Genomic DNA, 49,636 nt, shown 5'->3' with positions numbered 1-49,636 from the left:
GCACACATCAGCAGCGCGCTCCACCGCATCCAGGCAGTTCAGCGGGTCCCGAACGGCCGGTCCAGCCGAGTCCCGCCGGGTCTGTGCAGGAGCGGCCCGGTTGGGGAAGCGTGGTAAAAGCACCTGCTGAGTCGGTGTAAACTGCTGGTCGCAGCTCGTTCGCGGGCTGACTTCGCGCGTCTGCATCGCGTCTCTGGTTCCACGAGGAGTTCGCAATCGCATGCCGGGCGGTCCCGACCGGGTTTTCCCGGCTGGGTCCGGCATCGCAGCAGCCGCCAGGGCCCGGCCTCACCCGATGCCAGGCGACAACCGACACAAGTAAGGCACAACCATGGCCGTCGTAACCATGAAGCAGCTGCTCGACAGCGGCACCCACTTCGGGCACCAGACCCGTCGCTGGAATCCCAAGATGAAGCGGTTCATCTTCACCGACCGCAACGGCATCTACATCATCGACCTGCAGCAGACGCTGACCTTCATCGACCAGGCGTACGAGTTCGTCAAAGAGACCGTCGCGCATGGTGGCAGCATCCTGTTCGTCGGCACCAAGAAGCAGGCGCAGGAGTCCGTCGCCGCCGAGGCGACCCGCGTCGGCATGCCCTACGTCAACCAGCGCTGGCTGGGCGGCATGCTGACCAACTTCTCCACCGTGCACAAGCGGCTGCAGCGCCTCAAGGAGCTCGAGGCGATGGAGCAGACCGGTGGCTTCGAGGGCCGCACCAAGAAGGAAATCTTGATGCTGACCCGCGAGAAGAACAAGCTCGAGCGCAGCCTCGGCGGTATCCGCGACATGGCCAAGGTGCCGTCGGCCATCTGGGTCGTCGACACCAATAAGGAGCACCTCGCGGTTGCGGAGGCTCGCAAGCTGAACATCCCGATCATCGCGATCCTGGACACCAACTGCGACCCCGACGAGGTCGACTACCCGATCCCGGGCAACGACGACGCGATCCGTTCGGCCGCGTTGCTGACCAAGGTGATCGCCTCCGCCGTCGCCGAGGGCCTGCAGGCCCGCGCCGGGGTCGGCCGTGGTGACGGCAAGCCCGAGGCGGAAGCCGCAGAGCCGCTCGCCGAATGGGAGCAGGAGCTGCTGGCGTCCGCTACCACCACCGCCCCCACCGACGCCGCTGCGGGCACCCCGGAATCAACAACTGACCCCTCTTAGGAAGGCTGAACATTGGCGAACTTCACCGCTGCCGACGTCAAGCGGCTTCGGGAACTCACCGGTGCCGGCATGCTCGACTGCAAGAACGCGCTGGCCGAAAGCGACGGCGACTTCGACAAGGCCGTCGAGGCGCTGCGGATCAAGGGCGCCAAGGACGTCGGCAAGCGTGCCGAGCGTGCGACGGCCGAAGGTCTGGTCGCGGCCCAGGGCGGCGCGCTGATCGAGCTGAACAGCGAGACCGACTTCGTCGCCAAGAACGCGGAGTTCCAGGCGCTGGCCGACCAGATCGTGGCGGCGGCCGTGTCGTCGAAGGCCAAGGACATCGACGCGCTCAAGGCTTCTTCTATTGACCAAGCCTCGGGCACTAAGACCGTCGAGCAGGCCATCGCGGAGCTGTCGGCCAAGATCGGCGAGAAGCTGGAGCTGCGCCGCGTCGCGAACTTCGACGGTACCGTCGAGACCTACCTGCACCGGCGGGCCGCCGACCTGCCACCCGCGGTCGGCGTGCTGGTCGAATACCAGGGCTCGGACACCGAGGCTGCGCACGCCGTCGCGCTGCAGATCGCCGCGCTCAAGGCCCGCTACCTCTCGCGCGAGGACGTGCCCGAGGACGTGGTGGCCAGCGAGCGCCGCATCGCCGAGGAAACCGCCAAGGCGGAGGGCAAGCCGGAGCAGGCCCTGCCCAAGATCGTCGAGGGCCGGCTGAACGGCTTCTTCAAGGACGCGGTGCTGCTAGAGCAGCCGTCGGTGTCCGATAGCAAGAAGACCGTCAAGGCGCTGCTCGAGGACGCCGGTGTCACCGTCACGCGCTTCGTTCGCTTCGAGGTGGGTCAGGCCTGATCGAGGCCTGACCGCCCCGGCCGCGGACAAGCCGGGAAACCTCCCGGTCGGCAGGGTGCGCGGGTTAGCGTCAGTGCTATGCGACACGTGCACGCGTTCGGCGACGATGCCCTTGGCGATCTGGACGCGGTCGGCCTGGCCGACGCCCTTCGGTCCGGCCGGGTGGGCCGGGCCGAGGTCATCGAGGCCGCAATCGCCCGCACCGAGGCCGTCGACCCGCTCCTGAATGGCTTGGCGTACGCGGCTTTTGACCAAGCGCGGGCCGGTGCGGCCGCCCCGGTGGCGGGCTACTTCGGCGGCGTCCCGACGTTCATCAAGGACAACATCGACGTCGCCGGGCAGCCTTCGATGCACGGCACCGATGCGTGGGCGCGCCGCAATGCCGTCGCCGACAGCGTGTTCACTCAGCTCTATCTCGCCACCGGGCTGACCTCGGTGGGCAAGACGCAGCTGTCGGAATTCGGCTTCAGCGCGTCGGCTGAACACCCTCGCCTGGGCCCGGTCCGCAACCCGTGGGACACCGACTACACCGCCGGAGCGTCGTCGTCGGGATCGGGTGCCTTCGTCGCCGCCGGCGTGGTGCCCATGGCGCACGCCAACGACGGCGGCGGCTCGATCCGAATTCCGGCCGCCTGCAACGGGTTGGTCGGGCTCAAACCGTCGCGCGGGCGGTTGCCCCTGGACGCGACGCTGCGCCGGATGCCGGTGGGCGTCGTCGTCAACGGGGTGGTGTCCCGTTCGGTGCGCGACACCGCGGCCTTCTACCGCGAGGCCGAACGCATCTGGCGCAACCCCAAGCTGGCACCGATCGGCGACGTCACCGGGCCCGGCCGGCAGCGGTTGCGGATCGCGGTGCTCACCCGTTCGATACAGCGCGAGTGCAGCCCGCAGGTGCGCGAGCTGACGCTGAAGTCCGCGGGCCTGCTCGAGGAGCTGGGCCACCGGGTCGAACACGTCGACCAGCCCCCGGTCGCGGCCAGTTTCGTCGACGACTTCGTGTTGTATTGGGGTTTCCTGGCGCTGGCCCAGGTGAGCGGCGGGCGACACATGTTCGGTGAGACGTTCGACCGCAGCAAGCTCGACAGCCTGACGCTGGGTCTGCTCCGGCACACCAGCCGCAACCTGCACCGCCTACCGGCGGCGATCGTGCGGCTGCGCCGGGCGCGCCGGCGCACCGCGCGATTCGCCCGCACTTACGACGCGGTGCTCACGCCGACCGTCGCCGACGAGACGCCGCGCATCGGGTTCCTGGCGCCGACCGATTACCGGCAGGTGATCAGCCGGCTGATCGACTGGGTGTCGTTCACCCCGCTGCACAACGTCACCGGGGAACCCGCGATCTCGCTGCCGCTGGCCCAGTCCGCCGACGGCATGCCGGTGGGCATGATGCTGTCGGCCGATATGGGTCAGGAAGCGCTGCTGCTCGAATTGGCCTACGAGCTCGAAGAGGCGCGGCCATGGGCGCGCATCCAGGCCGCCGGGTGATCGAAACCTGATGGCGCATGCGATCGCCGGGCCTGATGGCGGCGACCCGCTTCACCGCTAGTCGGAGCCGAGTTTCTCGAGCATCCTTTTGAATTCGCGCTGCTGGGTTTCGGTGAGCTTGCTCAGGATGCGGGCGTCGGCACCGCGGACCGCTCCTTCGGCGCGCTTGAGCAGGGCGCGGCCCTGCCCGGTCAGGTTGGCCGGCAGCGCCCGCCCGGAGGACACCGACGACGGGCGCGCCACCGCCCCGACTTCCTCCAGCTTGCGCAGCACGGTGTTCATCGCCTGCGGGGTGACGTTGGTGTGGCGAGACAATTCGGCGCTCGACATTCCCGGCAACATCGAAAGAATGCGCAGGCAAACGAATTCGGGCAGGGTGAGGCCCAGCGGGCCCAACGCGGCGGCAACCTCGGGTCGCAGCACCGCGCCCACCCGGTACAGCAGGTACCCCAGCGGAGCATCGTCGGCCTGAATCATGTCAACGATATTGACATATTTCTGCCGGACCGACGCGCACATCGGGCAGACCGTGATTGTCCGCGCCGCAACGGGGTAACCGGTTGCCTACCAGAAAGCGCTTGTGGTACCCGAGGAGGTTCGATGCCGAAGACGACAAAGGGCGGCGCGGCAAAAAAGAGCGAATTGCCCAGCACATTGCAACGGTCCAGCGCCAAGGCCCAGCGCACGTTCGCGAAAACCCATGATGCGGCCGCCGAGGAGTACGGCAGTGAGGAGCGCGCCCACCGGGTGGCCTACTCCGCCGTCAAGCACAGTTTCGAGAAGGTGGGCGATCACTGGGAGCCCAAGGACAAAAAGGGTCCGTCCGACGAGCGGGCCAAGAGCGGTGGCCGGCGTCCGACCGGTCAATCGGCCGAGGGTGTCGACGCCAACGCCAGCAAAAAGCACCTGCTCGACCTGGCCCGTCGCCTCGACATCGCCGGCCGGTCCAGCATGAACAAGTCGGAGTTGGTGGACGCGATCAAGAAGCACAACCGCAAGGTCCGGGGTCGCTGAGCGGCAGCGCGGACCGTGCTAGTGCGGGATGCGCCGCGGTGTAACGCTTTTCGCTAGAGGATCGGCCGGCCGCCGGTCACGGCCACCCGGGCCCCGGAGATGTAGCTCGCGTCGTCGGAGGCCAACAACACGTAGATCGCGGCGAGTTCGGCCGGCTGACCCGCGCGCCCGAGGGGGACGTTGTCCCCGAAGGATTCCACGCTGTCCGGCGGCATCGTCGACGGGATCAGGGGCGTCCAGATCGGCCCGGGCGCCACGCTGTTGACGCGAATCCCCTTGTCGCCCAGGAGCTGAGCCAGACTGGCCGAGAAATTCGCGATCGCCGCCTTCGTCGCCGCGTACGGCGCCAGGGTGGGATTGGGACTATCGGAATTCACCGACGAGCTGCCGATGATCGACGAGCCCGGGCGCATGTGCGGCACGGCGGCCTTGGCGAGGTAGAAGTACGCACCGATGTTGAGCCGGAACGTATACTCCCACTCCTCGTCGCTGATCTCGTCGAGACTCTTGTGCATCATCTGGAAGGCGGCGTTGTTGACCAGGATGTCCACGCCGCCCAATTCCTGCACCGCCCGGTCCACCACGGTGCGGCAGTGCGCGGCATCGGACAGGTCGCCGGGCACCAACACGCAGTTGCGACCGGCATTGGTGACGTAACGGGCGACGTCACGCGCGTCGTCGTCCTCGTTGAGGTAGGCGATCAACACGTCAGCGCCCTCGCGCGCAAAGGCGATCGCGACGGCGCGCCCGATGCCGCTATCGCCGCCGGTGATGATCGCCTTTTTGCCCAGCAGTTTTCCCGAGCCCTGGTAACTGTTTTCACCACAGTCGGGAATCGGGTCCATCTGCGCCTGTACGCCAGGAACGGATTGTTGCTGCGCCACGAAGCCCATGCCATTTCCTTTACCGATTCGAAGTTTGTTGTGTGATTGACGTTCCGGGCAGGCCGAGCATCTTGCCGGTTTTAACGGTGCACCGCTTTATCAGTCGCGCTGCGCCTGGCCCGCCGTGGGAACGTCGGGGTCGTCGTCGGCGGGCGGCTCCGGATCGCGCCATTCCTCGCTGCGACTGGATCGATTGCCGCGAATCGTGCCCTCCAGTTCCTCCTTGAGCGCGTCGTCCTCGCGTGAACCGTGCTTGGAGTTTCCGCGTTGCACCTAACTGCCCCCTTTGCGGCTGTCTCGGCTTGCGCCCCCGACATTTGCCAGACGCGGGCCTCAGCGCACCGGTTACCCCTCAGCACCCGGACTAATCACCGTGCCGAATGTGAATGATGGTGCAGCTGTTATCAACTGAGGCTGAAGGTGCTCCCCGCGAAAGCAACAATTTTGCGTCTCTAACCGGGCAATTTGGCTAATGGGGCGAACGTCGGTGTTTAAAGCGGAAGTCGGTTGGCTATTTGCTGCTTATATCGTCATGCCCTTCCGGGGGGCAATTGTTCGACACGAAAGGAATGGACAATGAAGGTCACCAAGACTGCCGTCGCGACAGCTGCCGCTGCCGGGGGGATAGCGGTGGCGAGCGTCTTCGCAGCGACGCCCGCGGCCGCCGCGCCCAACATTCAGGGGTTCGGCACCAGCGAACAACTGGTGGACGGGCCGCTGATCACCAACTACACGGTCAGCAACCTGCAGCCCAGCAATGTCACGATTCCCGGGTACACGCCGAAAGGCACGCTGTACCAGGCCGACATCAGCGCCAGGTCGGACGGTGGGCTGGTCACCCCGATGGTCAACGACTTCATCGCCCGCGGGCCCAACGGCCAGAACTACCGCGTGATCGACAAGGTGGGGGCGCCCAACGGGCTCAACCCGGCGCCGATCGCGCCGGGCAACGAGTCGACCGGCACGCTGTACTTCGACGTGACCGGCGCGCCGCCGAACGGCGTCGTCTACAACGACGGCAACCAGGACGTCCTGATCTGGACGTCCAACGTCGAGGGTGGCGCGGCGCCGGGTGCGCCGAACAGCCCGGCACCGGGTGCGCCGCCGGCGCCTGCACCCGCACCCGCGGCACACGCCTGATCTGAGTAAATCTCCCCGCGCCACACCGCCGTGGCGCGGGGAGATTTGCATTGAGGGGAATCGTGCGCGCTCGAATCGGGTATGCGACTACTCATGAGTAACCCGGATCACAGGCCGGCGCCGGTGCGTGCCCAGGCGAAGCGGAACGCCGAGCAAGCCCGCGAGGCCATGGAAGAACGACGCAGCAAGCAAACCGGCGGGGTGAGCGGTTGGGTGGCCGAACGCGCGGGGAGATGGGATCTGTCCGGTCAGGACGAGACCGCCCTGCAGCGCCAGAAGTATCTGTGGAATGTGCTGGTGGACTACTGGTTTCGCATGGAGATCGACGGTTGGGAGAACATCCCCGAGTCGCCACCGGCGCTGTTGGTGGGGATTCATTCCGGGGCGCCGTTCGTGTGGGACGCGTGGACCGTCGGTCTGCAATGGTGGCGGCGGTTCGGACAGGAGCGCACCCTGCACGGGACCGCCCACGATGCGTTGATGGCGATTCCGTTGTTCGGGCGCTACTTCCGGTCCATGGGCGTTTTGCCGGCCGCCCCCGACGCGATCGCGACCGCCCTGGCAGAGGGGCGTGACGTGGCGTTGTGGCCCGGCGGGGAAGTGGATTCGCTGCGCCCGTGGACCGAGCGCGATCAGGCCAACCTGGCGGGGCGGACCGGCTTCGTCAAGATGGCGATCCGGGCCGGGGTGCCGATCGTGCCCATCGCCACCGTGGGCGGCGCCGACGCGATGCCGGTGCTGATCCGCGGGGACCGGCTGTCGAAAGCTCTGCGCCTGGATAAGATCCTGCGGCTCAAGGTGTTCCCGTTGGCCGTCTCGTTGCCGTGGGGTATCGCGCCGGCGGCGCTGCCGCAGCTGCCCCTGCCGGCCAAGATCCGCACCCGCTTCATGCCCGCGGTCGAACTCGACAACGATCCCGCGAAGGCTGACGACGACCAATACGTCGAACGCAAATACCATGAGGTGCAACACGCCATCCAGGACGGGATGAATGCGCTGGCGCGCAAGCGCGCGTTCCCCTTATTCGGCTGACCAGGCACGGAAGCGCTGCAGCGCAGCTAATTACGGCCGTTAGGGTCAGCCTGCCCGCGTTCCGTTGAGGTGGAGACCGGCGTCGGCGACGATCCATTCGGGTTGCGGCGGCGTCGCCGCCCGGTAGCCGACACCTCGCACGGTGTCGACCAGGAATTGGTGCCGGGCGCCGAGCTTGGTGCGCAACCGCCGGATGTGCACGTCGACGGTGCGCACCTTGCCGGTGCTGTCATAACCCCACACTTCCTGCATCAGTCGGGTCCGGGTGAACGCCTGACCGGCATGCTGCACAAGGAAATTCAGCAGTTTGAACTCGGTGAGGGTCAGACACAGATCCTGGCCGTCCAGCGACGCGGTGAAACTGGCCGGATGCAGGACCAGGTCGCCGAACTTCAGCGTGCCGTCGATCACGCTGCGCCGCCGCCCGATCGCCAGCCGGAGCCGCGCCTGCAACTCCTCGGCACAGGTGCCGGGCAGCATCACGTCGTCGAAATTGCAATCGACGTCGACCGCCGCACAGTCCGCCGGCGCCACCAGGGCGACCACCGCGGTGGCGGGGCTGTCGGTCGTGAGGCGATGGCTGACCGCCTGGGCCAGCGCCACGTTGCTACGCGCGTCGATAATCGCGACGTCCGCGGTGGCGAGATGCCCGTCGGTCTCGGCCGTCAGGGCGATGCGGCGAATCGGTTGGGCGAACGCGGCCAAGTCCGGCAGGGCCGATTCGAAATCGTCCTCGTCGGTGAGCACCACCACGTCCAACAGCATCTCCAAACCTCGTCACGTCCCGGCTTCCCCCCCGGTCCGTAGGCACCTCTGTGGAGATGTCTTACAGCGCTACGCCTGGATACCCGTCCCGCCGAAAACTATGCAAAGCTATGCAACCTCAGGCTTTTCACCGGCCGAACCTGCCGGAAAGAAAGACGATGGGCCCGACCCGTTTTCACGGATCGGGCCCATCGTTCACAGCCCTGTTACTGGTTGTCCTTCTGGCGCTCCTCGGCCGCCTTGGCGCCACCGCGCGCGGCTTCCGCCTCGGCTTCCTTCTTCGCTGCGTCGCGCTGCGCGTCGGCCTTGTCCTGCTGCGCCTGGCCCTCGCGGGTCAGGTCATCACGACCCGCCACCGCGCCGACGGCCTCCTTGGCCTTTCCTTTGGCGTCCTCGACGACGCCCTTGACAGCTTCGGCAGGTCCCGACTTGTTTTCTTCAGCCATGGAAAGTGTTCCTCCTCGTTGGCGTACTCTGAGCGATCCACGCTCAACGGCGATCGCGAGCGATCAACCCGGTCATACGGCGAGGCTGGTCCTCGTTGCTTGAGACCGCGTAATTCTGCCGCGTTGTTGCGGGTTCCCATGCCATGCATCGCTCAAACGCGGGGCAACGGCGGCATCGGCGTGGACGAATTCCGGTACCTGGAGACTCGAAAATTGGTCCGGCACGCCAACTATGCGCATAATGCACCCCGCCGACGTCGCATTGTGCTGCGATGAGGCAGGATGTGAAATGCCGTTCCGGATGGAGATCGCCCGGGATGGCACTCTCATGCGAGGAGTCTGATGACGGAGTCCAGGGACCCCCAAGTCGCCGGCGCGGCGGCTGGAAGGCCGGAGCCGACAACCGCCAGCAACGGCATACCGAAATCCGCACCGGACAACGGCCTGGTTGGCGGCCAGTCCCCGAGCCGGGCCAGGTACTCGCGAGTGCTGCTCAAGCTCGGCGGTGAGATGTTCGGCGGCGGGCAGGTCGGCCTGGACCCGGACGTGGTGGCGCGGGTGGCCCGGCAGATCGCCGAGGTGGTCCGCGGCGGTGTGCAGGTGGCCGTCGTCATCGGCGGTGGCAACTTCTTTCGGGGCGCGCAGCTTCAGCAGCGCGGCATGGAACGCACCCGGTCGGACTACATGGGCATGTTGGGCACCGTCATGAACAGCCTTGCGCTGCAAGACTTTCTGGAGAAGGAAGGCATCGTCACCCGCGTCCAGACCGCGATCACCATGGGCCAGGTGGCCGAGCCCTACCTGCCGCTGCGCGCCGTGCGTCACCTGGAAAAGGGGCGGGTGGTGATCTTCGGGGCCGGCATGGGACTGCCGTACTTCTCCACCGACACGACGGCCGCGCAGCGCGCCCTGGAGATCGGCGCCGAGGTGGTCCTGATGGCCAAGGCCGTCGACGGCGTGTTCTCCGCGGATCCGCGGCAGCATCCCGACGCCGAATTGATCGCCGCGATCAGCCACCGCGAGGTCATCGACCGGGGGTTACGAGTGGCCGATGCCACCGCGTTCAGCCTGTGCATGGACAATGGCATGCCGATCCTGGTGTTCAACCTGCTGACCAATGGCAATATCGCCCGGGCGGTCGCTGGTGAGAAGATCGGGACTCTGGTCACCACCTGAACCGAAGACGCGATGATCTGCGCTTGCGAGGATCCGCAACGCAGCTGAGGAGGAGCGGCGCACATGATTGACGAGGCTCTCTTCGACGCGGAAGAGAAAATGGAGAAAGCCGTAGCGGTCGCCCGCGACGACCTGTCGACCATCCGAACCGGGCGGGCCAACCCCGGCATGTTCTCGCGGATCGTGATCGACTACTACGGCTCGGCCACGCCCATCACCCAACTGGCCAGCATCAACGTGCCCGAGGCGCGCCTGGTCGTCATCAAGCCCTACGAGGCCAGCCAGGTCGGCGCGATCGAGACGGCGATCCGCAACTCCGACCTGGGCGTCAACCCCACCAACGACGGCACCCTGATCCGGGTGGCGGTCCCGCAGCTCACCGAGGAACGCCGCCGCGAGCTGGTCAAACAGGCCAAGGGCAAGGGCGAGGACGCCAAGGTCTCGGTGCGCAACATCCGCCGCAAGGCGATGGAGGAGCTGCACCGCATTCGCAAGGACGGCGAGGCCGGCGAGGACGAGGTCGGCCGGGCCGAAAAGGACCTGGACAAGACCACCCACCAGTACATCACCCAGATCGAAGAGCTGGTCAAGCACAAAGAAGGCGAACTGCTGGAGGTCTGACGACCGCTCAGCAGCTAAGTTCATCCAGGCCAGTGGCAACCCCAGAACCCGGCGCAGGCAACCCGCCCGACAATCGGGCGCGCGCCGCCAAGAAGACGAGCGCGCAGCCGGCCAAGAAGACGTCCCGGGCCGGACGCGACCTGCGCGCCGCCATCGCGGTGGGAGCCGGGATCGGCGGTGTGCTGATCGTCACGCTGGTGTTCGCCCCGCGGTTCTGGGTTCCCATTGTCGCGCTCGCCATCATGGTGGCCACCCACGAAGTGGTGCGGCGATTGCGCGAAGCCGGCTACGTCATCCCGGTTATCCCGCTGCTGGCCGGCGGCCAGCTCACCGTCTGGCTGACCTGGCCGTTCCACGCCGCGGGCGCCCTGGCCGGCTTCGGCGTCACCGTGGTGGTCTGCAACTTTTGGCGCCTGTTCATGCAGGACAACACCAAACGGCCCGAGCCGTTCGACGGGTCGCCGTCGGCCAACTACCTCAGGGACGCCTCGGCGACGGTGTTCCTGGCCGCCTGGGTGCCGCTGTTCGCCTCCTTCGGCGTGCTGCTGGTCTACCCGCACGACGGCGCAGGACGGGTGTTCTGCCTGATGATCACCGTCGTCGCCTCCGACACCGGCGGGTATGCCGTGGGGGCGCTACTCGGCAAGCACCCGATGGTTCCGGCGATCAGCCCCAAGAAGTCATGGGAGGGGTTCGCCGGATCGTTGGTGTTCGGGATCACCGCGGCGACGCTGACCGCGACTTTGCTGGCCCACAAACCATGGTGGATCGGCGCGTTGCTGGGCGTCATCCTGGTGCTGACCTGCACGTTGGGGGATCTGGTGGAGTCTCAGGTCAAGCGCGACCTCGGCATCAAGGACATGGGACGGCTGCTGCCCGGCCACGGCGGACTGATGGATCGGCTCGACGGCGTCCTGCCCTCGGCGGTCGCCGCCTGGACGGTGCTGACCCTCGTTCCCTAGGCCGGTCCGGTCGAGAGGCGATACTGGACAGGTCATGGTTGCACAACTGGTTTTCTCCGAGCCGCGTCCCGGCAGGCCGCCGCGGCACCTGGCCGACCTCGACGAGGACGGTCGCACGGCCGCCGTCACCGAGCTGGGCCTGCCGGCGTTTCGCGCCAAGCAGCTGGCGCATCAGTACTACGCGCGGCTGATCGCCGACCCGCGGCAGATGACCGACCTTCCGGCGGGCCTGCGCGACGCCCTCGCCGAGACGATGTTCCCGATCCTGCTCACCGCGGCCGCCGAGGTGACCTGCGACGCAGGCCAGACGCGAAAGACGTTGTGGCGGGCCCTCGATGGGGTCACCGTCGAGTCGGTGCTGATGCGTTACCCGCAACGCAACACGGTGTGCATTTCGTCGCAGGCCGGTTGCGGCATGGCGTGTCCGTTCTGCGCGACCGGTCAGGGCGGGCTGACTCGCAACCTGTCGACGGCGGAGATCCTCGAGCAGGTCCGCGCCGGCGCCGCGGCCCTGCGCGACGACTTCGGGGACCGGCTGTCCAACGTGGTGTTCATGGGCATGGGGGAGCCGCTGGCCAATTACGCCCGCGTGGTGGCCGCGGTGCGGCGCATCACCGCCGCGCCGCCCCACGGTTTCGGCATCTCGGCCCGTTCGGTGACCGTGTCGACGGTGGGGCTGGCGCCCGCCATCCGCAAGCTCGCCGACGAACGGCTCGGGGTGACGTTGGCGCTGTCGTTGCACGCGCCCGACGACGAACTGCGCGACACCCTGGTGCCGGTGAACAACCGGTGGAAGATCACCGAAGCCCTCGACGCCGCGCGGCATTACGCCGACGTCACGGGCAGGCGGGTGTCGGTGGAGTACGCGTTGATCCGCGACGTCAACGATCAGCCTTGGCGCGCAGACCTTTTGGGGCAGCGGCTGCATCGCGCGCTCGGCCCGCTGGTGCACGTGAACCTGATTCCGCTAAATCCGACCCCGGGAAGTGAGTGGGACGCCAGCCCCAAGGCGGTCGAGCGGGAGTTCGTCCGGCGCGTGCGCGGCAAAGGGGTTTCCTGCACGGTGCGCGACACGCGCGGCCGCGAGATCAGCGCCGCGTGCGGACAGCTGGCCGCCGAAGGCGGGTAGCTGGAGCGCAGGCGATCAGGCACCAGCGTGCGGACAGCTGGCCGCCGAAGGCGGGTAGCGCGCGGCCGTCGGGTGAACCCGCAGGGCGACGCGCACGTCTTAAAGGCATAACTTCAACAACCCGGGGGTGTGCCGTGATCCGCTTGTTCTCTCCGCTCAAGTTGTTTGTCGCGGCCCTCATCGCCGCGGCACTGATAGTGGTGCTCGGTGGCGCGCCGCGCGCGGCCGCCGCCGATGACCGGCTGCAATTCAGCGGCACGACCCTGGCTGGTGCGCCGTTCAACGGCGCCAGCTTGCAGGGCAGACCCGCGGTGTTGTGGTTCTGGGCGCCGTTTTGCCCGTTCTGCAACGCCGAGGCCCCAGGCGTCAGCCAGGTGGCGGCCGCCAATCCCGGCGTCACCTTCGTCGGCGTTGCCGGTCACTCGGATGTCGGCGCGGAACAGAACTTCGTCTCCAAGTACGGCCTGAGATTCACCAACCTCAACGACGCCGACGGCTCGATCTGGGCCCGCTACAACGTCCCCTGGCAGCCCGCCTACGTGTTCTACCGCGCCGACGGCAGCTCGACGTTCGTCAACAACCCGACGTCGGCGATGTCCCAGCAGGAGCTTTCCGACCGGGTCTCGGCCCTGAGGTCCTGACTCGGTGGACCAGGGTCTGGTCGGCCTGGCCTTCGCCGCCGGATCGGTGGCCGCGCTGAACCCGTGCGGTTTTGCCATGCTGCCCGGCTACCTGCTGCTGGTGGTGCGCGGCCAGGGTTCGGGGGCGGTCTCGGGTGCGGCGGCGGCCGGGCGTGCGCTGGCGGCCACCGCGGGGATGGCGCTGGGCTTCCTGACGGTGTTCGGCGCGTTCGGCGCCCTGACCGTCTCGGCGGCGAGCACCGTGCAGCGGTTCCTGCCGTACGCCACCGTGGGCGTGGGTGTGGTGCTGATCGGGCTCGGGGCGTGGCTGCTGGCGGGCCGGGGACTGTCGGCCCTGACCCCGCGACCGCTGGGCCCGCGGTGGGCGCCCACCGCGCGGCTGGGCTCCATGTACGGCTACGGCATCAGCTACGCGATCGCCTCGCTGTCGTGCACCGTCGGGCCGTTCCTGGCCGTCACGGCGGCCGGCCTACGCGGGGGATCGCTCGTCACCGGGGTGGCGATCTATCTCGCCTACAGCGCAGGGCTGACCCTGGTGGTCGGGGTGCTGGCGGTCGCCGCGGCCACGGCGAGCGCGGCGCTGGTGGACCGGTTGCGCCGGCTCCTGCCGTTCGTCAACCGGATCGGTGGCGCGTTGCTGGTGCTGGTCGGGCTGTACGTGGCCTATTACGGCGGTTACGAGGTGCGACTGTTCGGCGCCGGCGGCGACCCGCGGGACGCGGTGATCACCGCGGCCGGGCGGCTACAGGGCGCGATGGCCGGCTGGGTGCATCAGCACGGGATGTGGCCGTGGCTGGTGGCCGTGTTCGCATTGACGGCCGTGGTGATCGGGGGCGCCTGGCATCGTCGGGTGCGCCGCTAGGGCAAACGCGCTGCCGGCTACCTGATCCAGCCGCGGCGGCGGCCCCACAGGTCGCGAATCAGCGCCACGAGGATCAGTGCGGCAAACCCGATCAGGAACCAGTTCTCGATGTGGCCGACATGGTTGCCGCGCAGCATCGCCAGCAGGAATCCGAAGCCGATCAGGCCGGCGATGTGCCAGGTCCGGTGATTGATCCTGCTCCAACCCCACGCTGCCGACGGCACCTCGACGTCGTCGACGCCGGTGAAGCGCTCCACCTCGGTACTGGCCACGGCGAATCCCCTTCGGATCGGATTGGCTTGTCGAACCCAAATTCTGGCATACCCCCGCCTGGCTCGACGGCCGCGGTCCGGCGGATGGCCCCGGTCGGTGCCGGGCGGCACAATGAATGAGTGACCAACCCGACGACCGACGGGCAAACGCGCGACCGGCTGCGCGTCCTGGTGCTCGGCAGCACCGGCTCCATCGGCACCCAGGCGCTGGACGTCATCGCCGCCAACCCGGACCGCTTCGAGGTGGTCGGCCTGGCCGCGGGCGGTGCCAACCTGGACACCCTGTTGCGGCAGCGCGCCGAGACCGGTGTGACCAACGTCGCGGTCGCCGACGAGCGCGCGGCGCAGCGAGTCGGTGACATCCCGTTCTGCGGGCCCGACGCGGCCACCCGGCTGGTGCAGGAGACCGAGGCCGACGTCGTGCTCAACGCGCTGGTGGGCGCGCTGGGCCTGCGGCCCACCCTGGCCGCGCTGCAGTCGGGCGCCCGGCTGGCGCTGGCCAACAAGGAATCGCTGATCGCCGGCGGTCCGCTGGTGCTCCGGGCCGCCAAGCCGGGGCAGATCGTGCCCGTCGATTCCGAACACTCCGCGCTGGCCCAGTGCCTGCGCGGCGGGGCCCCCGACGAGGTCGCCAAGCTGGTGCTGACCGCCTCCGGCGGCCCGTTCCGCGGCTGGACCGCCGCCCAGCTGGAGGACGTCACCCCGGAGCAGGCGGGCGCCCACCCGACGTGGTCGATGGGCCCGATGAACACACTGAACTCGGCCTCGCTGGTCAACAAGGGGCTCGAACTCATCGAGACCCACCTGCTGTTCGGCATTCCTTATGACCGCATCGAGGTCGTGGTGCACCCCCAGTCGATTGTTCATTCGATGGTCACCTTCATCGACGGCTCTACCCTGGCCCAGGCCAGCCCGCCGGACATGAAGCTGCCGATCTCGCTCGCCCTCGGCTGGCCGCAGCGGGTTGCGGGCGCGGCCGCCAGCTGCGACTTCAGCACGGCCTCTAGCTGGGACTTCGAGCCGCTGGACGACGACGTTTTCCCCGCCGTCGAGTTGGCCAGGCACGCCGGGCAGATCGGCGGCTGCATGACCGCCGTCTACAACGCGGCCAACGAGGAGGCGGCGGCGGCCTTCCTCGCGGGACGGGTCGGGTTCCCCGCGATCGTCAAAACCATCGCCGACGTGCTGCACGCCGCCGACCAATGGGCCGTGTCACCCGCTACCGTGGATGAGGTACTCGACGCGCAGCGCTGGGCACGCGAGCGGGCGCGGCGTTCCGTCGCACACGCCCGGCCCGCCGAGGTGTCGGCAAAAGCCTCCGGAATGGTGTGAGAAAGGTCCTGGGAGACCAGATGATGTTCGTAATCGGCATTGTGCTGTTCGCACTGGCCATCCTGATCTCGGTGGCCCTGCACGAGTGCGGGCACATGTGGGTCGCGCGCGCGACCGGCATGAAGGTGCGCCGCTACTTCGTCGGTTTCGGGCCCACGCTGTGGTCGACCCGGCGCGGCGAAACCGAATACGGCCTCAAAGCCGTGCCGCTGGGCGGCTTCTGCGACATCGCCGGCATGACGTCGGTGGAGGAGTTGGCGCCCGACGAGACCGACCGCGCCATGTTCAAGCAGAAGGTTTGGAAGCGGGTCGCGGTGCTGTTCGCCGGTCCCGCCGCGAACTTCATCATCTGCCTGGTGCTGCTTTACGGCATCGCGCTCATCTGGGGGCTGCCGAACCTGCACCCGCCCACCCAGGCCGTGGTCGGCGAAACCGCTTGTGTGGCACCGGAAGTGGCGCCGGGAAAGATCGCGGACTGCACCGGCCCCGGGCCGGCGGCGCTGGCCGGAATCCGGCCGGGCGACGTCATCGTCAAGGTGGGTGACACCCCGGTGTCGACCTTCGAGGACATGGCCGCCGCCATCCGCAAGGTGCACGGCAATGTCCCGATCGTCGCCGAGCGCAACGGCACCAAGATCACCACCTACGTCGACGTCACCACCACCCAGCGCTACCTGGGCAACGGGCAGGGCGCTCAGCAACAACCCTCGACGGTCGGCGCCATCGGCGTCGGCGCCGTCAAGGTGGCGCCCACCCGCTACGGGGTGTTCACCGCGATCCCGGCCACCGTTGCCTTCGCCGGTGACCTCACCGGCGAGGTCGGCAAGGCGCTGGTCGCGATCCCGACGAAGGTCGGTGCGCTGGTGCACGCCATCGGCGGCGGGCAGCGCGATCCGCAGACCCCGATGAGCGTCGTCGGCGCCAGCATCATCGGCGGTGACACCGTCGACCACGGGTTGTGGGTGGCGTTCTGGTTCTTCCTGGCCCAGCTGAACCTCATCCTGGGTGCGATCAACCTGGTGCCGCTGTTGCCCTTCGACGGCGGCCACATCGCCATCGCGGTGTTCGAGAAGATCCGTAACCTGGTGCGGTCGGCGCGGGGCATGGTCGCGGCCGCGCCGGTGAACTACCTCAAGCTGATGCCCGCGACATACGTCGTGCTGGTGTTCGTGGTCGGCTACATGCTGCTGACCGTCACCGCCGATCTGGTGAATCCGATCCGGCTGTTCCAGTAGAGAGAAGGCAGCGCAGATGAGCATTGGCTTGGGCATGCCGCAGACCCCGGCGCCCACGCTTGCGCCCCGGCGCCCCACGCGCCAACTGATGGTCCGCGACGTAGGGGTCGGCAGCGATTATCCGATCTCGGTGCAGTCGATGTGCACCACCAAGACGCATGACGTCAACACGACGCTGCAGCAGATCGCCGAGTTGACCGCCGCCGGCTGCGACATCGTCCGGGTGGCCTGCCCGCGCCAGGAGGACGCCGACGCGCTGGCCGAAATCGCCCGGCACAGCCAGATCCCGGTGATCGCCGACATCCACTTCCAGCCCAAGTACATCTTCGCCGCCATCGACGCCGGGTGCGCCGCCGTGCGGGTGAACCCCGGCAACATCAAGGAATTCGACGGCCGCGTGGGCGAAGTCGCCAAGGCCGCCGGTGCGGCCGGCATCCCGATCCGCATCGGCGTCAACGCGGGCTCGCTGGACAAGCGATTCATGCAGAAGTACGGCAAGGCCACCCCGGAGGCGCTGGTCGAGTCCGCGCTGTGGGAGGCCTCGCTGTTCGAGGAGCACGGCTTCGGCGACATCAAGATCAGCGTCAAGCACAACGATCCCGTCGTGATGGTCGCCGCCTACGAGCAGCTGGCCGAGCAATGCGACTACCCGCTGCATCTAGGCGTCACCGAGGCCGGCCCCGCCTTCCAGGGCACCATCAAGTCGGCGGTCGCCTTCGGCGCGCTGCTGTCGCGGGGGATCGGTGACACCATCCGGGTGTCGCTGTCGGCGCCGCCCGTCGAGGAGGTCAAGGTCGGCATCCAGATCCTCGAGTCGCTGAACCTGCGCCCACGCGGGCTCGAGATCGTGTCGTGCCCGTCCTGCGGCCGCGCCCAGGTCGACGTCTACACCCTGGCCAACGAGGTCAGCGCCGGCCTGGACGGCCTCGACGTGCCGCTGCGCGTGGCCGTGATGGGCTGCGTCGTCAACGGCCCGGGGGAGGCCCGCGAGGCCGACCTCGGCGTCGCATCGGGAAATGGCAAGGGCCAGATCTTCGTTCGCGGCGAGGTGATCAAGACCGTGCCCGAAGCCCAGATCGTCGAGACGCTGATCGAAGAGGCGATGCGCATCGCCGCTGAAATGGGCCACGAGATGAACAGCGGCGACGGGCCCGAAGCAACATCCAGCGGTTCACCTGTTGTCACCGTAAGCTGATGAAGGCCAGCGACGTTCTGGTCTGAGAATTCGCACCACAGAGAGTTCGCCCTATGTCGGCTCCGCCCCTGTTCCGCCTTGTCGGTGAGCGACGGGTGTCGGTGGTGCGCGACGCGGCCGCCGTCTGGCGGGTGCTCGACGACGATCCCGTCGCCTCCTGCATGGTCGCGGCGCGGGTGGCCGACCACGGCATCGACCCCAACTCGATCGGCGGCGAACTGTGGACGCTGCGCGGCGCCGACGAATCGCTGTGCTTTGCCGGCGCCAATCTGATTCCGCTGCGCGGCGCGCCGGCCGACCTGAGCGCGTTCGCGGACGAGGCCATGCGGGGGACGCGGCGCTGCTCGTCGCTGGTCGGCAGGGCCGACCTGGTGATGCCGATGTGGGAGCGGCTCGAGGCGGCCTGGGGTCCGGCTCGCGACGTGCGCGGCCGCCAGCCGCTGCTGGCGTTGTCCAACCACCCCAGGTGCGACCTCGACCCCGGGGTGCGGCAGGTCCGGCCCGAAGAGCTGGACGCCTACCTGGTGGCCGCCGTCGATATGTTCATCGGCGAAGTGGGCGTCGACCCGCGCATCGGCGACGGCGGTCGCGGCTACCGGCGCCGGGTGGCCAGCCTGATCACGGCCGGGCGGGCCTGGGCGCGGTTCGAGCACGGCCAGGTCGTCTTCAAGGCCGAGGTGGGCTCGCAGTCCCCGGGCGTCGGCCAGATCCAGGGGGTGTGGGTGCACCCGGAGTGGCGCGGGCTGGGCTTGGGCACCGCCGGCACCGCGACGGTGGCCGCGGTGATCGTCGGCACCGGGCGCACCGCCAGCCTTTACGTCAACGACTTCAACACGGTGGCCCGCGCCGCCTACGCACGGGTGGGCTTCACCGAGATCGGCACCTTCGCGACGGTGCTGCTCGACTAGCCGGTCACGTTCGCCGCGAGCGCCCGGCCGGCCGGGCGCCGGGTGACCAACGCCCGCGTGGCCGGGCCCTCGGCGCACAGATGGTCCGCAAATCCACGCATCACGGTTCGGTCTCGGTGTGTCGGCGCCCCTGTTCAGGCCACAGTTCTTAACATCAGCACCGATGGTAACGAGAACAACAATTGCCACATCTGCCTCAGGCGTGCTGCTGGTCGCGGCCGTCGCCCTGTCCGGCTGCACGCCGCGGCCCGACGGCCCGGGCCCGGCCGCGGAGAAGTTCTTCCGCGCCCTGGCCGTCGGCGACACCGCGACCGCCGCGCAACTCAGCGACAGCCCGAACGAGGCCCGCGAAGCCCTCAACGCCGCCTGGTCCGGCCTGCAGGCAACCCACCTCGACGCCCAGCTGCTCAACGCCAAGTACGCCGAGGACAGCGGCACGGTCGGCTACCGCTTCACCTGGCACCTGCCCAAGAACCGCACGTGGACCTATGACGGCCAGCTGAGGATGGCCCGCGACGAGGGGCACTGGGCCGTGCGGTGGACCACCACCGCGCTGCACGCCAAGTTGGGCGAGCACCAGACGTTCGCGCTGCGCGCCGACCGGCCGCATCGCGCTTCGGTGAACGAGCTCGGCGGCAGCGATGTGCTGGTGCCGGGCTACCTGTACCACTACACGCTGGACGCCACCCAGGCCGGACCCGCGCTGTCCGGCACGGCGCACGCCATCGTCGACGTGCTGCATCCCTTCAACGGCGCCCTCAACGATCCGCAGCTGCTGGCCGAGCAGGCCAGCTCGACGCCGCATCCGGTGGATCTGGGGGTGACGCTGCACCCCGACGACAACGACAAGGTGTCCCCGCTGGTCGGGCACCTGCCCGGTGTCGTGGTCACCCCCCAGCCCGAAATGCTGCCCACCGACCCGCATTTCGCGCCCGCGGTCATCTCCGCGGTGAAGAAGGCGGTGGTCGACCAGCTCGACGGTGAGGCGGGCTGGCGGGTGGTCAGCGTCAACCAGAACGGCGTGGAGGTCGAGGTGCTGCACGAGGTCCAGGGGTCTCCGGCGCCGTCGGTGTCGATCACCCTGGACCGCACGGTGCAAAACGCCGCCCAGCGCGCGGTCGACAACAAGGGCGGCAAGGCGATGATCGTGGTCATCAAGCCGTCGACCGGAGAGATCCTCGCGATCGCGCAGAACGGCGGGGCCGACGCGGACGGTTTGCCGGCCACCAACGGGCTGTTCCCGCCGGGGTCGACGTTCAAGATGATCACCGCCGGCGCCGCCGTCGACCGCGGCATGGCCACGCCCAACTCGATGCTGGGCTGCCCGGGCCACCTCGACATCGGCCACCGCACGGTGCCCAACTACGGCGGCTTCGATCTGGGCGTGGTGTCGCTGTCGCGCGCGTTCGCCAGCTCGTGCAACACCACGTTCGCGGAGCTGAGCAGCCGGCTGCCGCCGCGCGGCCTGACCCAGACGGCCGCCCAATACGGCATCGGCCTCGACTACACGGTGGACGGCGTCACCACCGTGACGGGGTCGGTGCCGCCGACGGTCGACCTGGCCGAACGCACCGAGGACGGCTTCGGCCAGGGCAAGGTGCTGGCCAGCCCGTTCGGCATGGCCCTGGTGGCGGCGACGGTCGCCGCCGGCAAGACGCCGGTGCCGCAACTGATCGTGGGCCGCCAGACGGCGGTCCAGGGGGACACCACGCCGATCAGCCCGAAGATGATCGACGCGCTGCGGCCGATGATGCGGCTGGTGGTGACCAACGGGACCGCCAAGGAGATCGCCGGCTGCGGCGAGATCTACGGCAAGACCGGTGAGGCCGAGTTCCCGGGCGGATCGCATTCCTGGTTCGCCGGCTACCGCGGCGACCTGGCCTTCGCCTCGTTGATCGTCGGGGGCGGCAGCTCGGAGTGGGCGGTTCGGATGACCAAGTTCATGTTCGAGGCGCTGCCGCCGAACTTCCTGGCCTGATCTGACGGGGGCGACCCGCCGCGCCCGCTTCGCCGCGCTTGCGATCGCCCCTGATCTGATGGGGGCGACCCGCCGCGCCCGCTTCGCCGCGCTTGCGATCGCCCCTGATCTGACAGGGGCGACCCCGGCCCGCTTCAGCGGTAAATTGCGAACATGACCGATACCGGCGGCGACATGGTGGCCCTGCGGGTCTCCGACGCCGACCGCAACGGCACGATGCGCCGGCTGCACAACGCCGTCGCGCTCGGGCTGATCGACATCGACGAGTTCGAGCAGCGCTCGTCGCAGGTGTCCTACGCGCGCACGCGCGGCGAGCTGGACCATCTGGTCGGCGACCTGCCGGGGCCGGGCGCCATCGTCACCTCCGCGGCCGACCGGGTCGAGCTGCGGGGCTGGGCGGGTTCGCTGAAGCGCCACGGCGAATGGCAGGTGCCCACCCGCCTGGCGCTGGTCCGCCGGCTGGGCTCGGTGGAACTCGACCTCACCAAGGCCCGCTTCGCGGGGCCGGTGGTGGTCATCGAACTCGACATGAGATTCGGCTCCGTGGAGATTCGATTGCCCGACGGCGCCAGCGCGTCCATCGACGACGTCGAGGTCTACGTGGGCAGCGCCAGCGACCGTCGCAAAGACCCGCCTGGTGAGGGCAGGCCGCACGTGGTGTTGACCGGGCGGGTGGTGTGCGGCTCGGTGATCATCCGTGGGCCGCGGCGCTCGCTGCTGCGCCGTCAGCGGCTCTGAGCGTCCATCCGCCCTGCCATTAAGCTGGTCGCATGCCTGCTCGCACCGCGCTTTCCCCTGGAGAGTTGTCCCCGACTCTGCCGGTGCCCGGCAGTATCGCGCGCCCGGAATACGTCGGCAAGCCCACCGCCCAGGAGGGCAGCGAACCGTGGGTGCAGACCCCCGAAGTGATCGAGAAGATGCGCGTCGCCGGCCGGATCGCGGCCGGCGCGCTGGTGGAGGCGGGCAAGGCCGTCGCACCGGGCGTGACCACCGACGAACTGGACCGCATCGCCCACGAGTACATGGTCGACCACGGTGCCTACCCCTCCACGCTGGGTTACAAGGGCTACCCGAAGTCGTGCTGCACGTCGCTCAACGAGGTCATCTGCCACGGCATCCCGGACTCGACGGTGATCGAGGACGGCGACATCGTCAACATCGACGTCACCGCCTACATCGACGGGGTACACGGCGACACCAACGCGACCTTCCTGGCCGGCGATGTGTCCGAGGAGCACCGGCTGCTGGTGGAGCGAACCCGGGAGGCGACGATGCGCGCGATCAACGCCGTAAAGCCGGGGCGGGCGCTGTCGGTCGTCGGCCGCGTCATCGAGTCGTACGCAAACCGGTTCGGCTACAACGTCGTTCGCGACTTCACCGGTCACGGCATCGGTACCACGTTCCACAACGGCCTGGTGGTCCTGCACTACGAGCAGCCGTCGGTGTCGACCATCATGCAACCGGGGATGACGTTCACCATCGAACCGATGATCAACCTCGGCGGCCTGGACTACGAGATCTGGGACGACGGCTGGACGGTGGTCACCCGCGATCGCAAGTGGACCGCGCAGTTCGAGCACACCCTGCTGGTCACCGACACCGGCGTCGAAATCCTCACCTTGCCATGACTTTCGCCGGATGACCGGAGCCCTGCTGGTCGCGGGCACCAGCTCCGACGCCGGGAAATCGGTGGTGGTGGCGGGCCTGTGCCGGTTGCTGGCCCGCCGCGGGGTCCGCGTCGCCCCCTTCAAGGCGCAGAACATGTCCAACAACTCCGTGGTGACCGTCGAAGGCGGTGAGATCGGCCGCGCCCAGGCGATCCAGGCGCGCGCGGCGGGACTGGAACCGAGCGTGCGCTTCAATCCGATCCTGCTCAAGCCGGGCAGTGACCGCACCTCGCAACTGGTGATCAAGGGTCGGGTCGCCGACACGGTCAGCGCGAAAAGCTATGTGCGGCACCGTGAACGGCTGTCAGTCATCGTCGGCGACGAATTGGCAAGCCTGCGTGCCGAATTCGACGCGGTGATATGCGAGGGGGCCGGTTCGCCGGCCGAGATCAACCTGCGCGCCACCGATCTGGCCAACATGGGACTGGCCCGGGCCGCGGGCTTGCCGGTGCTTCTGGTCGGGGACATCGATCGCGGGGGGCTGTTGGCGCACCTGTTCGGGACGGTCGCGGTCCTCGAGCCCGACGACCAGGCGCTGATCGCGGGGTTCGTCGTCAACAAGTTCCGCGGTGATCCCGCGCTGCTCGAACCCGGGTTGCGCCAGCTGCACGACATGACCGGCCGGCCCACCTACGGCGTCCTCCCGTACGCCGACGAGCTGTGGCTGGACGCCGAGGACTCGCTGTCGGTGGTCGCGCACCGCGTCATCGGCACGCCCGCCCCGCCGTGCGGCGACGAGTGGCTGCGGGTGGCCGCGGTCCGGTTGCCCCGGATCTCCAACTCCACCGACGTCGAGGCGCTGGCCTGTGAACCGGGCGTGCTGGTGCGCTGGGTCACCGACCCCGCCGACGTCACCGACGCCGACCTGATCGTCATCCCGGGCAGCAAGGCCACCGTCGCGGACCTGGCGTGGTTGCGCGGTCAGGGCCTGGCCGACGCGATCGCCGCGCACGCCCGCACGGGCAAGCCGGTGCTGGGAATCTGCGGCGGATTTCAGATGCTGTGCAGTCGCCTAGACGATCCGGTGGAATCCGGCACGACGGGCGTGCCCGGGCTCGGGCTGTTGGACGCCGACATCGCCTTCGATGTCGACAAGACCCTGCGCCGCTGGCAGCGGCCGCTGTCCGGATACGAGATCCACCACGGCCGGGTCACCCGCTGCGCCGAGGCGAGCTGGTTCGAGTGCGGCGCCGATCCCCAGCCCCAGGGTGTGGTGCGCGGGGCGGTCTTCGGGACCCACTGGCACGGGCTGCTCGACAACGACGACTTCCGGCGCGGCTGGCTGCGCCGGGTCGCAGACGCGGCAGGCCGCGGCGGATTCGTGGTCGGTGACGTTGACGTCGCCGCCCGCCGCGACGCGCAACTCGATGTCGCCGCCGACTTGCTGGCATCCCATCTCGACATCGACGGTATTCTCAGCTTGCTTGATGGTCCCCCGCCGCGGCGACCGCATCTGGCAAGCGCCTTGCGCCCCTAGGGCATTCGCGCCCAGCGCGGTATGAACGCCGCCGTTGACGACGCGGCCGAAAAACGAATTTGCGTACCAGATGCCGAAGAATCGTCGCGCACGGATGCCGTTTGGTTGTAGCGTGCTGGGGTGTCCTCGATGATGACCACCCTGGACGGATTCCCCGTGCCGGTGGTGGTGGCCGGCCCGGAGAACGGCGTCGTCGTCGTCATACTGGGCGACGAAGACCGCGTCCCGGCGGCGTACGACGCGGTCTGCGAGCGCCTGCACACCGCATCGCTTCGGACGGTCGTGGTCGGCTTCGATTCTCGGCTGACCCCCAAGTCGCTCATCGGCATCCTCGACGCGCTGGGCATCGGCTGGGCCGTGGTGATGGGCGATCGCGCCGGCGCCGAGCTCGCCTGGGAGCTGACCGCCACGCGGCTGGGCCGCTTCGTCGGACTGGTGGTGATCGACCGCGGCCACCCGCGGGCCTCCAACTACGAGGGCGCCGTCACCGACGGGCACTGCCCGCCGGTCGAGATCGGCACCACCGTGTTGGTCAGCTCGCCGGCCGCCCGGGCCGTGGCGCAGGCCAGCCAGCGCTACGTCTACGCCGATTACCGGGTGGTGCACCTGGGGCGCCGCAGCGTGCAGGAGTCGACGGCGCAACTGGCCGCCGAGATCATTCTGCGCACCAGCACCTGGTAGCGCCTGGTTGACTGACGGTCATGGCCAGTGAAGAACCTGCCGTGACCGATCCCGGCGCCGCGATGCTGTCGTTGACGGACCTGCAGCGATTGGTGGGCGCCGCTGAGGTGGACACGGTCATCGTGGCGTTCGCCGACATGCAGGGCCGGCTGGTCGGCAAGCGGATCGACGCCCGGTTGTTCGTCGACGAGGTGGCCACGCACGGCGCCGAGTGCTGCGGGTACCTGCTCGCCGTCGACGTCGACATGAACACCGTGAGCGGCTACGCCGTGTCGAGCTGGGACACCGGATACGGCGACACGGTGCTGCGGCCCGACCTGTCCACCCTGCGGCGCATTCCCTGGCTGCCCGGCACGGCGTTGGTGATCGCCGACGTGGGTTGGTCCGACGGCAGCCCGGTCGCCGTGTCGCCGCGGGCGATCCTGCGCCGCCAACTGGACCGGTTGGCCGAGCGCGGCCTGGCCGCCGACGTCGCGACCGAGCTGGAATTCATCGTGTTCGACGAGCCCTATCGCCAGGCGTGGGCCAACGGCTACCGCGGGCTGACCCCGGCCAGTGACTACAACATCGACTACGCGATCGCGGCGTCCTCGCGGATGGAGCCGCTGCTGCGCGACATCCGGCAGGGGATGATCGGCGCCGGCCTGCGCTTCGAGGCCGTCAAGGGCGAATGCAACAGGGGACAGCAGGAAATCGGTTTCCGCTACGCCGACGCGCTGATCACCTGCGACAACCACGTCATCTACAAGAACGGCGCCAAAGAGATCGCCGACCGGCATGGCAAGAGCCTGACGTTCATGGCGAAATACGATGAGCGAGAAGGCAACAGCTGTCACGTGCACCTCTCGCTGCGCGATTCGCAGGGTGGTGCCGTGTTCGCCGATCCCAGCCGCCCGCACGGCATGTCCTCGACGTTCTGCAGTTTCCTGGCCGGCCTGCTCGCCAGCCTGAGCGAGCTCACGCTGTTCTATGCGCCGAACGTGAACTCCTACAAGCGATTCGCCGACGGCAGTTTCGCGCCCACCGCGCTGGCGTGGGGTTTGGACAATCGCACCTGCGCGCTGCGGGTGGTCGGTCATGGATCCAACACCCGCGTCGAGTGCCGGGTGCCCGGCGGCGACGTCAACCCGTATCTGGCGGTGGCGGCCATCGTCGCCGGAGGGCTGTACGGTATCGAACGGGGCCTGGAGCTACCGGAGCCCTGCGCGGGAAACGCCTACCAGACTCCCGGCGTCGAGCGGTTGCCCGTCACCCTGGCCGAGGCGGCCTCGGCGTTCGAACGCTCGGCGCTCGCGCGGGACGCGTTCGGCGACGACGTGGTCGCCCATTACCTGAACAATGCGCGGGTGGAGTTGGCGGCCTTCAACGCGGCGGTCACCGACTGGGAGAGGATGCGTGGGTTTGAACGGCTCTGAGTTCGACGGTGGCGACCCGCTGCGCCCGGCTGCGCCGCGCTTGCGATCGCCACTGTCCGACGGTGGCCGCCCGCCCCGCCCGGTTGTCGGCCTCACGACGTACCTGGAGCGGGTGCAGACCGGCATCTGGGACATCCCCGCCGGGTACCTGCCCGCCGACTACTTCGAAGGTGTCATCCTGGCCGGCGGGATCGCGGTGCTGCTGCCACCGCAGCCGGTGGACGCCGAGATCGTCGATTCGGTTCTCGACAGCCTGCACGCCCTGGTGATCACGGGCGGCTACGACGTGGACCCCGCCAGCTACGGCCAGCAACCCCACCCGAGCACCGACGCGCCCCGCACCGACCGCGACGCGTGGGAGTTCGCGCTGTTGCGTGGCGCGCTGCGGCGGGGCCTGCCGGTGCTCGGAATCTGCCGCGGCGCACAGATACTCAACGTCGCCCTGGGCGGCACGTTGCACCAGCACCTGCCCGATGTGCTCGGGCACAGCGGACACCGGGCGGGCAACGGCGTCTTCACCCGGCTGCCGGTGCGCACCGTGGCGGGCACCCGGCTGGCCGCGCTGGTCGGGGAGGCCGCCGATGCGCCGAGCTATCACCACCAGGCCATCGACAAGGTGGGGGACGGCCTGGTGGTCAGCGCGCGGGACGGCGACGGCGTCGTCGAGGCGCTGGAGCTGCCGGGGGACCGGTTTGTGCTTGCCGTGCAATGGCATCCGGAGCAGTCGCTGGACGATCTGCGGCTGTTCACCGCGATCGTGGACGCCGCGCGGTCCTACGCGGGACGCGTGAGCTGAGGTGAGCACCGCGCAACTGATCAACCCGGCGACCGAGGAGGTGCTGCGGTCGGTCGAGCACGCCGACGTCGCGGCGGTCGACGACGCGGTGGTCCGGGCGCTGGCGGCCCAGCGCAGGTGGGCGCGGTTGGCTCCGGCCGAACGGGCCGCCGGCCTGCGGGCCTTCGCCGCCGCCGTCGACGCCCATCTCGACGAGCTGGCCGCCCTCGAGGTCGCCAACTCGGGGCATCCCATCGCGTCGGCCGAGTGGGAGGCCGGTCACGTCCGCGACGTGTTGAACTTCTACGCGGCCAGCCCGGAACGCTTGTCCGGCAAGCAGATTCCCGTGACCGGCGGCCTGGATGTCACGTTCAACGAGCCGATGGGCGTGGTCGGCGTGATCACCCCGTGGAACTTCCCGATGCCCATCGCGTCGTGGGGTTTCGCGCCGGCGCTGGCCGCGGGCAACGCCGTGCTGGTCAAACCCGCCGAGGTGACGCCGCTGACCACGATCCGGCTCGGTGAGCTGGCGGTGCAGGCCGGCCTCGACGCGGACCTGCTGCAGGTGCTGCCGGGGCGGGGCGCGGTGGTCGGGGAGCGGTTCGTCACCCACCCCGGCATCCGCAAGATCGTGTTCACCGGGTCCACCGAGGTCGGCAAGCAGGTGATGTCCCGTGCGGCCGCACAGGTCAAGCGGGTGACCCTCGAACTGGGCGGCAAGAGCGCCAACATCGTCTTCGCCGACTGTGACCTGGAGCGTGCCGCCGCGACCGCGCCGGCCGGGGTGTTCGACAACGCGGGTCAGGACTGCTGCGCCCGCAGCCGAATCCTGGTGCAGCGCAGCGTCTATGACCGCTTCATGGAGTTACTCGAGCCCGCCGTCACGCGCGTCGTCGTCGGCGACCCGGCGTCTCGGGACACCGAGATGGGGCCGCTGGTGTCCGCGGCGCACCGCGACAAGGTGGCGTCGTACGTTCCCGACGACGCCCCGGTCGCGTTTCGCGGCACCGCACCGGACGGCCGCGGATTCTGGTTCCCGCCAACGGTTCTGACGCCACCCCGGACCGACCGCTGTGTCACCGACGAGATCTTCGGCCCGGTCGTCACGGTGCTGGCCTTCGACGACGAGCACGACGCCGTCACGCTGGCCAACGACACCAGCTACGGCCTGTCCGGATCGATCTGGACCGACGACCTGTCCCGCGCGCTGCGCGTCTCGCGGGCGGTGGAAGCCGGGAACCTGTCGGTGAATTCGCACTCGTCGGTGCGCTACAGCACCCCGTTCGGCGGGTTCAAGCAGTCTGGGCTGGGCCGTGAGCTGGGCCCGGACGCGCCGCTGCACTTCACCGAGACCAAGAACGTGTTCATCGCGATCAAGGAGGACTAGGCGGTGGCGGTCGATCTCACCCAACGACTGGCGGGCCGGGTGGCCGTCGTCACCGGCGCCGGCGGCGGCATCGGGCTGGCCGCGGCGCGGCGGATGCGCGCCGAGGGCGCCACCATCGTGGTGGGCGACATCGACGCCGACGCCGGTGGCGCGGCGGCCGAGGAACTGTCCGGCTTGTTCGTGCCCACCGACGTGTCCGACGAGGGCGCGGTCGACGCGCTGTTCGATACCGCGGCGCGCGCGCACGGGCGCATCGACATCGCGTTCAACAACGCCGGCATCTCCCCGCCCGACGACGACCTGATCGAGAACACCGAGCTGCCGGCGTGGCAACGCGTTCAGGACGTCAACCTGAAGTCGGTGTACCTGTGCTGCCGGGCGGCGCTGCGCCACATGGTGCCCGCCCGCCAGGGATCGATCATCAACACCGCGTCGTTCGTCGCGGTCCTGGGGTCGGCGACGTCGCAGATCTCCTACACCGCATCCAAGGGCGGGGTGCTGGCCATGTCGCGCGAGCTGGGCGTGCAGTTCGCCCGGCAAGGCATCCGCGTCAACGCCTTGTGCCCGGGGCCGGTCAACACCCCTCTGCTGCAAGAGCTTTTCGCCAAGGACCCGGAACGCGCCGCGCGCCGGCTGGTGCACGTCCCGGTCGGCCGGTTCGCCGATCCCAACGAAATCGCCTCGGCGGTAGCGTTTTTGGCCAGCGACGACGCGTCTTTCATCACCGCCTCGACGTTCATGGTCGACGGCGGCATCAGCGCGGCCTACGTCACCCCGCTCTAACCCAGCTCATTGGCCGCATGCGGTCCGGGCGGCTCGCTGATCGCGACCAGGCGGATGGGTTCGCCGGTCCGGTCGTCGATCGAGCGCTGCAGCAGGGGCGCCGCGGCCGCCCAGGCGCGCGGCACCGACAGCGCACCGATCGGCGCCGCGCGGCGCCAGGCCGCCTCGACGCCATTGGTGGCGGCCGGCTTCGGGAAGAGCGATTGCAGGGCCGCCGTCTTGTTCACCGAATTCAGGTGGGCGATCGCGAAATCCGACGGTGCGGTCACCGAGTTCAGCTTCGACAGCGGCGCGGTGACCGGGGACAGGGACGCATCGATCGTCTGCAGTGGTGACGATGACAGCCGTGCTAAAGCGTCGGGTATCACCGACATCACCTTGCCGCCGGCCGATATGACGTCCGGGGCCGATTGTAGGACCCAACTACGTTCGGCCACAGCAGGATTGCCGGGTGGTTCGGGAAAGGGAGCCATCGCCGTGGCAGCAGCCGCGGCCCGCGCGTAGGCGTACATCGCGCCGGTGGTCTGCGCCCACATCGCGTCGTACTCGGCGTCGGCGTCCGCGATCACGGTGCTGTGGTGGCCCAGACAATTCGTCGAGGCCAGCGCGAGTCGTCGGGCGCGGTTGCCGGCGATCGCCTGCGGCGAGACAGTCGCCGTGAAGGCCGTCTGATGCGCGCCCGCCGCCGCCGCGAGCTGGGTGGCCGCTTGCTCACCGCGGGCCGCGACCGTCTCGAGCCAGTCGACGTAGCGTGCGGCTGCGGTGAGCGCCGCCGGGGCCAAGCCCGCGTCGGCCGCAGCCAGCTTCGCGGTCACCGCCCGATAGTCGGCCGCCGCGGTAAAGAGCCGCGCCGCCAGCGCATCCCATGCCGCCGCGGCCCGCATCATCGAGCCCGCGCCGGGTCCCGAGTACATCAGCCCGGAGTTGATCTCCGGAGGTAGCGTCGCGAAATCCATTACAGCCTCCGCCCGAGAGTGGCGGTGTGAGTTGTGCCCGAAAACATGAGGGTGTTCCTTCACGAGATAGACGCCGGGGTTACAAGCCGGTGGGCGAGGCGCGCTCGGCCCGGGCGCCACAATCAGCTACGGGCGACGCAGATCTGGGTCAAGATATCTCGGTCGGACAAAGTGACCGCCGGCGCGCGGGATCGGGCGCCGGCGGGCGCAAACCCTATCGGGGTGAACGACAACGGCACCGGCGCCAGCACCGATTGTGCCGACACGCGGTTCCAGGTCAGGGGCCGCTCCTTCGTCGTCCACGCGCTGTGGAACGGCTTGCGGTTGGTCTTGTTCGCCGGCGCGCCGACGCGCGACGCCGCCACGGCGGGCTGGCCGAGGGCGGGCAGACGACCGTGCGTCAGTCCCGCGGCCGCGCCGAGTCCTGCGGACCACGCGGCGGGCTCCGGCGGTGCCGCCGCGGAGAAGGCGGGTCGCAGCGCCGAACCCGCGATCAGGGCGGTGAAGGCCGCCAGCGCTGCGGCAACCGCGATGGCCGCCTGCCATCGCCGAGTCTCGCCAACGCCCCGGGAAACCACAGTGCACCGAATGTAGCGCGCAAAAATCGGCGAACGGTCTAAACGAGCTGTGAACTCGATCCGAGTCCGGTGTGTGTTTGCGCAGTTACGGCCCGAAAACGATGAGCGGGATGGCCATCTCCGCCGCGGTGGCTCCGCCGTGAAAGCCGACCAGGCGAGACGTTTCCGGGGGCTCGTGCGCGCTGGCCAGTACCGCAGCGTCACCGGAGCAGACGACGACCACGTCGCCGAGACGTTCCAGGTGGTGCGGGGCGACCGTCCCGAACATGCCGGTGGCCACCGCCTGCTCGCGGCCGTACACGGTGGCGCTGCCGTCCAGCAGCTCGCCCCACGCCGCCCGCACGTCGCCGGCCGCCCCCGGCACGGTGTGCAGATACCGCACCCGCGGTTCGCCGGCCACCACCTCGATTCCCTCGCTCAGCCTGGGGTCGGAGTCGAGGTCGATCCGCGCCCGCTGTGGGACGTTGATGCCGCCGTGGTCGGCGGTGACCAGCATCGCCGCGGTCGGCGGCAGCGCCTCGAGCAGGCGGGTCAGCAGCGCATCGACGTTGGTGGCCGCGTCATGCCACTGCTGCGAACCGATCCCGAAGACGTGGGCGGCGGTGTCGAGCTCGGCGGTGTAGCCGTAGACCAGCCCGGGCCCCGCGTGCAGCACGTCGGCCACCAGCCGCGCGTAGTCGTCGGCCGGATCCGCCGGGTGCAGCTCGGCGCCGCGGTAGGCGGCGTCGGTCAGCCCGCTGCCGACGAACACCGCGGGCAACACCGCTCGGGCGCTCACGCCCGCCGCCTGGAGCCGCTCGAACCACGTCGGCACCGGCTGCCACGTGGCGGGCGGCGGGTCGTCACGCCAGCGGACGTGGTTGAGCACCCGATCGGTGCCCGGCACCCGGAGCGTGAAGCCCAGGATCCCGTGCTCGCCCGGCTGCGCGCCGGTGCCAAGCGACACCAGGCTGGTCGGCGTGGTCGACGGGAACGTGCAGTCCAGCCGGGTCAGTCGGCCGGTGCCACCGGCCAGCACGGAGGCCAGCAGTGGGGCGCTGCCGGCCAGCTGGGGGAGCAGGTCCCAGCCCAGTCCATCCACCAGCACGACGAGCACCCGGTCGATCCGGTCCGCGTCCACCGACTCCGCCACCGCCAGTTCGTCCGGTGGGTGCGAGCCGCCCGGGACCCCGAGCAGGGTGGCCGCGGCGGGCAGCACGTCGCGCAGAGAACCGGGCACGGGGCCAGTCTGGTGGCGAAGTCAGACGTGCGCCAGTCGATGGCCGGTCACCAGCAGCTGCCGGTTCGTGCTGTCGGTCAGCGCGCACAGCTGCACCGGCGACAGGCGGCCACACAACCGGCCCCAGTGCATCGCCACCACATCGCCGGCGGCCACGTCGGGGACCGCGCTGTAGCCGTCAACCCACACGTCGAGCGCGCGCGCCGACGGTGTCGACAGCGCCAGCGCCTGACCGTCCCAGGTCAGGCTGCGGCACAACACCTCAACGCGGTCCGCGTCGCGGGAAAGCACTGTGCCGGATGTGATTCGGCAGTTGTCCAGCACGCTCAGCGGTTGTGCGTCGGTACCGCGGCCCAGGAAGCGCGTCCACGGATATACCCCGAACACGTGGAAGCAGTGGTTGCCGGCCGCCTCGCCCGCCAGATCCGCGGTGAGGTGCGACCAGTAGTGGCCCGCCTGCGGGCCGATGATCTCGAGCAGCGCGTCGAAGAATCGCTGCGGGTCGAGGTCGGCGGCGACGCCACCGCCGAGCCAATAGGATTCGACCAGGCGGTAATCCAACGGGTCGGCGATGCCGGTCAGCTCCGACAGCACTCGCAGATACGGCCAGGCCCCGGAGAACTGCGTCGCCGCCCTGCGCACGTCGGCGACCGACCCGCCCCGCAGGGTGGCTCCCAACGGCGGACCGCAGTAGCCCAGCGCGTTGGGCGCGTAGGCGTAGCGCGCGAACATCTCGGCACCGCGGGAATCGGTCAAGTGCGCCCCACCAGCTTGACCGCGTCGCGGTGCATGCGGCCGAAGTTGTAATAGGCCGCGCACGCCCCTTCGGGCGAGACCATGCACGTTCCGATCGGGGTCTCGGGTGTGCAGGCGGTGCCGAAAACCTTGCATTCCCAAGGCTTGAGCACACCCTTGAGCACCTCACCGCATTGGCAGGCCTTCGGGTCGGCGACCCGCACGCCGGGCATCGCGAACCGCAGCTCGGCGTCGAACTCGGCGAAGTCGTCGTGCAGCCGCAGCGCGCTTTGCGAGATGAAGCCCAGCCCGCGCCATTCGAAGTGGGGCCGCAGCGCGAACACCCTGCCCAGCAACGCCAGGGCCGCGGGGTTGCCACGCTCGGGCACCACGCGCTTGTACTGGTTCTCCACCTCGCAGCGGCCCTCGCGGATCTGGCGCAGCAGCATCGCGACCGAGGCGAGGATGTCCAGGGGTTCGAAACCGGCCACCACCAACGGCTTCCGGTACACCTCGGGCACGAACCGGTAGGGCCGGTTGCCGACCACGGTGGACACGTGCCCGGGTCCGATGAAGCCGGACAGCCGCAGGTCCGGCGACTCGAGGATGGCCCTGATCGGCGGCACGATCGTGACGTGGTTGCAGAACACGCTGAAGTTGGGCAGGCCCAGCTCGCGGGCCCGCACCAGCGTCACCGCGGTCGAGGGCGCGGTGGTCTCGAAACCGATGGCGAAGAACACCACTTGTTTGTCGGGGTTGTCGACCGCGATCTTGCACGCGTCCAGCGGGGAGTAGACGAACCGGACGTCGGCCCCGCGGGCCTTGGCGTCCAGCAGGCTGCCGTGCGAGCCGGGCACCCGCATCATGTCGCCGAAGCAGGTGAAGATCACATCGGGCTGGCCGGCCAGCCACATCGCGTCGTCGATGCGTCCCATCGGGATCACGCAGACGGGGCAGCCCGGGCCGTGCACCAGTTCGACGTTGTCGGGCAGCAGGTGTTCGATGCCGTGCCGGTAGATGGTGTGCGTATGACCGCCGCACACCTCCATGAACTTGAACTCCTCACCGTCTGTCCCGGCCAGGTGCTCGATGGCCACCAGCAGCTTGCGCGCCGCGGCCGGGTCGCGGAATTCGTCAACGAATTTCATTGCCGCTCCTCGTCAAACGATGGCCGACGAATCGAAGGCCTGCATTTCGGTCGTGTAGGCGTCGCCGAGTTTCTTGATGGCGGCCAAGGTCAGCAACGCCTCGGTTTCGTCGATCTTGGCCATCGCGAATCCGACGTGCACCAGCACCCAGTCGTCCGGTGCGGGCAGGTCGTCTTCGAGCAGCCGGACGCTGATGGTCCGCTGCACACCACTGACGTCCACCTTCGCCAAGCAATTGGCTGGATCGGTGATCTCGACGATCCGGCCCGGAATTCCAAGACACATCTGGTTACCTCCTAGCAGATTCGCGGCAACGGATCCCCGACGAGCATGTCGACGATCCGGGTGCCGCCGAATCCCGTACGCAGCACCACGCTTTCGGCGGGTTCGGTGACAATCTCCCCGACCTCGGCCGCGTCGGCGCCCAACGGATGCGAGCGCAACGCGTCCAGACCGGCCCGGGCCTCCTGCGGTGCGACGACGGCGACGAACTTCCCTTCGTTGGCGACGTACAGCGGATCGATGCCGAGCAACTCACAGGCGCCATTGACCATGGGCGCCACCGGGAGTCGCTCCTCTTCGAGCAACACTCCGAGGCCGCAGGCCTGGGCCAGCTCGTTGCACACCGTGCCGACGCCGCCGCGCGTCGCATCGCGCATCCATCGGGTGGCCGGGGCCGCCGCCAACAACAGCTCCACCAACGGGCTGATCGACGCGGTGTCGGAGGCGATGTCGGCCTCGATGGCCAGATCACCTCGGGCCAGCATCACCGCCATGCCGTGGTCGCCCATGGACCCCGACAACAGCACCTTGTCGCCGGCGCGCACCGACTGCGCGGACAGCGTGCGGCCCGCGGGGATGACACCGGTTCCGGCGGTGGTGATGAACAGTCCGTCGGCCGCGCCTCGGGGCACCACTTTGGTGTCGCCGGTGACGACCTGCACGCCGGCGGCCGCGGCCGCCGCGGCCATGTCGGCGACGATCTCCTTCAATTCGGCGATTCCAAAACCCTCTTCGAGCACGAACGCCGCCGAGATCCAGGACGGCACGGCGCCGGCCACCGCCAGGTCGTTACAGGTGCCGTGGATGGCGAGGGCACCCAGGGAACCCCCGGGAAACCGGCGGGGCTGCACCACAAACGAATCCGTGGACATCGCCAGCCGCTCGCCGCCGGGTAAAGCCAGGACGGCGCCGTCGCCCAGCGACTCGAGCAGCGGGTTGCGGAACGCCTCCACGAACACGGCGTCCACCAGCGCCGCCGATGCCTTGCCGCCGGCGCCGTGCGCCAGCGTCACGTGATCGTCGAGCAGCCGGGGGCGGCGCCGGCGGAACGACTCGATCCGCTCGATCACGTCACCTTCGCCGAACCGCGGCCCCGACGACAGGTAGTCACTTGCCGGGTTGTTCATCACGCCGCCCCCAAACCCTGATCGCTGCCGAGGTTTTCGTGGACGGCCAGCCACAACTGGTAGCCGACCAACGCCTGCGCCTCCTGGATTCGGTGCACGCTCTGCGAACGAACGACGAAGCAGGCGTCCACGTTCGGGTTGTCCACGAAGGCGCCGCCGTCGTAGCCGGCGAAGCCGATGGTGTACAGGCCGCGCTTGTGCGCCTCGGCCAGGGCGGCCAGCAGGTTGGGCGAACCGCCGCTGGTCGACATCGCGAGCGCGATGTCGCCGTCCTTGGCGCGGGCGATCAGTTGCCGGGCGAACACCAGCTCGAACCCGACGTCGTTGCCCAACGCGGTCAGGATCGCCTGGTCGGCGGTCAACGACCACGCCGGCAGCGGCTTGCCCAGCGGTGGCCGGGCGAACAATCTCGCCAGCGTGGTGCAGTCGGTGCAGCTGCCGCCGTTGCCGAAGGTGAACATCCTTGCGCCGGCGGCGAATCGGCGGGCGAGCTCGGCGGCGGCCGCCGCCAGCAGCTCGGCGTTGGCTTCGAGCGTGGACCGCCGCAACGCCAGGCTTTCCGACGCTTTGGCGTGGGCGGAGGCGGCCAGGTCGGCGAGCAGCGCCGACGGGTCGTCTTCTTCGGCGTCGATGAACGGGTACAGGAAATTGGTGGGTTCGTCGGCCGGGCTCATGAAACGTCCTCCTCATCCACGCGACTGATCGCCATGCCGGCATGCACCAGCACCAACTCACCCGGAGCGACTGGGTCGACGAGCGTGGTGACCACGTCCTCGACCCCCCGGGCGGTGCGCACCCGGGCTTGTCCGCCGACCGAAGCGCTGACCACTTCGCCGAGCCGGCCCTCGTCGCTGCATGTGACACAGACGTCGTCGTCGGGGTTGGGTTTGAGCAGCCCGGAGTGTTCGAAGCACACATGGGTCAGCTCCCACAGCAGGTGGTAGAACAGCACGAAGCCGCCGGTGGCCGGGACACGCGGGTCGGGATCGTCCAGCCAGAGCACATGATCGGCCATCGCGGCCGCTGGCCGCTCGCCGCTGCCGATCCAGATCGTGGTGGCGCCCCAGGCCGGTGCGCGGCGCATCACCGAGCGCACCTGCGCGTTGTCCGCACCCGAGACCGCGACCACGATGTCGCCGGGCCGCACCGAGACCCGGACCAGATCCACCAGATCGGGCCCGGTCAGCGCGACCGCCGGCAGGGCCCGCTTGCCCATGATCACCGGATGCACGAATTCCACCGCGATGTGCAGCGCGTGCGGTTCCCACGACGGCGCGATGGACCACATGGTCGCGCCGGCGGCGAATCGTTTGGCCAGTGTCAGGGCGGTGGCGGCGAGGTCTTCGGCCAGTTCGGCACTCAGGCCGCGATCGATGGCGGTGGTGATCATCGCGTCGACTCCTCCTGCGCGATCAGCACCGAGACCGCGGCCTGGCCCAGCGCCAGCCCGCCGTCGTTCGGCGGCACGACATGATGGGTGAGAACTTCAAACCCGTTGTGCTGCAGCCTCGTACGACAGGCCCGTAACAACAGCACGTTCTGGAAAACCCCGCCGGTGAGGCCCACCAGCCGGGTGGGGCCCGCCACCCGGGTGACCACCTCGGTGACGGCCTCGGCGACGGCCCGGTGAAACGCCGCCGCCAGCGTCGCCGCTGGCGTTCCGGCGTACAGCGCCGCGACCATGGTCTGCACCATCGGGGCGGGATCGATCACCCCGTCGGGGCGCACCGCCAGCGGCAGCGACGGCCGCGCGGACTCCACGCCGACCGACTGGGCCAGCGCCTCGAGTTCGATCGCGGCCTGTCCCTCGTAGTCGATGCGGTGTCGCACTCCGAGCAGGGAGGCGACCGCGTCGAACAGGCGGCCCATGCTCGAACACGGCACGCAGCCCGTCCCGGTCTCCAATTGCGAACGGATGAGCCCTAGTTCGTCGGCGCTCGCTGCGGCCACCGGCGCCAGGTCGGGGGTCCAGTCGATGTCGGCCATCCACAACTGGGACAGCGCCATCCGCCACGGGTTGCGCACGGCGGCGTCGCCGCCGGGCAGCGGCACCGCCAGCAGGTGTCCGGCCCGCACGAAACGGTGGCTTCGCGTTCCGAGGGCCAAAATCTCACCGCCCCAGATCGTTTCGTCACACCCGTAACCGGTGCCGTCGAAGGAGACCCCGATGATGGGTTCGCCGAGGCGACCGTGTTCGGCCAGCAGCGAGACGACGTGGGCGTGGTGGTGCTGCACCAGGTCCAGCGGGCGCTCGTCCGCGTGGCGCTCGGCCCAGCTGCGGGTGTGATAGCCGGGGTGTAGGTCGGCGGCCAACCGCACGGGCCGGCCGCGGATTTCGCTGAGCTGGGACACCGCGCGCTCGAACGCGCGCAGCGTCTCCCAGGTGGCCATGTCGCCGATGTGGCCGGACAGGTACGCCCGGCCGCCGTCGGTGAGGCAGCAGGTGTTCTTCAGTTCGCCGCCCACGGCCAGCACGGTGGGACCCTCGATGTGTAGGTCGACCGGCAGCGGCGCATAGCCCCGGGACCGGCGGACGGGCAGCTCGTGGGCGCCCTGCTCGTCGTGGACGACGCGCACCACCGAGTCGTCACACGGCACATGGATGGGCCGGTCGTGGTCGAGGACCGCGTCGCACAGACCGGGAAGGCGTTGCGCCGCATCCTCCTCGGTGAAGCAGATGGGCTCGTCGGAGCGGTTGGCGCTGGTCAGCACCAGCGCGTCGGGCCCCGGTCCGGGACCGTCCGGCACCGCCGCCAGCAGCAGGTGATGCATGGGGGAGTAGGGCAGCATCAGGCCCAGCAGCGGGCTGCCGGGCGCGACGCCCCCGGCCACCGCGGCGCGAGGGCGCCGACGCAGCAGGACGATCGGGCGGGCCGGGCTGGCCAGCACCGCGGCCTCGGCGTCGTCGACGTAGGCGTAGCGGCGCGCCACATCGAGATCGCGGACGAGCATGGCAAAGGGCTTGGCGCCGCGCGCTTTCCGTGCCCGCAGCGCGGCGACCGCGGTTGCGTCGTCGACGGCGCACGCCAGGTGGTAGCCGCCGATGCCCTTGACGGCCACCACCGCGCCGGAGGCCAGCGCGGCCTGGGTGGCGCTCAGTGCCGCATCGGAGCCGGTCACCCGGCCGGCCGGCGAGGTGAACCACAGCGTCGGCCCGCAGTCGGGGCAGGCGATCGGTTGCGCGTGGAAGCGGCGATCCGCCGGATCGTGGTATTCGGCGGCGCAGCGCGCACACATGGCGAACGCCGACATGGTGGTGGCCGGCCGGTCGTACGGCAGTCGCTCGATGATGGTGAACCGCGGCCCGCAGTTGGTACAGGTCACGAACGGGTGCCGGTACCGCCGGTCGTGCGGGTCGAACAGTTCGGCGAGGCAGTCGTCGCACACGGCGATGTCGGGTGGGATCGGCGTGGTCGCCCCGGGAGCCAATCGGCTTGGCGCGATGCGGAATTCGGGCGGGCAGGCGGGGTCGACCGCGACGTCGGTGACGTGGACGCCGGTGATCCGCGCCAGGGGCGGCGCCTGCGCCCGCAGCCGGCGCGCGAACTCCGCCACCCGCTCCGGCCGGCCCTGCACCTCGAGAAACACCGCACCCGAGTCGTTGCCGACAAACCCGGCCAGACCCAGTTCGGTCGCGATCCGGTGCACGAACGGGCGGAAGCCGACCCCTTGAACCACGCCGGTCACCATGACGCGTCGCCGCACCCGGGTCTCTTCGGGCCGCAACAGCATCGTGGCTTCGGCAATTTCGGTCATCTCAAGCCTCCGGGCTCAGTGCGGGGCCCGCGCGGCCCCGGCCCATCAACTCCAGCCCGGCCATGGCCTGTTCGGCGCCGGCCTGATCGGTCTTCTCGACGACGAAGCCCATGTGGATGATCACCCAGTCACCGGGCGCGAACGTCTCGTCCGGCAACATGCCGACATTGACCTTGCGCTGTTCGCCGGTGACGTCGACCAGTGCCAGCTGGCCCTCGAAACCGTCCAGCATTCCGATGACCTGGCCGGGTATGCCCAAACACATGGCTCAGCACCCCTTTTCGGTCGACGAGGACGGGTGCAGCGCGGCGACGATCTCTTCGACCGCCCGCGCCGCCCGGGGGACGGCCTGGGCGACCGGCTCGGTCAGGCCGATGCCCTCCTGGACGCTGCCCGCCTCGCACCCGACGACCACGGTGTAGGGCGGGTGGCCGCCCAGGGCCCGCAGGCTGGCGAAGACGGCGGCCGGGTCCATGCTGTGACCGTCCAGGCCGCTCGTCTCGGACGGCCCGTCGTGCTCGGCCTGAAAGACGTGCAACGTGCCGGGATGGCCCCGGCTGGGCACGGCGTCGACGAGAACCAGCGTGTCCCACTCCTCGAGCAGGTCATAGGCCAGGTGCATGCCACGGATGCCGTAGTCGATGACCTGAACCGTCGGATCGTCTTGGGGCAGTGCGGCGTTGCGGACCACCTCGGAGCCGAACCCGTCGTCGCCCAGGAAGATGTTGCCGATCCCGGCTACCAGGATGCGCGAAGTCATGGTGGCACCCGCGTCGGCTACATCCGCCTCAACTTCAGATAGCGGCGGGCATCGGGCACGGATATCGCGCCGAGGGCCAGGGCGATTGCGACCACCAGCGCGACCATGGCGATGAAGATCCAACCGAGGACTTCCATGACGAACTCCTTTCAGGGGTTTGTGCTGTGCTGCGATTGCAGCGGCTCGACTTCGTCGGGGGAGAAGTACAGGTAGCGGCCGTACCAGTCGTGCAGGTCGGCGGCTGGGTCCTCGTCGACGACGACGGCGACGTGCTTGTTGCCCTCGACGTCCTCGTGCACCGATGTGACGCGGGCGGTCTTGCCGGCGACGAAGATGTCCTGGGCGTCGGCGTTGCGCCGCGGTCGCAACCGGACCTTGCTGCCGCGCGCTACCCGGACCCCGTTCACCAGCACCGCGTCGATCTCGGGGCGAACCGCGTTGTCGGCCATCGGGTCCCACCAGTCCATGCCGTCGGGAATTTCGGGCACCAGTCCGGCGGAGACCTCGAGCCCGTGCGGATCGCGCAGCACGCCGTGCAGCCGGGCCATGGCCTCGGGCGACATGGCGTCGCATTCGTCGATGATCCGTGCGGCCCGCGGGTCGGTGGCCCGGGCCTGTGCCTTCTCGTCGTCGGTCATGGTCATGACGCGCAGGGTGAGGATCTCGTCGATCTCGGTGCAGTCGTACAGGGCGGTGTCGCTCTGTTCGGCGACCTCGGGGTGGTCGTAGAGGATGATCGGCGAGATCAGCAGCATGTCGTCGGTGCCCGGGGGGCCGGCCAGCACTGGGAAGCAGCGATGCTGCGCGCATCGGGACGCCGCGTCGGTCGCGCTCTGCGGCGGCTCGAGCAACGAGACGAACCGGCCGCCAACCACTTCGGCGATGAGGTGCGTTCCGATCAAGGATCGTGCGATGACTGAATCTTTATCGTCCTGTGCGCTCACGGGTGCGCCGGTGTTGGTGACCCGTACCGACACGCGTTGCAGGTCGCCGTCGGGCTGGCTGGTGACGGTCAACACGCCCCGAATCTCGTGGCGTTCGCGGACCAGCCGGCCGCCGTCCAACATCTCGAGGTCGGTTGCCCCCAGTGCCGTCACCGGGAGCGACCAGGGTTGATCGCCGAACGCGAGGGGGCCGAAGGAGACCTCGCACTCCACCGCCTCGTCCCAGGTGAGCCACGATCCGGTCGCGGTGCTCAGCTCGTCGACGGGTTCGAAATCGCCGCCATCGGTGGCCCTTTCGGCCCGCCGGTGCTGCAATTGCAGGAACCGCACCACCAGCGTCAGCGCCCGGGCGCCGTCGACCAAAAACTGTGCGGCAAGGGCATCGTCCTCGCCCAGGCCGGTCTCAACCGCACCGCTTGGCCCCAAAACCCCGAACTGCCAGCGTGATTGGTTCTTGCTCGACGTCCCCCGGTACGGGTAGAGCAGATAGCCTTCGTAGAGCACCGCGTCGGCGACCGTACGGGCCCGATCCCAACTCGACGTCATCGGGTCACCTCGCGATCGGTGGCATCCAGCAGCGAGGTAACGGCGTGGTCGAAGTCGAGCATCCCGCGGGCCGACTTGTAGCGGGCCAGCTCGGTGATGGTTTCGTGGCTCAGCCGGATCCATCCGCTGTTCGGATAGTGCTGTGCGACCAGGTCGCGCCAGACCGTGACGGGCATCGCGTAGTTGTCCTCGCAGTCCCACGACACCTGCTGCACCGAGAACCCGCGCTCGGAGTTGACGAAAACCGTTCCGCTGAACAGGAACTGCAGGGGCACCGCCCCGTCGCGCAGCGCGTGCAGATATTTGGCGGCGGCCACCTCGAAGTCGTAGGTGCAATCCAGCGGCAGGGTGGCGGTGGTGTGGCCGGTGAAGCCGGGCACCATGGCGGTGCAATGCTGCCAGAGGAAGGTGCGCTGGGTGCTGGCCCAGCGTTCGCGGCCGCCGAACAGGTCCATCAGCCCGGCCGCTTCGTCGTCGGAGTAGGAACGACGCAGCGGCTCGATGCGGACCTGGCAACGCAGGGCGATGGCGTGCACCGGGTCGTCGCCGGCCGCGGTGACGGCGACGCGGGCGGTCAACATCGGGCTGACGGTGTACGGCTCGGCCGTCACGTCCAGCACGTCGAAGCTGACGTTCATGGGAGTGTCTTCACGGCGCGGGCGGCGAGCCGGTCGAAGAAGCCGTCGATGAATTCGCGGGCCTGCTGGCCGCCGTCGAAGCCGCGCCATACCATGCGCAGGCGTCCGACGAATTCGTAGCAGGCGTCGATCGGGACCAAATACGTTTCCGGTTGCGGCAATTCCCCATCCTGGGCGCTGTCGGCGACTCGGACCAGCAGCGCCTCCACGTCGTCGGCGAGCAGGCTCACCCGTGAGTCGGCGTCGCGGATGGTTTCCCAGACCTTCATGTCCAGCTCGGATTCGCATGCTCCGGCCGGTCCGGGGTAGAAGGCGACGGTGTGGCCCAGGGCGGAGTTGGTGAAGAAGAAGGCGACCCCCACCGGGATTTGCAGCGCCTCCCACACCAGGCGATCCAGCGCGAAATCGGGAAACGACAGGTACCGGTCGGGCACCGCGCGGTAGCGCAGGTCGGCCGCCGAGTCGGTGAACAGCAGATAGCAGGCGCGGCAGACGCACATGAGTTGGCGGCCGGCCACATTGACCACGTGCTGGTGCTCGTCGGCGATCGGCTCGGCGCACATCTCGCAGCGTTCGCCCGCGGGCTCGGGGGCGCGCCGGTCGCTCCTGATGCGGGCCAGGACGTCGAAGGGACCTGTCATATGCGCCGCTCCTCAGCATCACTTCGTTCTGCATCGTCGCCGGCGGTCATGCCGGCGCGCCCATCGCGTCGCCCCGCAACGCCACCGACAGCAGGCCGTCGTGAGTCAGCAGGGGAATCGGTTCGAGATGAGCGGCCGAACCGTCGACCGCCGCGGTTCCGGCGTGGACGACGTCGAAATCCGTCCCGCAGCCCGCGCAGCGCAGCAGCCGCTCGCGCAGTTGGGAACCCTTCATCGAGGCGGCGCACACCGGGCAGTGATCCCGGTAGGCGAATGTCCGGTCACCCACCCGGCAGGCCAGCAGGGTCACGCCGTCGATGACGAATCCCGCGACGTCACCGGGGTGCAGCTCGGCAAGCTCGGGGGCCGCGTGCCAGGTGGTAGGTCCATGTCCGTTCGAATGCACGTGCGCCAGTAGCGATTCGGCGGGGATGACGCCCGCCGGAGCGGTCGTGTCGGCGGCGGCGACCGCCTCGATCGAGGAGACCTCCGGCGCCGCCGCGCGAACCGCGTCCTGCACGGCTAGCTCCAGGGTGACCGCCGACGACGGGCAGCTCTTGCAGCTGCCTGTGAACGCCAGCCGCACGGTGAATTCGTCCGGGCGTTCGCCTGGAACGACCTCGAGCAGGTCGACGTCGCCGCCATGCGAACCCAGGTAGGGGCGCACCCGATCCAGCGCATCGGCGACCCTGCGGTGCACGTCGTGCGGATGCAGGCCGTGCACCAGGAGCAGGCTGGCCACCAGGTCGTCGGTGGCCAGCCGCTCGACCAGCCCCCCGTCCGGCCCGGGCTCGGCGGCCATCCGCATGATCCGCTCCAGCCCGGCGCCGTACAGCCCGACTACCTCGCGAACCAGTTGTTGCGCATGGTCATACGCGGCGGCCCCGCCCGCGGCGCAGGAATCCAGCAGTGTCTGGATCCGATCGCCAGCTGTGCGCCACTGCGTGTCGGTCTCGGGGTTCGCCGGGCGATCCGCCATGCGTCACTCCTTTAACGGTGCCGACCCGCTGCGCCCGGCTCCGCCATGTGTCACTCCGCAGCGGGTGACTGGGTGGGCGTGTGCAGTCTGTCGAGCGTCTTGCCCTTGCCCAGGTACATGTGCACACCACATGGCAGGCACGGATCGAAGCTGCGCACCGTGCGCATGACGTCGATCCCCTTGAAGCTGTCCCGGCCGTTCTCCTCGAAGATCGGTTGCCCCTGCACCGCGTCCTCGTACGGGCCTGGGGTGCCAAAACTGTCGCGGGGGTTGGCATTCCACGGTGTGGGCGGGTACGGGTGGTAGTTGGCGATCTTGCCGTCCCGGATCACCATGTGGTGGCTGAGCACGCCGCGCACCGCCTCGGTGAACCCGCATCCGATGGCCTCGTCGGGCACCTCGAAGCGCTCCCACGTCTTGGTGCGCCCGGCGCGGATCTCCTCGAGCGCCTTCTCGGCGAAGTGCAAAGCGCACGCCGCCGCGTAGGCCTGGAAGTAGGTGCGCGCCCGGTCACGTTCGATCGTGTTGCTGCCGTACTTGGGGATGTGCCACTCCAATTCGACGGGCCCCTTCAGCGCCGTCTTGGGCAGGTTGATCTTGACGCTGTTGCCGGTCGCCTTGACGTAACCGATGTCGACCAGGCCGGCCAGCGCCGTCGACCACAGCCGGGCCAGCGGGCCGCCGCCGGTGTCCAGCGCCAGGTGGTCCTTGCCGTCGAACCAGCGCGGTGACATCACCCAGCTGTACTTGCCGCCTTCCATGTCGCGCTTCTGCGGGTGCGGGTTGGTGTGCTGGTTCCACGGGTGGCGTCGGTCCACCGAGTTGCCCAGCGGATCGGTCTTGACGAACATCTCCTGGTCGGTCCAGTCGTCGTAATACGAACTGCCCAAAAGGATTCGGATGCCCAGGTTGATGTCCACCAGCGAATGGGTGACCAACTTGCCGTCCACCACCACGCCCGGGGTGACGAACATGGCGTTGCCCCAGCGCTCCATGTCCTTGTACTCGAAGTTGCACACCTCGGGGTCCTGGAAGGAGCCCCAGCAGCCCAGCAGGGTCCGGCGCAGCCCGACCTTCTCGTAGCCGGGCAGGGCCTCGTAGAAGAAGTCGAACAAATCGTCGTGCATGGGCACGACCTTCTTCATGAACTCGACGTACCGCATCAGGCGCGTCATGTAGTCGGTCATCAGCTGGACGGTCGCGACGGTGCCTACCCCGCCGGGGTAGAGCGTCGACGGGTGCACGTGGCGGCCTTCCATCAGGCAGAACATCTCTCGCGTCCAGCGGCTGACCACCAGCGCCTCGCGGTAGAACTCACCGCTGAACGGATTGAGCGAGCGCATGATGTCCGCGATCGTCCGGTACCCGTGGGCGTCCGCGTGCGGGGCGGGCGTCTTCTCGGCCAGCGACAGGATGCTCGGATTGGTCTCGGAGACCATCTTCTCGCAGAAGTCCACGCCGACCAGGTTTTCCTGGAAGATGTTGTGGTCGAACATGTATTCCGCGGCCTCGCCGAGGTTGACGATCCACTCGCCCAGATGCGGCGGCTTGACGCCGTAGGCCATGTTCTGCGTGTAGCACGAACAGGTGGCGTGGTTGTCACCGCAGATGCCGCAGATGCGGCTGGTGATGAAGTGGGCGTCGCGAGGATCCTTGCCCTTCATGAAGATCGAGTAACCGCGGAAGATCGACGAGGTGCTGTGGCACTCGACGACTTCCTTGTTCTCGAAGTCGATCTTGGTGTAGATGCCCAGGCTGCCCACGATCCTGGTGATGGGGTCCCAGGCCATGTCGACCAGTTGGCCAGGTTCCCGCTTGGCTTGGGTGGCTTCAGGGCTGATGGTTGTCATCGCGTTACTTCTTCCCGCTGGGGCTGCTTGCGCGTCGGCTGATGCGGCGACGGCTCTTCGGCTACGAATGTGGATAAGGAGCGCACCGACCCGGTAGGTGACCTACCAGGTGCGGCGCGCTCCAGTGGTGAGTTGGTCGCCGTTGTGGCGCCACCGCGGCTCCTTGTCGACGGTGCGTTCCGTGATACCCCTCAGACTGCGAATCACGGCTCCGTACAAGCCCGACGCGGTGCTCGAGATCTTGCCGCCCGGCGGTTCGTCCATGAACGGCATGAACTTGTCCGGGAACCCCGGCATGGTGCAGCCAATGCAGATTCCGCCGACGTTGGGGCAACCCCCGACGCCGTTGATCCATCCGCGCTTGGGCACATTGCATTTGACCACGGGTCCCCAACAGCCAAGCTTCACAATGCATTTCGGCGACCCGTACTCGGTGGCGAAGTCGCCCTGCTCGTAGTAGCCGGCCCGGTCGCAGCCCTCGTGCACGGTCTTGCCGAACAGCCACTGTGGCCGTAGCGCGTCGTCGAGCGGGATCATCGGTGCCTGACCGGTCGCCATGTACAGCAGGTAGGTCAACGTCTCCGACAGGTTGTCCGGGTGGATCGGGCAGCCCGGCACGCACACGATCGGGATGCCCGCCTTGCTCTTCCAGTCCCAGCCCAGGTAGTCCGGCACACCCATCGCCCCCGTCGGGTTGCCGGCCATCGCGTGGATGCCCCCGTAGGTGGCGCAGGTCCCCACCGCCACGATGGCGGTGGCCTTGGGCGCCAACCGGTCGAGCCACTCACTGGTGGTCATCGGCTGCCCGGTGGCGGGGTCGTTGCCGAAGCCGCACCAATAGCCCTCGTCCTTGATCTTCTCGTTCGGGATGGAGCCTTCGACCACGAGAACAAATGGTTCCAGCTCGCCGCGATCGGCTTTGAAGAACCACTCCAGGAAGTCGTCCGCGCCTCCGTTGGGTCCGCATTCGAAGTCGATCAGGGGCCAGTGCACCGCGACCTGGGGGAGTCCGGGCAACGCTCCCAAGGCGATCTCCTCGACGCTGGGCTGGGTGGCAGCAGTCAATGCCACCGAATCGCCGTCACAACTGAGGCCCGCGTTTATCCATAGAACATGGATCAATGTTTGTTCTGCCTTGACTGCTGCTTCCGTTGGCATGCTGCAGCTTTCCGGAGCCGGGCTGGGGCTCCTGGCGCCGCCGGAGTCGACCGTCGGCCCACTTGCGCAGCGCTATTTTTTGGGTCTACTCCCGCTATTGGGCGTTGTCAACGGTTCGACATTACTGATTAGTAGGCACGTGTTGTACAGTGGTGAAAAGCCTTGTCGCGCTTAGCTGATCCGCCGCGACGGTTGCGTCGAAACGGGGCGCTGCTCCTGCGAACGTTTCGCAGGAGTGCGCGGGCGGAGGCGCCGTTCAGTCCTCATCCGTGGCGAAGCGCCGCAGCCAGCCGAACCACGCGGCCATACCATCGCCGGTGCGGGCACTGACCGGCAAAATCGACGCTGTCGCATTGACTTTGCGGACGTGGGCGATGTAGCTGTCGACGTCCACGTCCAGGTGGGGCACCAGGTCGATCTTGTTCAGCAGCACCACGTCGACAGACCGGAACATCACCGGATACTTCAGCGGCTTGTCCTCGCCCTCGGTCACCGAGTAGACCATGGCCTTGGCGTGTTCGCCGACGTCGAATTCCGCCGGGCAGACCAGATTGCCGACGTTCTCGATGACCACCAAATCCAGCGCGGCCAGGTCGAGGCCGCGCAGTGCCCGGTTGACCATGGGCGCGTCGAGGTGGCACTCGCCACCAAATCCGTTGCTGGTGTTGAGCAGTGACACCTGGGCGCCGCGGCCCCTGAGCTTGGCCGCGTCCAGGTCGGTGGCGATATCGCCCTCGATCACCCCGATGGCCAGGTCGCCGGCGAGTTCGTCGAGAGTGGCCTGCAGGATGGTGGTCTTGCCGGAGCCCGGGGAGCTCATCAGGTTGAGGGTGCGTACCCCGTTGCGCTCGAACGCCGCCCGATTGGCGTCGGCCCGCATGTCGTTCTCGGCGAAGATCGCCTCCAGCACCTCGACGCGCTGGCCGCCGGTCTGATAGCGGCTATGGTCGCCGCGGTCGTGGTCGTGCGGGAGGTCATCGTGGGAGTGGGTGTGCACGGTCCCGTCGTCGTGCCGATGAAATCTACCCATCGTCAACGCCTTTCACGAGACATCTTTTTCATGACACGTCCAGCGAGGTCACCAGGAATTCGTCGCCGCGCAGCACCTCGACGTCGGGACTGTCACACCGCGGACACCAGATCGACCAGGGCGAGGTGATCTCGGACTGCCCGCCGCAGGCGCGGCACCGGACTTCGGCGCCGACGCATTCGAGTTCGAGTTCGGCGTCCGGCATGTCCTCGGCGTCGCGGACGAGCGTCCAGCAGAAGGACAGCGACTCGGGCACCACCTGGCGCAGCGCACCGACCCGCACCCGCACCACGTCGACGTGGCGGCCGGCGGCGTGATCCCTGACCACACCGGCGATCGCTTCACACAGCGACAGCTCGTGCATCGCCGATCACCGGCGATCCGCGAGCCGGGCGCAGGCCAACGAGCCCATGAGCACTGTTCTACACCCGAACGGCGATTTGCGGTCAGGCTCTTGGTCGACTCAGGAGGTCCACTTCTCTTCGATGCGTCCGTAGCGCCAGACGAGAAGGGCCACCGCCCAGGTGGCGACGAACATGGCGACGACGATGTAGCCGATCGCGTTGAGGTCCAGCCCGCCGATCCAGCTCCAGAACGCGCCCCGCCAACCGAACTGGTCGGCGAACAGGACGAGCAGTTCAATGCTGCCGATCACCCACGCGACGGCCACCGACAGCGCGGTGATGGTGATGTTGTAGTAGATCTTGCGCACCGGATTGGAAAAGGCCCAACCGTAGGCGAAATTCATGAACGAGCCATCGATGGTGTCCAGCAGGCACATGCCCGCGGTGAACAGCACCGGCAGGCACATGATGGCGTACCAGGGCAGCCCGGCCGCGGCGCTGGTGCCGGCCAGCACCAGGAGGGCGATCTCGGTGGCGGTGTCGAAACCAAGCCCGAACAACAGCCCGACGGGATAGCAGTGCCAGGACTTGGTGATCGACTTGGTGAAGCGGCCGAGCAACCGGTTGATCAGCCCACGGTTGCCCAGTTGCCGTTCCAGTTCGGCCGCGTCGGTGTCGGGATCGTATTCGCCCCGCCGCAGTCGGGTGAACACCCGCAGGATGCCGACCAGGACGATGAGGTTGAGCAGCGCGATGGCGTAGAGGAACACGCCCGAGACGCTGGTGCCGATCAGCCCGGTGTAATGGTGCAGCGTCGAGGAGTCGTCCTCGACCGGGCCGACGACCGCCTTCACCCCGCACGCCAGCAGCAAGGCCAGCCCGAACACCACAGTGGAGTGACCCAGGGAGAAGAAGAACCCCACCGCCAGCGGGCGTTGCCCATCGTTCATCAGCTTGCGGGTGGTGTTGTCGATAGCGGCGATATGGTCGGCGTCGAACGCGTGCCGCATGCCCAGGGTGTAGGCCGTCAGTCCGATGCCGACACCAAATGCCTTACCGCCCAAGCTGTATTGGGCCGGTGCCACGAGCAGAATCATGGTGAGCCAGCCGAGCAGGTGTAGCGCGACGATCACCGCCAGCATCGTCGCCAGCCGCCACCGCTCCGCCCGCGTCAGGGCGCCGCGAAGCCTGCTCGGTCGCGACGGCCGCCGGTCGATCTCGGTGCTGGCCACTGGGGTCCTTCCGGCGCGTCCTTGCGGTATCGGCTGAGACAACCGGCACGACTGTAAGTACCGCGGCTCGCCAGATGCAAGTGAGTCGCAGGAATTCGCGTGCCGCCGATCGCGCCCGGGACTGGCGATCCGGCCGCATGGGGACGACACTGAACCGGTGACGCCCAACCCGTCGGTACTGGATGCGTCGGTCACCGAGCGGATCGGCGATCTGCTGCGCGCCCGGGGGCTGCGGCGGATGGCCTCGCGAATTCAGGTGCTGGCGGTGCTCGAGCCCGTCAACGGTCACCTGCCGGTCGCCGAGATCGACAAGCGGCTGCGCGAATGCCTGCCGCCCGGAACCCATGCGCCCGACGTGGCGACCGTCTACCGCACGGTGACGACGCTGGTCGACCAGGGGGTGTTGCACGCGCTGACGCTCGAGGGCGGCGTGACGACCTACGGGC

The 49,636-nt window shown here is 68.8% G+C and carries 52 protein-coding genes and 1 pseudogene; 26 read left to right on the top strand and 27 right to left on the bottom strand.

The window, feature by feature from the left end; all coding sequences use genetic code 11:
* The first annotated feature begins 331 nt into the window (after positions 1–331).
* The 3 genes from rpsB (at position 332) to A5659_RS17505 (ending at position 3,490) form a co-directional block, all read left to right on the top strand.
* Entirely contained in the window at positions 332–1,165 is an 834-nt protein-coding gene (rpsB, locus tag A5659_RS17515; RefSeq protein WP_066870213.1) for a 30S ribosomal protein S2, read from the top strand.
* Positions 1,166–1,177: 12 nt separating this feature from the next.
* The gene (gene tsf / locus A5659_RS17510) at positions 1,178–2,005 is read left to right on the top strand and encodes a translation elongation factor Ts (protein ID WP_067182884.1); all 828 of its coding nucleotides are present in this window, start codon (positions 1,178–1,180) and stop codon (positions 2,003–2,005) included.
* Positions 2,006–2,083: 78 nt separating this feature from the next.
* Complete coding sequence (locus tag A5659_RS17505; RefSeq protein ID WP_067022235.1) at positions 2,084–3,490, top strand: amidase; 1,407 nt, start codon at positions 2,084–2,086, stop codon at positions 3,488–3,490.
* Between the two features lie 57 nt (positions 3,491–3,547).
* Here the strand turns inward: A5659_RS17505 and A5659_RS17500 are convergent, their stop codons facing one another.
* Positions 3,548–3,967, bottom strand: coding sequence for a MarR family winged helix-turn-helix transcriptional regulator (locus A5659_RS17500; protein ID WP_067144517.1), 420 nt, complete (start codon positions 3,965–3,967; stop codon positions 3,548–3,550).
* A 123-nt stretch (positions 3,968–4,090) separates the two neighbouring features.
* Between A5659_RS17500 and A5659_RS17495 the strand changes: the two genes are divergently transcribed.
* Positions 4,091–4,504, top strand: a complete 414-nt coding sequence (locus A5659_RS17495; protein WP_066870225.1) for a ChaB family protein — start codon at positions 4,091–4,093, stop codon at positions 4,502–4,504.
* A gap of 53 nt (positions 4,505–4,557) precedes the next feature.
* Here the strand turns inward: A5659_RS17495 and A5659_RS17490 are convergent, their stop codons facing one another.
* Together A5659_RS17490 and A5659_RS28205 are read right to left on the bottom strand one after the other, a co-directional pair.
* On the bottom strand, positions 4,558–5,397 hold the full coding sequence (locus tag A5659_RS17490) for an SDR family oxidoreductase (protein WP_067182881.1): 840 nt from the start codon (positions 5,395–5,397) through the stop codon (positions 4,558–4,560).
* 90 nt (positions 5,398–5,487) lie between these two features.
* A complete protein-coding gene (locus tag A5659_RS28205; RefSeq protein WP_197498050.1) occupies positions 5,488–5,661 on the bottom strand; it encodes a hypothetical protein in 174 nt (57 codons plus the stop codon).
* Positions 5,662–5,964: 303 nt separating this feature from the next.
* Here A5659_RS28205 and A5659_RS17485 point away from each other — a divergent pair, with 303 nt between their 5' ends.
* Together A5659_RS17485 and A5659_RS17480 are read left to right on the top strand one after the other, a co-directional pair.
* Complete coding sequence (locus A5659_RS17485) at positions 5,965–6,528, top strand: MPT63 family protein (RefSeq protein WP_067144515.1); 564 nt, start codon at positions 5,965–5,967, stop codon at positions 6,526–6,528.
* Between the two features lie 93 nt (positions 6,529–6,621).
* Positions 6,622–7,560, top strand: coding sequence for a lysophospholipid acyltransferase family protein (locus tag A5659_RS17480; protein WP_066870234.1), 939 nt, complete (start codon positions 6,622–6,624; stop codon positions 7,558–7,560).
* A 45-nt stretch (positions 7,561–7,605) separates the two neighbouring features.
* Here A5659_RS17480 and A5659_RS17475 read toward each other — a convergent pair whose 3' ends face one another.
* The gene (locus A5659_RS17475) at positions 7,606–8,325 is read right to left on the bottom strand and encodes a response regulator transcription factor (RefSeq protein ID WP_066870238.1); all 720 of its coding nucleotides are present in this window, start codon (positions 8,323–8,325) and stop codon (positions 7,606–7,608) included.
* A gap of 206 nt (positions 8,326–8,531) precedes the next feature.
* A complete protein-coding gene (locus A5659_RS17470) occupies positions 8,532–8,771 on the bottom strand; it encodes a general stress protein CsbD (RefSeq protein WP_066870241.1) in 240 nt (79 codons plus the stop codon).
* A gap of 342 nt (positions 8,772–9,113) precedes the next feature.
* Here A5659_RS17470 and pyrH point away from each other — a divergent pair, with 342 nt between their 5' ends.
* The 6 genes from pyrH to A5659_RS17440 all read left to right on the top strand — a co-directional run bounded on the left by pyrH (position 9,114) and on the right by A5659_RS17440 (position 14,162).
* Entirely contained in the window at positions 9,114–9,947 is an 834-nt protein-coding gene (gene pyrH, locus A5659_RS17465) for a UMP kinase (RefSeq protein ID WP_066870244.1), read from the top strand.
* Positions 9,948–10,010: 63 nt separating this feature from the next.
* Positions 10,011–10,568, top strand: coding sequence for a ribosome recycling factor (gene frr / locus A5659_RS17460; RefSeq protein WP_066870247.1), 558 nt, complete (start codon positions 10,011–10,013; stop codon positions 10,566–10,568).
* Positions 10,569–10,600: 32 nt separating this feature from the next.
* Entirely contained in the window at positions 10,601–11,530 is a 930-nt protein-coding gene (locus A5659_RS17455; RefSeq protein WP_067182878.1) for a phosphatidate cytidylyltransferase, read from the top strand.
* Positions 11,531–11,564: 34 nt separating this feature from the next.
* Positions 11,565–12,659, top strand: coding sequence for a 23S rRNA (adenine(2503)-C(2))-methyltransferase RlmN (rlmN, locus tag A5659_RS17450; RefSeq protein ID WP_067182875.1), 1,095 nt, complete (start codon positions 11,565–11,567; stop codon positions 12,657–12,659).
* A 134-nt stretch (positions 12,660–12,793) separates the two neighbouring features.
* Positions 12,794–13,300, top strand: coding sequence for a protein disulfide oxidoreductase (locus tag A5659_RS17445; protein ID WP_066870256.1), 507 nt, complete (start codon positions 12,794–12,796; stop codon positions 13,298–13,300).
* A gap of 4 nt (positions 13,301–13,304) precedes the next feature.
* Positions 13,305–14,162: a cytochrome c biogenesis CcdA family protein gene (locus tag A5659_RS17440; protein ID WP_067182873.1), complete on the top strand. Its 858-nt coding sequence runs from the start codon at positions 13,305–13,307 to the stop codon at positions 14,160–14,162.
* A 17-nt stretch (positions 14,163–14,179) separates the two neighbouring features.
* Here A5659_RS17440 and A5659_RS17435 read toward each other — a convergent pair whose 3' ends face one another.
* Positions 14,180–14,434 (bottom strand): DUF2631 domain-containing protein, encoded by a 255-nt coding sequence (locus A5659_RS17435; RefSeq protein WP_066870261.1) that lies wholly within the window; start codon positions 14,432–14,434, stop codon positions 14,180–14,182.
* 120 nt (positions 14,435–14,554) lie between these two features.
* Between A5659_RS17435 and dxr the strand changes: the two genes are divergently transcribed.
* From dxr to A5659_RS17370, 13 genes are all read left to right on the top strand, one after another.
* On the top strand, positions 14,555–15,766 hold the full coding sequence (gene dxr, locus A5659_RS17430) for a 1-deoxy-D-xylulose-5-phosphate reductoisomerase (RefSeq protein WP_067182869.1): 1,212 nt from the start codon (positions 14,555–14,557) through the stop codon (positions 15,764–15,766).
* A gap of 20 nt (positions 15,767–15,786) precedes the next feature.
* Entirely contained in the window at positions 15,787–17,001 is a 1,215-nt protein-coding gene (locus A5659_RS17425; protein WP_067022813.1) for an RIP metalloprotease, read from the top strand.
* A gap of 16 nt (positions 17,002–17,017) precedes the next feature.
* Positions 17,018–18,196 carry a flavodoxin-dependent (E)-4-hydroxy-3-methylbut-2-enyl-diphosphate synthase gene (gene ispG, locus A5659_RS17420; RefSeq protein WP_067182866.1) on the top strand — a complete coding sequence of 393 codons (1,179 nt, stop codon included), beginning with the start codon at positions 17,018–17,020 and terminating at the stop codon, positions 18,194–18,196.
* Between the two features lie 53 nt (positions 18,197–18,249).
* The gene (locus A5659_RS17415) at positions 18,250–19,104 is read left to right on the top strand and encodes a GNAT family N-acetyltransferase (RefSeq protein WP_067182863.1); all 855 of its coding nucleotides are present in this window, start codon (positions 18,250–18,252) and stop codon (positions 19,102–19,104) included.
* A gap of 163 nt (positions 19,105–19,267) precedes the next feature.
* Positions 19,268–21,082 carry a penicillin-binding transpeptidase domain-containing protein gene (locus A5659_RS17410; protein ID WP_067182860.1) on the top strand — a complete coding sequence of 605 codons (1,815 nt, stop codon included), beginning with the start codon at positions 19,268–19,270 and terminating at the stop codon, positions 21,080–21,082.
* 153 nt (positions 21,083–21,235) lie between these two features.
* Positions 21,236–21,820, top strand: coding sequence for a DUF1707 domain-containing protein (locus A5659_RS17405; protein ID WP_066870273.1), 585 nt, complete (start codon positions 21,236–21,238; stop codon positions 21,818–21,820).
* A 32-nt stretch (positions 21,821–21,852) separates the two neighbouring features.
* Entirely contained in the window at positions 21,853–22,710 is an 858-nt protein-coding gene (map, locus tag A5659_RS17400; protein WP_066870276.1) for a type I methionyl aminopeptidase, read from the top strand.
* Positions 22,711–22,720: 10 nt separating this feature from the next.
* Positions 22,721–24,226 (top strand): cobyric acid synthase, encoded by a 1,506-nt coding sequence (locus A5659_RS17395; protein ID WP_067182858.1) that lies wholly within the window; start codon positions 22,721–22,723, stop codon positions 24,224–24,226.
* 129 nt (positions 24,227–24,355) lie between these two features.
* Positions 24,356–24,907, top strand: a complete 552-nt coding sequence (locus tag A5659_RS17390) for an alpha/beta hydrolase (protein WP_066870371.1) — start codon at positions 24,356–24,358, stop codon at positions 24,905–24,907.
* A gap of 41 nt (positions 24,908–24,948) precedes the next feature.
* On the top strand, positions 24,949–26,322 hold the full coding sequence (locus A5659_RS17385) for a glutamine synthetase family protein (RefSeq protein WP_156749254.1): 1,374 nt from the start codon (positions 24,949–24,951) through the stop codon (positions 26,320–26,322).
* Positions 26,309–27,118: a gamma-glutamyl-gamma-aminobutyrate hydrolase family protein gene (locus A5659_RS17380; protein ID WP_066870285.1), complete on the top strand. Its 810-nt coding sequence runs from the start codon at positions 26,309–26,311 to the stop codon at positions 27,116–27,118. The genes A5659_RS17385 and A5659_RS17380 overlap by 14 nt, the downstream gene beginning before the upstream one ends.
* A gap of 1 nt (position 27,119) precedes the next feature.
* Positions 27,120–28,484: an aldehyde dehydrogenase gene (locus A5659_RS17375; RefSeq protein WP_067182852.1), complete on the top strand. Its 1,365-nt coding sequence runs from the start codon at positions 27,120–27,122 to the stop codon at positions 28,482–28,484.
* A 3-nt stretch (positions 28,485–28,487) separates the two neighbouring features.
* On the top strand, positions 28,488–29,267 hold the full coding sequence (locus A5659_RS17370; protein WP_066876144.1) for a 3-oxoacyl-ACP reductase: 780 nt from the start codon (positions 28,488–28,490) through the stop codon (positions 29,265–29,267).
* On the opposite strand, the gene A5659_RS17365 is transcribed toward A5659_RS17370, so the two are convergent.
* The 21 genes and pseudogenes from A5659_RS17365 to A5659_RS17265 all read right to left on the bottom strand — a co-directional run bounded on the left by A5659_RS17365 (position 29,264) and on the right by A5659_RS17265 (position 49,190).
* The gene (locus A5659_RS17365; RefSeq protein WP_067182848.1) at positions 29,264–30,223 is read right to left on the bottom strand and encodes a PPE family protein; all 960 of its coding nucleotides are present in this window, start codon (positions 30,221–30,223) and stop codon (positions 29,264–29,266) included. The two genes, A5659_RS17370 and A5659_RS17365, sit on opposite strands and share 4 nt — an antisense overlap.
* 122 nt (positions 30,224–30,345) lie before the next feature.
* The gene (locus tag A5659_RS17360; RefSeq protein WP_067139196.1) at positions 30,346–30,801 is read right to left on the bottom strand and encodes a hypothetical protein; all 456 of its coding nucleotides are present in this window, start codon (positions 30,799–30,801) and stop codon (positions 30,346–30,348) included.
* A gap of 85 nt (positions 30,802–30,886) precedes the next feature.
* Positions 30,887–32,020, bottom strand: coding sequence for an alkaline phosphatase family protein (locus tag A5659_RS17355; protein ID WP_067182845.1), 1,134 nt, complete (start codon positions 32,018–32,020; stop codon positions 30,887–30,889).
* Positions 32,021–32,041: 21 nt separating this feature from the next.
* A complete protein-coding gene (locus A5659_RS17350) occupies positions 32,042–32,776 on the bottom strand; it encodes a DUF6390 family protein (RefSeq protein ID WP_255361664.1) in 735 nt (244 codons plus the stop codon).
* Positions 32,773–33,903 (bottom strand): hydrogenase formation protein HypD, encoded by a 1,131-nt coding sequence (gene hypD / locus A5659_RS17345; protein WP_067182842.1) that lies wholly within the window; start codon positions 33,901–33,903, stop codon positions 32,773–32,775. Before hypD ends, A5659_RS17350 begins: the two co-directional genes overlap by 4 nt.
* Positions 33,904–33,915: 12 nt before the next feature.
* A complete protein-coding gene (locus A5659_RS17340) occupies positions 33,916–34,188 on the bottom strand; it encodes a HypC/HybG/HupF family hydrogenase formation chaperone (protein WP_066870309.1) in 273 nt (90 codons plus the stop codon).
* A gap of 11 nt (positions 34,189–34,199) precedes the next feature.
* Entirely contained in the window at positions 34,200–35,312 is a 1,113-nt protein-coding gene (gene hypE / locus A5659_RS17335; protein WP_082976095.1) for a hydrogenase expression/formation protein HypE, read from the bottom strand.
* Positions 35,312–35,986, bottom strand: a complete 675-nt coding sequence (locus A5659_RS17330) for an SIS domain-containing protein (RefSeq protein WP_067139187.1) — start codon at positions 35,984–35,986, stop codon at positions 35,312–35,314. Before A5659_RS17330 ends, hypE begins: the two co-directional genes overlap by 1 nt.
* Entirely contained in the window at positions 35,983–36,702 is a 720-nt protein-coding gene (locus A5659_RS17325; RefSeq protein ID WP_067182839.1) for a HypC/HybG/HupF family hydrogenase formation chaperone, read from the bottom strand. Before A5659_RS17325 ends, A5659_RS17330 begins: the two co-directional genes overlap by 4 nt.
* A complete protein-coding gene (gene hypF, locus A5659_RS17320) occupies positions 36,699–39,068 on the bottom strand; it encodes a carbamoyltransferase HypF (RefSeq protein WP_067182836.1) in 2,370 nt (789 codons plus the stop codon). The genes A5659_RS17325 and hypF overlap by 4 nt, the downstream gene beginning before the upstream one ends.
* A 1-nt stretch (position 39,069) precedes the next feature.
* Entirely contained in the window at positions 39,070–39,333 is a 264-nt protein-coding gene (locus tag A5659_RS17315) for a HypC/HybG/HupF family hydrogenase formation chaperone (protein WP_066870320.1), read from the bottom strand.
* A 3-nt stretch (positions 39,334–39,336) separates the two neighbouring features.
* Positions 39,337–39,828 carry a hydrogenase maturation protease gene (locus A5659_RS17310; protein WP_066870323.1) on the bottom strand — a complete coding sequence of 164 codons (492 nt, stop codon included), beginning with the start codon at positions 39,826–39,828 and terminating at the stop codon, positions 39,337–39,339.
* Positions 39,829–39,955: 127 nt separating this feature from the next.
* A pseudogene (locus A5659_RS17305) lies at positions 39,956–41,318 on the bottom strand (hypothetical protein); the annotation flags it as partial.
* Positions 41,315–41,956 carry a DUF6084 family protein gene (locus A5659_RS17300; RefSeq protein ID WP_066870329.1) on the bottom strand — a complete coding sequence of 214 codons (642 nt, stop codon included), beginning with the start codon at positions 41,954–41,956 and terminating at the stop codon, positions 41,315–41,317. The pseudogene A5659_RS17305 and the gene A5659_RS17300, both read right to left, overlap by 4 nt.
* Positions 41,953–42,597 carry a DUF5947 family protein gene (locus A5659_RS17295; protein ID WP_066870332.1) on the bottom strand — a complete coding sequence of 215 codons (645 nt, stop codon included), beginning with the start codon at positions 42,595–42,597 and terminating at the stop codon, positions 41,953–41,955. Before A5659_RS17295 ends, A5659_RS17300 begins: the two co-directional genes overlap by 4 nt.
* A gap of 46 nt (positions 42,598–42,643) precedes the next feature.
* Entirely contained in the window at positions 42,644–43,576 is a 933-nt protein-coding gene (locus A5659_RS17290; protein ID WP_066870335.1) for a NifU family protein, read from the bottom strand.
* Positions 43,577–43,626: 50 nt separating this feature from the next.
* The gene (locus A5659_RS17285) at positions 43,627–45,426 is read right to left on the bottom strand and encodes a nickel-dependent hydrogenase large subunit (RefSeq protein ID WP_066870337.1); all 1,800 of its coding nucleotides are present in this window, start codon (positions 45,424–45,426) and stop codon (positions 43,627–43,629) included.
* Positions 45,427–45,528: 102 nt separating this feature from the next.
* Complete coding sequence (locus tag A5659_RS17280; RefSeq protein ID WP_066870342.1) at positions 45,529–46,584, bottom strand: hydrogenase expression protein HypE; 1,056 nt, start codon at positions 46,582–46,584, stop codon at positions 45,529–45,531.
* A gap of 256 nt (positions 46,585–46,840) precedes the next feature.
* Entirely contained in the window at positions 46,841–47,614 is a 774-nt protein-coding gene (gene hypB / locus A5659_RS17275; protein WP_066870345.1) for a hydrogenase nickel incorporation protein HypB, read from the bottom strand.
* 28 nt (positions 47,615–47,642) lie between these two features.
* Positions 47,643–47,978: a hydrogenase maturation nickel metallochaperone HypA gene (locus tag A5659_RS17270; RefSeq protein WP_066870348.1), complete on the bottom strand. Its 336-nt coding sequence runs from the start codon at positions 47,976–47,978 to the stop codon at positions 47,643–47,645.
* A 99-nt stretch (positions 47,979–48,077) separates the two neighbouring features.
* Positions 48,078–49,190, bottom strand: a complete 1,113-nt coding sequence (locus tag A5659_RS17265) for a HoxN/HupN/NixA family nickel/cobalt transporter (RefSeq protein ID WP_066870351.1) — start codon at positions 49,188–49,190, stop codon at positions 48,078–48,080.
* Between the two features lie 157 nt (positions 49,191–49,347).
* Here A5659_RS17265 and A5659_RS17260 point away from each other — a divergent pair.
* Positions 49,348–49,636 (top strand): Fur family transcriptional regulator (locus A5659_RS17260; RefSeq protein ID WP_197498048.1); only part of this gene is annotated, 289 nt, incomplete at its 3' end.

This window comes from Mycobacterium sp. 1165196.3 (genome assembly GCF_001673415.1).
Classification (GTDB): domain Bacteria; phylum Actinomycetota; class Actinomycetes; order Mycobacteriales; family Mycobacteriaceae; genus Mycobacterium; species Mycobacterium europaeum_A.
This window is presented reverse-complemented; position numbering and strand designations above follow the sequence as displayed.

Bases quoted from the DNA above. Each gene is read 5' to 3' on its own strand.
- A5659_RS17415 (WP_067182863.1), top strand. From the start codon at position 18,250: ATGTCGGCTCCGCCCCTGTTCCGCCTTGTCGGTGAGCGACGGGTGTCG.
- A5659_RS17390 (WP_066870371.1), top strand. From the start codon at position 24,356: ATGATGACCACCCTGGACGGATTCCCCGTGCCGGTGGTGGTGGCCGGC.
- hypF (WP_067182836.1), bottom strand. From the start codon at position 39,068: ATGACCGAAATTGCCGAAGCCACGATGCTGTTGCGGCCCGAAGAGACC.
- A5659_RS17405 (WP_066870273.1), top strand. From the start codon at position 21,236: ATGACCGATACCGGCGGCGACATGGTGGCCCTGCGGGTCTCCGACGCC.
- A5659_RS17325 (WP_067182839.1), bottom strand. From the start codon at position 36,702: ATGATCACCACCGCCATCGATCGCGGCCTGAGTGCCGAACTGGCCGAA.
- rpsB (WP_066870213.1), top strand. From the start codon at position 332: ATGGCCGTCGTAACCATGAAGCAGCTGCTCGACAGCGGCACCCACTTC.
- A5659_RS17280 (WP_066870342.1), bottom strand. From the start codon at position 46,584: ATGCCAACGGAAGCAGCAGTCAAGGCAGAACAAACATTGATCCATGTT.
- hypD (WP_067182842.1), bottom strand. From the start codon at position 33,903: ATGAAATTCGTTGACGAATTCCGCGACCCGGCCGCGGCGCGCAAGCTG.
- A5659_RS17490 (WP_067182881.1), bottom strand. From the start codon at position 5,397: ATGGGCTTCGTGGCGCAGCAACAATCCGTTCCTGGCGTACAGGCGCAG.
- A5659_RS17505 (WP_067022235.1), top strand. From the start codon at position 2,084: ATGCGACACGTGCACGCGTTCGGCGACGATGCCCTTGGCGATCTGGAC.
- A5659_RS17300 (WP_066870329.1), bottom strand. From the start codon at position 41,956: ATGAACGTCAGCTTCGACGTGCTGGACGTGACGGCCGAGCCGTACACC.
- A5659_RS17500 (WP_067144517.1), bottom strand. From the start codon at position 3,967: ATGATTCAGGCCGACGATGCTCCGCTGGGGTACCTGCTGTACCGGGTG.
- A5659_RS17285 (WP_066870337.1), bottom strand. From the start codon at position 45,426: ATGACAACCATCAGCCCTGAAGCCACCCAAGCCAAGCGGGAACCTGGC.
- A5659_RS17340 (WP_066870309.1), bottom strand. From the start codon at position 34,188: ATGTGTCTTGGAATTCCGGGCCGGATCGTCGAGATCACCGATCCAGCC.
- A5659_RS17295 (WP_066870332.1), bottom strand. From the start codon at position 42,597: ATGACAGGTCCCTTCGACGTCCTGGCCCGCATCAGGAGCGACCGGCGC.
- pyrH (WP_066870244.1), top strand. From the start codon at position 9,114: ATGACGGAGTCCAGGGACCCCCAAGTCGCCGGCGCGGCGGCTGGAAGG.
- A5659_RS17410 (WP_067182860.1), top strand. From the start codon at position 19,268: ATGGTAACGAGAACAACAATTGCCACATCTGCCTCAGGCGTGCTGCTG.
- A5659_RS17495 (WP_066870225.1), top strand. From the start codon at position 4,091: ATGCCGAAGACGACAAAGGGCGGCGCGGCAAAAAAGAGCGAATTGCCC.
- A5659_RS17470 (WP_066870241.1), bottom strand. From the start codon at position 8,771: ATGGCTGAAGAAAACAAGTCGGGACCTGCCGAAGCTGTCAAGGGCGTC.
- A5659_RS17480 (WP_066870234.1), top strand. From the start codon at position 6,622: ATGAGTAACCCGGATCACAGGCCGGCGCCGGTGCGTGCCCAGGCGAAG.
- A5659_RS17485 (WP_067144515.1), top strand. From the start codon at position 5,965: ATGAAGGTCACCAAGACTGCCGTCGCGACAGCTGCCGCTGCCGGGGGG.
- rlmN (WP_067182875.1), top strand. From the start codon at position 11,565: ATGGTTGCACAACTGGTTTTCTCCGAGCCGCGTCCCGGCAGGCCGCCG.
- A5659_RS17365 (WP_067182848.1), bottom strand. From the start codon at position 30,223: ATGGATTTCGCGACGCTACCTCCGGAGATCAACTCCGGGCTGATGTAC.
- hypB (WP_066870345.1), bottom strand. From the start codon at position 47,614: ATGGGTAGATTTCATCGGCACGACGACGGGACCGTGCACACCCACTCC.
- ispG (WP_067182866.1), top strand. From the start codon at position 17,018: ATGAGCATTGGCTTGGGCATGCCGCAGACCCCGGCGCCCACGCTTGCG.
- A5659_RS17270 (WP_066870348.1), bottom strand. From the start codon at position 47,978: ATGCACGAGCTGTCGCTGTGTGAAGCGATCGCCGGTGTGGTCAGGGAT.
- A5659_RS17475 (WP_066870238.1), bottom strand. From the start codon at position 8,325: ATGCTGTTGGACGTGGTGGTGCTCACCGACGAGGACGATTTCGAATCG.
- A5659_RS17395 (WP_067182858.1), top strand. From the start codon at position 22,721: ATGACCGGAGCCCTGCTGGTCGCGGGCACCAGCTCCGACGCCGGGAAA.
- A5659_RS17330 (WP_067139187.1), bottom strand. From the start codon at position 35,986: ATGAGCCCGGCCGACGAACCCACCAATTTCCTGTACCCGTTCATCGAC.
- A5659_RS17315 (WP_066870320.1), bottom strand. From the start codon at position 39,333: ATGTGTTTGGGCATACCCGGCCAGGTCATCGGAATGCTGGACGGTTTC.
- map (WP_066870276.1), top strand. From the start codon at position 21,853: ATGCCTGCTCGCACCGCGCTTTCCCCTGGAGAGTTGTCCCCGACTCTG.
- A5659_RS17425 (WP_067022813.1), top strand. From the start codon at position 15,787: ATGATGTTCGTAATCGGCATTGTGCTGTTCGCACTGGCCATCCTGATC.
- A5659_RS17290 (WP_066870335.1), bottom strand. From the start codon at position 43,576: ATGGCGGATCGCCCGGCGAACCCCGAGACCGACACGCAGTGGCGCACA.
- hypE (WP_082976095.1), bottom strand. From the start codon at position 35,312: ATGAACAACCCGGCAAGTGACTACCTGTCGTCGGGGCCGCGGTTCGGC.
- frr (WP_066870247.1), top strand. From the start codon at position 10,011: ATGATTGACGAGGCTCTCTTCGACGCGGAAGAGAAAATGGAGAAAGCC.
- A5659_RS17310 (WP_066870323.1), bottom strand. From the start codon at position 39,828: ATGACTTCGCGCATCCTGGTAGCCGGGATCGGCAACATCTTCCTGGGC.